This is a genomic window from Myroides indicus (assembly GCF_004364575.1).
GTDB classification, from domain to species: domain Bacteria; phylum Bacteroidota; class Bacteroidia; order Flavobacteriales; family Flavobacteriaceae; genus Flavobacterium; species Flavobacterium indicum_A.
On the sequence record NZ_SOAG01000022.1, the window covers coordinates 1 to 55,690 of the forward strand.

Here is a 55,690-nt window from a genome sequence, read left to right on the forward strand (position 1 = left end):
TTAGGAAATTATTTAGTCATATGTTTTTGAACATAATAAATATAAAAATGCTTAAAACAACGAAAACCACTTAAATGAAATAGAAGATAAATGGTAATTACTTCAGATTTAGACATTCTAGGTGGGCGTTTTGAAGAGCTCCCTAAAAGAAATGATTTAGTAGAATTTTCAAAATCTTTGCAGAACTCATCTACAATACAAAAAATATCAGTAATTTTATCGAAACAAATCATAGGTAAAAATCTTTTATAGATTTAAATTTCAGTTACTTAAATATACGGATTTTTACCTTTTTTATGCATTAATATTAATCGAACTCAGGTTTATATAAAACGTTATAACCTCATCAATGCACTTATAACTAAATTTTATTTTTATTATTTTAGAATTAAACACAATCATTTCATTTGTAAATGACAAGTGTAGCTATTGTATAAACGTTTGTAATCATATCTTACACCCCAAAACCCCACAATTAAACAGAAAACCACTAACGCGAAAAGGTAAACTGGTTCTTTTAAATTCAAATTTTCCCAATAAAAATAAACAAATATTAAAAAAATGCCCATAAGCAGATAAGCGATTCCCAAAGAGCCGATGAGCCCTTTAGGGCACTTTTTGAAAAAGTCTTTTTTGTTACTACCTCCACCAATATCGGCAGCCGCCATCATTAGTATTGTAATTAAAACCACCGAAAATGCTGTTATGATGAAAACAGGAATTAACCAAATCAGAAAATTCAGAAGCATTTTACGAATGATTTGTATATTTCTTTTCACATTCTATAATTTTATTCCAAGTTCTTTTCCCAACGTATATTACCCGTTTCTATGTCTATTGCCACAGCACAGGTTTTTTTCTGTTGATTATAGCCCAGTATAATCAATTGTTTTCCTCCTAAAAAGTAGCGGTACACTTGTGTAATTGTTGTTTTACCGTTTCCCAATTGCCTCTGCCAACGTTTGCCTTCGGCAGTATAACGTCCCAAATAGCGTGGAGATGCCGGTGTTAAACTTGTTTGAAATTCAACAAAAGGTTCTTCTTCTATAAATATATTCCGACGATTTCCCTGACGGGTAATGATTTCTGCAAATCTGGCATCAAGCAATCGCTCTGAAACTGTGTCTTTACCGAATAGAAGATAGTTTATCTTGTTTTTCTCTACAAGTTCTACAGGAGTTGAACCATAGGTAAAAGATTCCTCTTTGGCAAACGGAGAAATTCTTTTGCCATATTTAGGATTGCATGGTATTACTTCGCCGTTTTCTGTGGTTACCCTTAAATATCCCAAAGTATCTATTTCAATTTTTATAGGTATCACGCCACATTGAGCAACTGCGTCTTCTATTTTCAGTCCTTTTTTAAAGTCGGGAAGTACAAACGATAATCCGCCGGAAGCGGAAGTCCAAACCAGATTTCCTGAAATGCCTTTGATAGAAATTGATTGATTAAAATAACGGCTGTACAAAGTTCCATCGTCAAGCAAATATATCATTCTGCCGGATGAAAATCTTGTTTTATCAATTCTTTCAGAAATTAGGATACCGTTTTTTAATGATTCGGCATAATTTATTGTGATGTTTGCCCGTTTGGCTGTATATTTCAAAAACCACTGAGACGGAAAAAACATAGCCCAAATCATAAATCCGGCAAATAGGCTCCAAATGATAATTCCAATGATTATCATTCTCTTTTTTTTATTTTCTTTCCTCAAATATCTATTTTATGACTGTTTTATATTCAAATCGATATTCTTCACTTCCTGTAGTATACTGCGCACCATATGCGGCCAAATACCCTTTTTCATTATAAGTATTGAGAAACTTCACCTCGGCAACAAACTCACCACTCGGCTTAAATACTTTTCGGTTAAGCAGCTGGTTCTTAGCTACCGGAATTTGCGAATATCCCGGAATATTAGATTCAATCATAAATTCATAAGAAATACCTTCATCGTATTGGTATTGTTCATAAGTATTCTGGTCTGGATGTGTAAACACCTCACGTTCCTTCTTTTCTAAATTTCCAGATTCCAGAAAAGTAAATGTACTAGCATAACTTACGGTTATTAGGTCATCGGCATACAAAAGGTCTTTGATAACATTCGCTTTGGGATATTCCCAAGCCCGCTTACCATAGGTTGTCGGACTGCCGTTGACAAATTCATACGAAGTCTCATCAAGTACTTTCCTTTCACCCTTATAGGTCAGTGTGCGTGTGGCTACGTAATTACTAAAATCACTTATGACTTTCTTGACACGCCCCTGTTCATCCAATTGGATCTGTCGCTGGGATTTGATTTCGCCGTTATCTTTATAATAATTCATCCGATTGATTTTATGGTTTTCGTCATAAAAAACATCGAGATACAACTTACCATCTATATACACTTTTTCCAGCAACTCAAGCTCTACTGCAGGCTTATCGTAATCGTTTTTGTCGCATGACATTGCAAAGACCACTAAGCAAAAGGCGAGTACGATTTCTTGGATATTCATCTTGAATTTGTTCATATCATTTGCTTTTACTTTATCTACATATCTCTTTTCAAATACATAGTATCTTGAATTTTCAACACCAATGTGGACTTATTCAACATTAAGATATCCATTGTGGAAGTGACTCCGTCTAACGCGGTAACAACCACTTTCTTTCCGCCATCCACCACGTAGTAATCTCCTCCACCGGTCGAGCTTTTACAATCTCCGCCTACTAGGTAAAAAAATATAGAGTATATCTTGTTATCGGTGTCGAATTTTAAATACGAACCTTTCTCACAATCGTTAGCATGCTCGTGTACACTACCATCAGATTTCGTTATTTTCTCTACATACCATTTGCCGATAATCAGCTCTTCCGGCGTCGGTTCCGGCACAGGTGTATTATTATCACTGCTGCAGGCTACTGCCAAACACAGTAGCAAAAAAATAAATCCTGTTTTTAACGCAGATAAAATTGACTTTTTCATAGCTTATATTATTATATTTCCAATACTTAGATGGTTAGTTATCTTTCAACGACAAATACAGCTTTAGCATTGCCATAATTTGTTCCATCTGTTAGTATTTGCGGTGTGCCATTTTTCCATAGTTTGGCAATAGATTCAGTACCGTTGTGTTCACGTCCTGCTATATATACATCTCCATTTGACATGTATATTGAGTTTGGAACGCTATGAGCAATTCCATCGGCAAGGTTTTCCATTTTTCCATTTTTCCAAACTTTCGCAATATAATTGGAACCGCTGTTTTCATATCCGGTTACATAAACATCATCATCATTTACAAATACGGCGTACGCGCGGGCATCCTTTGAACCATCTGAAAGATTCTGAGGTGCACCATTTTTCCAGAGCTTAGCAATATAATTGGTTCCATTATTCTCAAAACCTGCTACATATACATCATTCCCTTTAACAAATACAGCATTTGGAGTGGCATTATTGAGCCCGTCCGTAAGGTTTTTAGCTACGCCATTTTTCCATAATTTAGCAACATAACTTGTTCCGTTATGTTCTCGTCCTGTTACATAAACATTTCCGTCACTTACAAATACAGAATAAGCAAAAGCATCGCTTGAGCCATTAGTCAGATTTTGCGGTACGCCGTTTTTCCAGAGTTTTGCAACAGAAAACATATCACTATTGATTTCTCGCCCTGCCACATACACATCACCGTCATTCACAAATACTGAAAGAGCGTTGGCTTCGTTTGTTCCATCTGAAAGGTTTTGTGATATACCGTTTTTCCATAATTTAGCAACCAGATAAGTACCGTTGCTCTCTACTCCTACTACATAAACATCATTGTTATGTACAAATACAGAATTAGCAACAGCATCCTCTGAGCCATCGGTTAAATTTTGAGGTACTCCGTTTTTCCAGATTTTGGCTGTGTTGCCATCAACTCCGGCTACATACACCTCCTGAACAGCCGGCATCGGAGTTGGTTCGGGATTGGGGGTTGGTTCCGGTTCCGGTACAAGCGTGTTATTATCACTTCCGCATGCTGCCGCCAAACACAGAAACAAAAAGATAAATCCTGCTTTTAACACGGGGTAAATTAGTTTTTTCATAACTGGATGTTTTTAAAATAACTTGTTGATTTCCGTTCCTTTTTTTTCTAAAAAGTCGTTTTTGGGATTTGCATCATCATTATTCGGGTTGCCGTCTATATAAATATCCGGTTCATAATAAATACCCAACTGAAAACCGGGCGGAAATTCTTCGGATGAACGCCAGCCTTGTACAACATATTCCAAAACAATGGTTTCACCGGCTGCAAGGTTCACAAACTTCTGTTCTACCAAAGTGGTTACCTGTCCTGTTGCCGACCGCTCTACGAGCCGGACAGTTTGCTTGCCTTCCGAAGATTGATAGTCCTCCCCAATATTTTTTATCGTACCGGTTATAGTAACATTTCCAAAAAAATCTTCAATTTTTTCAACGGAAAACTCTAATGATTCTGCCGTTAGGTCAATATAAGGTTTAGCATCTGCTTTGTTATCATCACTGCTGCAAGCTGCTGCTAAGCAAAATAACAAAAAAGCAAACCCCGTTGTTAGTATAGATAAAATTGACTTTTTCATAGCTTATATTTTTAAAGTTATTAATTCTCTATTATTTATTCGATGAGTTTTCTTTGTTCATACATAATTTTCCAAACCTCTGTTTCAACTCCCGTTGCTTTATCAATTAACCCTACGGCTGTTATATTTCCCTTTTCATCTGTTTTATTATTCACATCATAAAATATTCCGTTGAGTTCTATTGTTGCAATAGCCTGTTGTGATACCGTCATACTATAAAAATCCAAAGCCACCAGTTCCGATGTAAACCGGGCAGGCTGAGGGCGCAGGTACCGATGTATTCCGGGAGCATCGGCATACGTTAATCTTACACCAAGATTTTCGTGACCAAGCAATTGTTGGCGGGCATCTACAATAAACTGAAAACCGCCGTCAACGGTATAAATTCCGTCAGAATAGATTACCGGAAACTCACTTCCGTCCGAAAGAATAATCTTATTCAATATGCCCTTGTTATACTCAAAAGCTGCCCATAGCTCGCCGTCTTCCCATATCTCCGATATTTCTCCGGTACTATTATACCGATAGCCCAGCACCAGTCCAAGCTCATCATCGGAACTTTCGTCCTCTTCATTAAAATATTCTTCTGTGACGCGTTCTTCACTGATGCGATTTTGATTGTCATACTTAAATTCAAACTCCATTTTACCTTCTCCAAACGAAACTTGCAGTGTTTTTACAAAATACTCCATAGCCGGTTCGGGGTTTGGATTGGGGTTTGGCTCCGGCACAGGTGTGTTATCATCACTGCTGCATGCTGCCAGCAAACACAGCAACAACAAAACAAATCCTGTTTTTAGCATAGGGTAAATTGACTTTTTCATAATAATCTGATTTTATAAATCTGTATAATCTGCTACGTAAAGCGTAAGAAGCACGGCATCAGCCACCTGATCACTTGGATAGCCTAAATCTATTGTATAACCTTTTTCCAGATTGAGATAGATGAACGACACGACTTCTCCTTGTCCTGCTTCGGTGCGTTTCCAGCCACTTCCGGAAGCGTAATCATTGTAAAAACTGATGAGCTCTTGGTGTTTTTCGTCGGGATATTTTACGGTTCTATGTCCGGAAATGCCATCCCACGTATCGGTAATTACTTCGCCCCCATCGGGATAAGGAATTGGAAAACCGCCGTTGGTTTGTTCTTGATTTCCATTATCCGAATTGCCTGAACAACCCGATAACGCTATGCCTGCTGAAATCACCAACAGCAACAAAAGCGGAAAATAATGTTTTAACTTTTTCATAATAATTCGATTTTTAATTGGGTTTGATGTGTTTGCAACATCAACTATCAAGCTTATAATTTGTTTTATATATTGATAAAGGCGATGTATTTACGCTGTATTTTTAAAAAAATAGCATAATAACAAGTAAATAATCAATACAAATGTAGATTGGATAATAAAACCAATATTGTAAAAATTCGAAAAAAAGTGGAATTACAAGATAATTTTCTTGGCAAGATGGCTGTTTGCCAAATGAATTTTAGAGGGAGAATATCCAAAAAAGGTTTTGAAATCGCGGATAAAATGGGCTTGGTCAAAATAGCGGTAACGGTAAATCAGTTCACTCCACTCTATGTGGCTGTTTTGAAGTATAAACTGATATACGGCAATAAAACGAGAAATACGGCAGTATAGTTTGGGCGAAACGCCAATCATTTCCTTAAAATGGCTTTCTAAATACCGTTGTGACATGCCCACTTCCTGACAAAGTTTGTCAATGCGGATGTGTCCTTCGCAGGCTTGAATCATCTTGCACGCTTCGTCAATATTGGGAGCGTAATTAAACGGGGCTTTATCGGGTATTTGCTGTAATAACCATTGTTCTATATGGCGTAAAGCTTGTTTTTGGCAGGAATCTGCATCTTCCAATTGAGTGTTGAGTATTTTTGAATCGGGAAAAACATCTGTAAAAGATACAATCTGATTCAGCAATTCGTTCTGTGGAATACGAAACAGCTGCGCCGTCCCTGTAGGCGTAAAAGAAACAACCACCATTTTGATATGATGGACCAATGGCAATAGCGAAATATGCCTGCATATATAACCATGATAGCTCAAACTAAAATCATAATCGTTGCCTTCTGAACGAAATACTTTTGGTTTTAATGTAAAAGCAATAGTACTGTAACCCACAGGATGTATATCTAATGGCGGAGCATTGGGTTTTGCGTCTAATTCTATACAAAAATATCCCCTAACATAGGGTTGCAATGCCGGATGCGGATATGTGAAAGAAACCTGCATTGAGATTATTTTTCATAATTAATATATATAAATTTTAAATTATCTAAACAAATCTAATTAATATAGAATTTTAAAACAAAAATATCCAAAATGAATCCGGCTACAACATCTGCCCCGTTTGTTGCTACTTTAGTAGATGTATCCGGATTGATTATTTATTTTTCAATTGCCGCCATGTTTTTAACCGGAAAGTTATTGTAAGCAAAGGAGTGAATAACTTAAACAGAAATGAGGTTTTTTAGAACCTCATTTGTAATATAATATCTTTAGATCTCGCGTTTAAAAGTATAGTAAAAATATTCGGTGCTTCCATCCCTTATACCATTTTTATCTTCTGTGGTTATTAATTCCCATTCTTCTTTTCCAAATTCATTCAGAATTTGGTCAATTTCAGTTGCATCAAATCTGGATTTCCAAGTTCCTTTTGGCTTTATTTCTACAGTTTTATACTCAAATCTTTTTATTTCTATTAAGCTTAATTGTTTATTTTTTCTACTTGTTTTACAATATAAAATGTGTCAGTATCTTTCGTCCAAATAAAATCTTTTCCTGAACTATTATAAATATCTGGCTTTGCTTCCTTGATATAGTTTTCAATATTTTCAGCATACTCTTTTTTATACGAATCATTAACAGCTATCGCATTTTTTGAAGTACTACAACTTACAAAGAACGACAATCCCAATACTATTCCACAAACTGTTTTCATATTCTACTGTTTTATCTGAAAAGATACATACTATTCTTCTTTAAAATGAACTTTTTTCATATTGGGCAAAAATATCGCTATAATTCCTAACAAAGGCAAATAAGCGCAAACGCTGTAAATATATTCAATTGAAGTATGGTCTGCCCACCAACCTAAAACAGCAGAACCCAATCCTCCCATTCCAAAAGCAAACCCGTAAAATAAACCGGATACCATCCCTATCTTTTTGGGCAGCAATTCCTGTGCATATACCAAAATAGACGGAAACGCCGAGGATAAAATAAACCCGATTAAAACGATCAAAACTCCTGTCCAAAACAAATTGACATACGGCAACAATAACGTAAAAGGAGCTGCTCCTAATACGGAAAACCAAATGATATATTTCCTGCCTACCTTATCACCTAAAAAACCGCCTATCAAAGTACCAAGCGCCACAGCAATGAGGAAGTAAAACAAATACACCTGAGCCTGAATTTCACTGATTCCGAATTTTTCCATTGTATAAAACTGAAAATAACTCGATATACTGGCTACATAAAAGTATTTTGAAAAAATAAGCAACAATAATACAACAATGGCACTGTTTACTCTAAAACAAGACAATTGAGGTATTAATATTTTCTTTTTTTTCTTATTGGCAATCGTATAATTCAACATTCTTTTATACCAATTCCCTATAAAGTAAAATATAAATTGCGCAAGCATAGCAATCGCAACAAACCAAAGCAAGTATTGTTGTCCTTTAGGTAATACAATCCACGCAATTAGCAAAGGAGCCAAAGCCGTACCTGTATTTCCTCCTATTTGAAAAATAGACTGAGCTAAGCTTCTTTTTCCTCCCGATGCCACATAAGAAACTCTTGAAGATTCCGGATGAAAAATAGAAGAACCTATGCCAATTAAGATAACAGCAGTCAAAATCCAACCATAACTTGGAGCAAATGCCAGTAAAATAACGCCCAGTAATGTCGATATCATCCCATAAATCTGAGAATACGGTTGTGGATTTTTATCGGTATAAGCTCCTACCAAGGGCTGTAGCAAAGAAGATGAAATCTGAAAACAAAATGTAATCATTCCTATTTGTGCAAAATTCAGATTGTAATTATCTTTTAATAAAGGGTAAATAGCCGGAACAACTGCCTGTAATAAATCGTTGCACAAATGTCCAAAACTGATAGCTAATAAAATGGGGTAGACGGTGTGTTGAGAAAGAGATTGTCTGTTTATTTTATATCCTAAACTTCTGCGAAGTTTTAATAATTCATTCATGATATACATCTTAGAGTTACAAAGATAAATATTAATCGCTGTTCACTATTTTTTTCAAGTTTTTAATTGAATTATTTTTTATTACTTTTACTTTTAACAAACAAAACAAACTGTGCTGTGGACCATCCGGAAAAATCAAAATACAAATCTGCTTTAAAAGAAAATGAAGGTATTGAAACTCCAAATACAACGAATCCATCTGCCATAGTCCGATACCAACAAAGAAGAAAACAAAAGCTTTCCGCGCAGAATATTGTAAGCCGAATTATTTCTGGAGATAAAGTTGCTTTGAGTCAAGGAATTACCTTAATTGAAAGTTTAAACCCACAGCATCAGATTGAGTCCAATGCCATTATACAAGGATGTCTACCCTATGCCAATAAATCTGTTCGGATAGGAATCACCGGCGTTCCTGGTGTAGGAAAAAGTACATTTATTGAAGCTTTTGGCAAATTATTAACTTCAACAGGAAAAAAAGTTGCTGTGTTAGCTATTGATCCCAGCAGCAGTATTACCCGAGGAAGTATTTTAGGAGATAAAACAAGAATGGAGGAATTGGTAAAAGACGAAAATGCATATATCAGACCTTCAGCTTCAGGGGATAGTTTAGGAGGTGTTGCCCGCAAGACAAGAGAAAGCATAATTTTATGTGAAGCATGCGGTTTTGATACAATTCTTGTAGAAACAGTTGGTGTAGGACAAAGTGAAACAGCTGTACAAAGCATGGTAGATTTTTTTCTGCTTTTAAATCTGGCAGGCGCCGGAGACGAATTACAGGGTATTAAGAGAGGAATTATGGAAATGGCTGATCTCGTGGTTATCAACAAAGCCGATGGCGAAAATATAAAAAGAGCCCATCAGGCAAAACTGGATTTTAACAGGGCTTTACATCTGTTTCCCGCAAAACCTTCGGGGTGGACACCTAAAGTCCGCACATGCAGCGCCATTGAACAAACCGGAATAAGTGAAGTTTGGAACATTATAGAAGAGTACACACAACTGACTCAAGAGAGCAAATATTTTGAAATGCATCGAAGAGAGCAAAATCAATACTGGATGCTGGAAACAATCAACGAAAATATTTTGTCTCACTTTTACAATACACCAAGTATAAAATCACAAATCGAAGACAGTAAAAAAGCCGTACAAAAAAATGAAATATCTCCTTTTGCAGCGGCTCAAAAAATCTTAAAAATGTATTTCAATCAAAAAAGTTAGTCTTCTTCACTCAACTCTTCATCTTCTACATAACGCTCCATTTCTCTTTCGTAAAATTTTCCTGCTTTCACGATTAGTTCTTCCATTTCTGCTTCAATTTCATCTTCATCCGATTCTTCTATTGTTTCTAAAAACTCCACTTCATCCGTATTCAGATTAACGATAAAACGCGGAAATTCTAAGTGAATGATAAAAATATCATCGGGATATTCAGTATTGTCTGCTAATACAAATTTAGGTAACTGCATAGTTGTATCAATTATTTTTGATTAAACGATTAGATAAAATGTGGAAACGAAGATATAAAAAAATTGCTGCAGTTGTTAATCCCGCTAATAAACCTATCCAAATTCCTTTTGCTCCGGCATCAGTATACAATCCCAAATAAATAGATATGGGAAAACCGATTACCCAATACGACACGAAGGTTATAATCATGGGCACATTAACATCCTGTATTCCTCTCAAAGCGCCTAAAGTGACCACTTGTATACAGTCCGAAATCTGAAAAATAGCCGCTACTAACAGCAATTGTCCCGCAATTTTTATTACTTCTTCATTCATCACGGCATTAAGTTGATCCGCATTGTTTAAAAACAGCATAGGGATGTAATTGTGGAACAATATAAAACCAAGAGCAAATACTGTATAAATTAAAACTGCCATTAATAAAATAGAGCGAGCCACTATTTTAAGTTTTTGATAATCTTTTAATCCACGCTGATTTCCTACCCTGATCATAGCTGCAACGCTTAATCCGCTTGCGAACATAAATGTCATAGACGACATACTCAATGCAATCTGATTAGCAGCTTGTGCTACCGTGCCAATCATGCCGGAAAGCCAAACTGCACCTACAAACAGCGCAACTTCAAAAAAGCTCATCAATCCCGACGGAATTCCCAATTTGACTATTTTATTAAGCATTTCCTTTTTTAATTCAGCCCAGCTTATATTAGATAAAAAAGGCTTGAATAAATCCTGACCGGATAAAGCAAAATGCATATAAATAATCATTACCACACGCGAGATAAGTGTACCATAGGCTGCCCCTAACATTCCCATTTCGGGGAAAATCCACACACCATAAATCAATAGATAATTAAAAACAACGTTGGTTATATTAGTAATTATTGTCGCATACATAGAGTTCTTAGTCCGGGACTTTCCATCGGCAAACTGCTTATATGCTTGATAAATAATTGCCGGAATTAAAGACACAGCTACAATATCCAAAAACGGTCTTGCTAATACAATCACTTCTTCGGGCTGTCCCATGTGATTTAATAAAGGTTTGGAAAAGTAAATAATAGCAAACAAAGAAATTCCCACTATTGTACACAAAAACAATCCATTAATAAAAATAGTTCGTCCCGTTTTGGTGTCATTTTCTGCATCGCTATGAGCTACTAAAGGAGTTAATGCCGTAGAAAATCCTACACCTAATGAAATAGCAATAAACACAAAACTATTTGCTAATGAAGCCGCAGCAAGCTCTGTTGCTCCAATTTTTCCAACCATAATATTGTCTATCACTCCTACAATAGTATGCCCTAACATTGCCAGGATAATAGGATAGGCTAAACGAATATTATAATTAAACTCTTTGAAATACACTGCTAAATTCATCTCCGAAAATTTGTGCAAATATAAGAAGTTGTCACTCAAAGCAGAGCGCAAAATTGTGTTAAGTAAAAAACAATATTTCTTGAAATGGCAGGTTTTTTGTTTTACTATACTTTGCGATTAACTTGTAAAACATAAAAATATATGATAAAGCTTAATAAAAAATTCGTTTTTACTTTGCTAGCAGGTTCTTTAGTTTTTGCAGCTCCGCTTCAGGCTCAAAACAAAGAAAAACCCTACTATCCCAAAGGCTTCAGAATAGGTTTTGGACTTAATGGGGGACTTTCTACTAACTCGGATTATGATGGTTCCGTAGGCGTAGATGCTCGGTTGCAATATGATGTAAGTCAAAAAACTTCGTTTACGCTAACTTCGGGATATGCTCATTTATTTAATAATGAGGAGGGTGATTTAGGATTGATCCCCGTAAAAGCAGGTTTCAAGCATTTTATGAATAAAAATATCTATGCCATGGGAGAACTAGGTGCTGGCTTTGGCACACATAAGGGAATGGGGAATACTTTTATCTGGGCACCCTCTATTGGTTTTGCCAATAGCTATATCGATATTAGCTTGCGTTATGAACGTTATAATGATTACAATACAGACCAGCTGGGGGTTCGAATAGCCTATGGCTTTAGTCTGAAAAACTATAACAAAAATAAAAAATAAACAAAAATAAAAAATAAACAAAAATAAAGCCTCTTAAAAAGTAAATTTAAGAGGCTTTAAATATAATTACAAAAGTTATTTTTTTACGAAAACAACCCAATACCAATCGTATGGGTTTCCATCTCCTACACTGGGTGTGTATAAAAATAATTTGACTTCTGCATTTGAATTATCTACCAAATATTCTCTCACTTTTTTCACGTTTTGAATGGCTCCCCAAACTACATCATAATCAAATGCTTCACCTCCGGGGTTAAATACATTATGTATTCCATTTGGAGGATACACATAATCTTCAGTTTCTGTTATCAAAAAAGAGTCTGCTGTTTGCAGTTCTTCCGGAAAGGTTCTTTTTCCCAATCCCATCCAGTGGATAGTTCCGTCAAATAAAACCTCATCAATATCGCTATAGATCATTTTTATACTACCAAAATCCCCGGGAGATACATATTCCGGTACTAAATTAAAGTCAGTTGATAATTTTGTAAAGCTTAATTCTGTTCCTCCTTCAAAATTATTGGACATATACCCTACCTTTAACAGTAAAACTTCATTTACTTGACCTTTTACTTCTTCTTTTCCATTGTCGCTCTCACATGCTGTGATTGCCAATAAAAAGCACATCAACACTAAAAATTTCTTCATACTAATAGAACTTTAACCACAATATATCTATATTTATTTCAATAAACCTATCAAATATACAATAAAAAACTCATTTAGTTTAAAGTTTCACACTTCCACATTATAAAAACAAATAATTATTCCTCTAATAAGCGCTTTTTATACAACTCTAAATCTTCTTTTATTTCATCCCGCAACTCAGGCAACCGAATATCGGTATATTTTTTAAAAACTTCTCTTAGTATTTTAGCAAATATATATCTGCAAATAGCTTTATCATCAGCCGGAATAACATACCAAGGTGCATTGGATTTTGAAGTTTGATTGACAGCTTCTTCATAATACTTTTGATATTCTTCCCAATATTCTCGCTCTTTTACATCTTCTGGTGCAAATTTCCAATTGTGTTTTTCTTTATTTAACCGACGTAGTATTCTTCGTTTTTGCTCTCCTTTACTTAAATGCAGAAAAAATTTGATAACAATAACCCCATTATTAGCCAAATGTTGTTCAAAATTATTTATTTCGTCATAGCGTTTTTGCCAAAATTCATCCGTAATTTCATCTTCATTTAAAACATGTGGAAGCCTTTCATTCATTACAATCTTCGGGTGTACGCGAGAAACCAGAACATTTTCGTAGTGCGTTCGGTTAAAAACAGTAAACTTTCCTTTTTCGGGCAAGTTTATATAATGCCTCCACAAATAGTCGTGCTCAAGCTCGTTAGAAGTAGGCTTTTTAAAACTCTGCACTACTACTCCTCTGGCATTAAATAACTTAAAAACTTCTCTTATCAGACTATCTTTGCCTGCGGTGTCCATTCCCTGAAGACATATTAGAACTGAATAGCGATTATGTGCATACATCACATCCTGAAATTTGCCTAATTTTCTGCTTAAACTATCCAGTTTTCGAGCTGCTTTTTCTCCTGAGATCGCTAAATCTGAAACCGTGGGTAAATCTTTTAACTCAATCTTTGAAGTTATTTTATATTTTTCTTCTATTTTCATAATTGCAAACTATGTGTAAAATTTAATCATTTTCACTCTTATTAAAAAAGATTTGCCTATTTTTAATTTACATTCAATATTTATGAAACAAATTACCTTAGAGCTTTTATTTCATCTGTTTGGCATAAGCGCCGCATCTGGATTGGTTTATGATAACACACAAATTCATTTAATTTCTGACGACTCAAGTTATCTCTACCACTACAATATGCATACCGAAAAAATAAGCAAAACTCCGCTTGCGGAAGACGGTATAGGATTGGAAAAAATAACAAAAAGTGATAAACCCGATTTTGAATCTATTACGACAGATGGTGTTAACTACTTTGTATTTGGTTCCGGATCAACCGAAAAAAGAATTGACTTGATAGAAGTAAGCAAGATCACGAACGAAGTTATCTCTGTTCACAAACTGGATATTTTATATGAATCTATGAAATCATTTGCTAACCTGAATGATGCTGATTTTAATATCGAAGGAGTAATCTTTGACAACGATACGTGGTATTTTTTTAACCGAGGAAATGGTCCTAAAAAACAAAATGGAATTTTTGTAGTAACCGGCGATAATATTTTGAATGATTTTAGAATTACTTATACGCCAATTTCTCTTCCAAAAATTGACAAAGTGCAGACCAGTTTTACAGATGCAGTTAAAGTGGACGATAAAATTTACTTTCTTGCTGCAGCAGAAAACACGGATTCTGCCTTTGATGACGGAGAAGTTAACGGTACATTAGTCGGCAGAATCAACCCCAAAAAGATGAAAGTTGAAAAAACAAAAATTATCAGCAAAGACAAGAAATTTGAAGGGATTACACTCTTTAAAAAAGATCAAGCTTTTCTTGAATTCTTGATTTGTGACGATGCCGATAATCCTTCAGAAAATTCAGCAGTTTATAAACTTCGATTTAAGGACTAATTTTACTATATATTACACGCTAAAAAAGGCTGTTTTTATAACCATAAACAGCCTCTTTTTGGTAAAAAATTTAAACTAATAATATTAATCTACTTCCACAAACACAACGGGTTTGTTTATTTTTGGAATTTTAACAATGTGAATAAGCTTTTATCTTCATTACATTATCTCTTCAGAAAAATAACCCAATACCAATCATACGGATTTCCAACTCCTACGCTTGGAGTGTATAAAAATAATTTTACTTGTGCTTCCGGATTATGTTCTACATATTCTCTTACTTTAATCAAATACTGAATCACTCCCCAAACTCGTTCATAATCAAATGTTTCTTCCATGGGATTAAATATATCTTCTATACCGTTTTGAGGATACACATAATTCAGAACAAGTGTTCCTTGAAAAGAATCTGCAGGTTGCAGTGTTTCCGGAAAAGTTCTTTCTCCCAACCCCATCCAGTGAATAGTCCCATCAAACAAAACTTCATCAATATTATCATAAATCAACTTTATACTTCCAAAATCTCCAGGTAACACATATTCCAAAATCAAGTCAAAATCACCCGATGCTTCTGTAAAGTTAAATTCTACACCTCCTTCAAAAGCATTAGACATATAGTCTACCGTTAATAACAAAACATTATTGGTTTCATTATCCGCTATCTTTTCATTTATTCCGCTATTGATTATTTCTTCATTGTCGTTATTACACGCCATCACTACAAATGGCAAACACAATAATATTAAAAACTTTTTCACATTGTATTTGATTTAAAAATGAAACACTTAGTACTATTATCAAAAAATAAATACAGATTTTCTCCTTGCAATTGGTAAATTAAATCTCCCTCTATCTGTTTTAAAAAGTATTCGCCATCCCCATTCACTGGTTCTAAAACCTCAGAAACAATGTCTATTTTTGTGTGAATTAATTTAACTTTAGAATTATCTTCTATACTATAATTCCCATAAAACTCATTAGCTAATGTCTTTCCTTTTAAAATACTATCAGATTGCAATGTCAAAAAATATAAATTTTCATTAGTTTCTATCCCATTTCCGTCTTTTGGTGAGCGAACTTTTTCTGTTTCTAAATTTTTTATTTGAAACAATATCCATTCTCCATAAATAGATTGCTCATTAAAATTATTATCAGTTGTGCTATTTTCATTACTGCATGCTGTCATACCTAATGACAGAAATGCTACTATTAAAAACTTTTTCATAATTACTGAATAATACTAATCCACTTCCACGAATACAACAGATTTGTTTATTTTTGGAATTTTAACAATGTGGAATGGTTGAGTTATTACAGTATCATCCCCTCCCTTTTTCAGTCTTTCAATAGTTACAACTACTTCTTTTTCGCGTTCTTCCACATTAGTAATATCTATACTATATCCTCCGGTTGTTTTTACTTCCTCAAAAACAGCTAAAACTTCTTCCTGTTGAAAATCAATTGATACATTTTCTAAAATACGAATAATAGATTCATTTCCTCCTTCTATATAGTCTATTTGATCAATTAATTCCTGCCAGTCAACAACTGTGACAATTACTCTGTTTTCTTGTCCTATGCCTACTCTATCGCCTCCTGACAAATTACCGTTTAGAATCTCTTCTACCGCCACAGGCTCAAAATCACTACTTTGCTTGTTATCGTCGCTGCTGCATGCTGTCATACCAAACACACTATTATTAAATACTTTTTCATAATCACTGAATAATATTAATCCACTTCCACAAATACAACAGGTTTGTTTATTTTTGGAATTTTAACAATATGGAATGGTTTAGTAGCAATTTGTGTATCATTTCCTTTATGTAATCTATCTACTTCAACTTCAATTTCTTTTTCAAATTCTGTAATATTTATAATGTCAATACTATAGCCTCCGGTAGTTTTTCCTTCGTCAAAAACTGCAATCACTTCATAATTATTAAAATCAACATCAGTTTCAGGTGCGGTAGGATCTACAGAATTCATCTGGTCAATTAAATTTTGCCAGTCCGTTTGATTAGTAATTACTGTAAATAACTCATCTGCAAAATATGGACCTCCCATTTCTCCTTTCGCTATTAAACTTCCTTGCATTACATTATCCATCGTTATAATCACAGACTCAAAGCCTTTATCTTGCTTGTTATCGTCATTACTGCATGCTGTCATACCTAATGCCAAACATGCTACTATTAAAAACTTTTTCATTTTATACATATTTCTTATAATTTACCTACTTTCAGTTTTTAAGTCGCTGTTTCGGTATTTCCGACTCAGTTTCTGTTTATTGAACAGCAAACTGTAAAGAAGTTTGTTATCATACGCCGTTAGTTTTTAAGGTGATTAGTAATTTACACAAAAGCAGTGAGAGCCGTAGCATCTGCTTTATTTATCCAAAACCATTGATAAGGTTTTTGTTTGATGTGAAGATTTATAAATCCACACATGGTATAACAAGTAAATCAAATAATATTTTTAACCACATTTCTGTGATTCTAAAGTATAATTTTGTTTTTTCTAAAAAACATCCAAGATATTTATTTTCATAGGCAAATATTTTAAATGTTAATATTTACATATATTTTATTTACAAAACACCATTTATACCCAAATCTATTAAAGTAAGTCTTAATAAGCAAACAAATACCTAAAACACAACTTTTACAAACATGTTTTTTTAATATAAGAAACACCCCATTTATTCAAAATTTACAATATTAACACATCAATCATCAGCATTTAACCTACATTTGATACAATTTACAACCAAAAGAGAACAAAAACTTAATTTTGTTAAATTTTTATTTTTTACTTCACCCTAAGTTATTCTGTAACAATACAAAACAAAAATATTTTCATTTTATATCTGCCTATACGTAAAAACACGTAGTCTATAGTTAGGAAACAAAAAAGACAGAATTTAAAAATTAAAACTCTGTCTTTTGGCATTAAAACCAAGTTGAATTAGTTGTTTTCTTTTCGCAAATATTTTCTGTTTGTTAAAACGGCAAAAACAAAATAAAAAACACACAGCCCCCACATTTGGATATACACATCTCGTATTTCTGACAGTGAAGCGCCAAACTGACTTAACGAAATAAACCCTTTTACTCCTAATGTACTCGGAATAAATGCCGATACTATTTTTGCCCAAACCGGAAAAGCGGTAGTAGGCCAGGATAACCCGCACAAAACTAATGTTGGAATAGAAAAAATAGTAACGGTCATAATAGCATCTTCCCTTCTTCTAAAAAGTGATGTCATTATCATGCCTAAAAAAGTGATAGACAAAATTACCGGAATAAGAAATACAATTATTTCCCACAGATTTCCTCTTTGCGGGAAAGTATAAACATGCATAACAATTACAATTTGAATCAATAGCAAAACCATAGATATAATCAGATAAGCCATCGCCCTCCCTAATGTTAAAAAAACACTTGAAAACTTCTGTCTCGCATAGGAAAAAGTTTCTGCAAAAATTCTTTTTTCACGTAAAGTTCCGTTTAAAATTCCCATTGCAGTTAACTGCAATGTCTGAACTGCAATAATAAAAACAATTGGAATTAAGAATGTTGCATAACCTACGTTAATATTAAACAACGGGATTCCCACTATACCAAAAGGTCGGCGAGTATGCATTGCTTGTTGCATAGGAATTCCATTTGAAATCATTTTTTTTATTTCAACCTGTCCGTTGAGCGTTCCTACCGATTGCATCACAGCTGTAAGTGTTTGTTTGTAATACAGCATATAAGACGCATCACCATAAACAGATATAGCGGGAACATCTCCTTTTTGTAATTCTCTGGAAAAACCTTTGGGAATTGCTACTATTCCTTTTACTATACCTTCCTGATACAACGTTTTCGCTTTTTCTAAACTTGCAGTTGTATATGCAGCATGAAGTTCTGGTGTTGCGTCTATCATTCTGGAAATTTGATGACTCATCGAAGTTTGATCACTGTCTACTACCGCAACAGGCAAATCTGTAAAAACTTCGTTAGAATATACATACGAATAAAAAAAGGCAACTGCCAATGTGGATAAGATATAGGACATCACAACAGCCGAGTCCGAAAAAATCATTTTAAACTCTCTTTTACAAGCTTCAAAAATTAAAGCAAAATTTTCTATTGTATTTTTAAATATCATAACCACCTTTCTGCAACTTTTTGTTATAAAGCAATATTCCGATTACTCCAATACAGGCAAAAACAGTCAAAGCAATCATATAATGCAACTGTTCACTGTTAAAAGTAATTCCTCTGATAGCGTAATTTACTGTAAATCGCATATAAGAGGTAAAGGGAAATATATAAGAAAAATACTGTGTAAACGTACTTAATCCTTCAGGCGGAAAAGTATAACCCGCAAAAGAAAATGCTAAGGCAGCGTATGATCCACCTATCGTCAATGCTGTTCTTAGACTTGACATAACAGAAGCCAAAAATAAAGCCATACTTTGACAAATCAGGATAAATGAGAGGAAAAACAAATTCAACCCAAAGAAATTCCCTTTAAAAGGAATATTAATCCTATAAAATAACAAGGTATTCATAAATATTCCTACAATCAGAAATAGTAGTGTATAAGGCAAAATTTTAGCAAAAATAGCAGTAATTATACTTCCATTAGCCTGATTGAAAAGCTCTCTGCCTTGCCTGTATTTTAAAACAGAACCAAAAGCATAAATAGAAACAACCATAATTACAATTTGAAATGTCATCGGCATAAAAGACAGATTCAGATAATAAGAATAGCTCGTATAAGGATTAAACAGTACGTGAACATCTGTTTTAACAGGACTTATTGTAGCCATGGCTTCAGGTGTTGTCAATCCACCTTGCTGCAATGTTTTTAATCTTGCACCTGCTGCAAATGTACCTGCTGCTGTTTGAAAGTCTTTATATATCAATCCGGCAGGTAATAAATAATCTCCGTTATAATAACAAGTTACATTGGAATAAATTCCCTTCTGTATGTTTTTTTGAAAGTCCTTCGGGATGATAATCATTGCAAACACATCTCCTCTTCTCACACTTTTTTGTCCTTCTAATTCACCTGCTGCTTCAAAAGCTATTTTCATGGAAGGCGTGGCATCTAACATCAATCCCAACTGTCTGGACAATTTTGTTTTATCCTGATCCAACAATACTACCGGCAAATCTCGAGGTACCCCTTCATCCATCAATGAGGCATAATAAAACGACATCAATACAGGAACTCCCAATATCAAAAGCAACAATCGCGGAGTAGTAAAAATAGTAATTACTTCTTTTTTAAATATTGAAAAGAATCCCTTTTTCACGTTCTTATTTATTTTACTTCTTCAACACCTTATTTCAAAGCTCTTTCCGATACCAAAACACTCATACCCGGTCTTAATCCCTCAATTTGTTGAGTTGGATAGGCTTTAATTAAAAATGTTTTCATATCAAAATCACCTTTTGTTTTAGTAGCACTCCATGTTGCATAATCTCCTTGAGCAGCAATGTATTTTACCTGAAGTTCTATGGTTTGATTTCCTAATGCAGGAACCACGGCATTAAATTTAGTATCTTTTTTAAATTTTGACATTAAGTCTTCTCTTATATTAAAAAACACCCAAACATCATCCAAATCCACTAAATTTACAACAGGATACCCTGCATTTACAATTTCTCCCTTATTAGGCATAATTGTCAGCACTTCTCCATTTTGAGGTGCTTTTACTTCGGCTTCACTTTTATATGCCAGCACCTCGTTTACAGCTCCCTGTGCTTGATTTACCTGTGCTAATGCTGCAGCTTTATCTTCTGTTCGGGCTCCGCTAAGTACCATCTTATATTTAGAATAAGCTGCTTGTTCCACTTCTTTAGCTGCTCTGTATTGTGTATGGGCTTCATCTCTTTTTTGAGCAGGAATAACTTTTTCGTTGTATAAGTTTTCAATTCTTTGGTTTGTTTTTTCGGCAAGTTCTAACGCCGCTTTTGCTTGCTGCCACATACTGTATGTAGCTTGTATTTCCTCTGTTCGCGCACCTTTGCTTGCTTTATCATCTAATGCTTGCGCTGCTTTTTTAACTGATTCTGCCTGAAGCAATTTTGCATCTATTTCCGGTGTTCCTATAACAACGAGCACTTGTCCTTGTGTGACCTTATCTCCTTCTTTGACCAAAATATCCTGTACTCTTCCCGGAATTTTAGGAGCTACATTTATTTGAGTAGCATCTGCCTGTCCCTGAAGATAAGATTCGGAGGGGGCGCTCATATACCAAACAGCAATTCCTAATATTACCAAAATTGCGACTATTCCCCCGATAGCACTTCCTACTTTATTTTTCATCTCTAAAAAAACTAAATATTATTTTGTATACTGTAAAAACTCATTGCTCAAACCGGCATATTCTAACAAAGATGCCAGTCCTGTAGCATAATCATAGTGTGCTTTTAGCTTTAATAATTTGACCCCTGACAAATTCATTTCAGCATCTACTACATCTGTAGATGCTGCTAATCCTTCCAAAAAAGCCTTATTTCTTACTCTGACCAATTCTGTTGCTAGCTGCTCCTGCAGTTCTAAACTAGTAATTTGTTCCTGGTGTTTTTGAATCTCCTGATACAGCTTTTCTATCAGTGTAACAATATCTTTTTGAGCTTTCGCTTTCAATAATTCTACACTTTCTTTGGTCGCTTTAGCTGCTTTAATTTCATTTTTATTTTTAAGTCCCTCAAATAACGTATAAGTTATCCCCACACCAACTACCCAAGGTTTATCATTGTGATCAACCCATCCAAAACCAACGGGACTATTATCAACCAAAATAGTTTGTCCAAATGCCAAAACAGTAGGGTAATACGCCGACTTTTTAGCTCTTATCCCTTGTTCTGCCAATTGGTTCTGGAGCTCTACTTTTTGTAGTAGAGGATTATTATTGATTGCTGCCTCCTGATAATATTCCAGCGATTCCAATTGGGGAGTAATAAAAAAGTCTGTGGTTAATTTGTCGTATACAGCATCAACCTCTATCGTATTTGCCAATGCCACTCTCGCCAGTTTAGCATCTTTTTCAGCTGCTAACAATTCCCGGTTTGCATCGGCTACAGCAACATCTGCCTGTAATTTTTCAACGGGGGCAATAATACCATTCTCTTCCAATTTAACAGCATTGTGATGATGGTGTTCCACTCCTAGCAAAACTTGTTTTCTGACTTCCACAGCTTCTTCTGCCAACTTTACCTGAAAATAACGTTCTGCCAATTCCGAGATCAATTTGTTTGCTGTATTCTCAAACTCTTTTTCACCGATTTGTTTACGTATCTCTCCAGCTTTAATGGCTGCATTAATTTTTCCACCCGTAAAAAGAGGCCAAGTTGCCATAAAACCTCCAAAAGCCATTTCCCTTTTTACAAATGTCAAATCCCAGTTACCCAAAACTTCAGGATTTGGAATTTGAAGAAAACTCCCCACTCCATTTCTAAAATCATTTAAGTCGGCTCCTATTTTTCGATTAAAATAAAGTCCTAATCCAAAAGCTTTAACAGTAGGATAACGCAAGCCTTTTTCAGCTTTCCAGGTGTATTGATGTGCCTCTTTCTGCTTTTCTATCCCTTTTAATAAGCTGTTTTCTTTATGCATAACGCTATAAGCTTCTGAAAAAGAAAGTGTCTGAGCTTCTACATTTCTTACAAAAAGAAAAGAAAACGTCCCTAAAAACACTATAACGCTTGTTCTATTTTTTTTCAGCATTATTCAATAGTAAGTTTTTATTTATAAAATAATTATAAAACAGCTGTAAATTACGGTTTTTTATCATTGAAAACAAAAAAATTATCATTAACACCAAAATATTTATATTTAGATCAATCAAATTCTGTCAATACCATTTCATCCTATTTCACAAAATTCGCGCCATTTTTTTCATTCTTCTAAATATCTTAACTATCTAAAAAACAAAAGGAAAATATGTTCCATATTTTCCTTTTTACATATATAATATTAATTATTTTTTTCTATTTCCCTTAAGTTTTCCATTTTTTTAAACTCTAAGAAACCTTTTATATCTTCAAAATGTTCTTTTACCCGCTTATTTCCAAATTCAAAAACTTTCTCTGCCAATCCATCTAAAAAGTCGCGATCGTGAGATACTAAAACAACCGTTCCTTCAAAATCTTTAAGTGCCTCTTTTATAATATCTTTGGTTTTCATATCCAAATGATTGGTAGGTTCATCCAGAATAAGCAAATTTACAGGTTCTAATAACAGCTTAATCATTGCTAATCTGGTCTTTTCTCCACCTGATAATACTTTTACCTTTTTGTCAATATCATCTCCCGAAAACATAAATGCTCCTAAAATATTTTTGATTTGTGTTCGGATATCTCCTTCTGCAATACGGTCGATAGTTTCAAATATCGTTAAATTTTCATCCAATAAGGAAGCTTGATTCTGTGCAAAATATCCTATACGGGCATTGTGTCCAATTTCCAGACTTCCCTCATAATCAATTTCTCCCATTATAGCTCTTACCATCGTTGATTTCCCTTCTCCATTTTTCCCGACAAAAGCTACTTTTTGCCCTCTTTCAACCACCATTGAAGCATTCTTAAACACCACATGATTGTCGTAAGCTTTCGAAAGCTCGTTAACTACAATCGGATATTGTCCGGAACGGGGTGCCGGTGGAAATTTTAACCTCAACGCAGAGTTATCGACCTCATCTACCTGAATAATCTCCAATTTTTCGAGCATTTTAACCCTTGATTGTACTTGCAGCGTTTTAGAATACGTTCCTTTAAAACGCTCAATAAATTCTGTAGTTTCCGCAATCATTTTTTGCTGTTCTTCGTAGGCTTTTAGTTGATGTAACCTTCTTTCCTGCCGAAGAATCAAATAATCGGAATACTTAGCTTTATAGTCATAAATTTTTCCCATTGTAACTTCAATCGTCCGATTCGTAATATTATCAACGAAAGTACGATCGTGAGAAATAACCATCACCGCCTTTGCCGAATTAATCAAAAAATCTTCTAACCACTGAATGCTTTCAATATCCATGTGATTAGTTGGTTCATCCAATAAGATAAGATCCGGTTTCTGAAGCAAAATTTTAGCTAATTCAATTCGCATTCTCCATCCTCCGCTAAACTCCGAAGTTTGTCGAGTAAAATCTTCTCTCAAAAAACCCAATCCTTTTAAAACCTTTTCTACTTCTGCTTCGTAGTTTACTTCTTCAATAGAATAGTATTTTTCACTCAGCTCTGACACTCGTTCAATCAGTTTCATATAACTATCGCTTTCATAATCTGTGCGAACCGTCAACTCTTCGTTAATTGTGTCTATTTCGCTTTTCATTTCAAAAATCTGAGCAAATGCTTTGGAAGCTTCTTCCATAACTGTACAGTTATCTTGTGTAAGTAAATGTTGAGGAAGATAAGCAATAACAGCCTCTTTTGGAGCAGATACTGAACCAGAGGTCGGTTTATTTTGTCCGGCAACAATTTTTAATAAAGTAGATTTTCCTGCACCGTTTTTTCCCATTAGTGCAATTTTATCATTTTCACTAATCGAAAAATTAACTCCGCTAAAAAGAGTAGTCCCTCCAAATTGCACCGAAATGTCGTTAACTGTAATCATTTACTTTTGATTTTTATAAAGATGCAAATATAGTAATTGTAGTGATGCTGTTTAGCCGTGTTTTTGAAAAACAAAAAAAGATTCAAAAACTGAACCTTTTTTGTTTTTTTACATTAAAATTATTTTTTTCTACCTGCTAAAGCCAAAAAAACATAACCTATGATTCCGCCCAGTCCTGAAGCTATAAGGATTCCCAATTTAGCCTGATCCGGAAAATCGGGATGAAGATTTACATCAAATGCCAATTCTGTTACAAAAAGAGACATGGTAAAACCTATCGCCGCCAAAAAACCAATCCCTAATAGATTTTTATAGTTCATCCCTTCTGGCATTGGCACTACTTTTAACCTAATGAGTAATGCAGTTAAGCCTGACACGCCCAAAACTTTCCCAATCAATAGCCCTAAAGCCACACCAACAGTAACATAACTTATAGTTTCTCCTTCACCTAAAGAAATAGGAATAGCCGCATTTGCCAAAGCAAAAACGGGCATCACAACAAAACTCACAAAACTATGCATACTGTGCTCTAATCGAATGGAAGCAGGAAGTGCATCTTTTGTAAGAGAACGCATATCTTCTACACAATCCATTTGCTCCCCAGTTAAAGCAGGGATTTTATCATTGGGATCTATTTTTAAAAATCTTTCTTTTAATTTTATCATCTTATCGACAAAATAACTTTCATTAACTCTAGAAGTTGAAGGAATTGCAAAAGCAGCTAAAACAGCGGCAATAGTTGCATGAACTCCAGAAAGCAAAAAGGCTAACCAAATCCCTCCTATTCCTATAATTGCATAGTAAATTGTGCTTTTAATACCGATAAGGTTGCTAATAATCAATAATCCAAAAAAGCCTAAACCTATTCCTAAATTAACTAATGATAAATCCGAAGTATAAAAAATAGCTATTACCAATACAGCACCTAAATCGTCTGCGATAGCCAACGCTGTCAAAAACACTTTTAATGAAGTAGGAACTTTATCTCCCAACAAATACAATACGCCTAAAGCAAAAGCAATATCTGTTGCCATTGGAATTCCCCAACCGTGAGCAGCATCTGTTCCCGCATTAAATACAGCATAAACAAGAGCAGGAACTACCATTCCTCCTATTGCTGCTATAATAGGAAGCATTGCCTTTTTTGGTGATGATAATTCACCCGTTGTCAGTTCTCTCTTTAGCTCCAACCCCACTACAAAAAAGAAAATTGCCATTAAACCATCATTAACCCATTCTTTAAAAGAGTGGCTTAGCACCATATTATTTAAGGAGAAACCGATATGATTATTTTCCCAAAAAGCGGCATATTGTTCTGCCCATTGTGAATTTGCCATAAAAATGGCAATTAATGCAGCTATAAAAAGTACAACACCACCTGAAGTGGATTTTTTCATAAATCGATTTATCGGCTCTGCAACCCATTTGTCAACAGGGGTAGTTTTTATTTTGTGTGTCATTTTACAAAATTTGTTAGCGAATATAATTTTTCCTTTTATTTTAGACAAGTCCCAATCTGATTTTATAACAACATTATATGTTATTAAAACTTTATTCAAACTAAATACACCTTAAATTACTGTTTTAAGTGATAGAATTAAGTATATTTGTAGTTTGAAAGATAAAAATATGGAAACTGTTTTAGACTCAAATATACAAACCAAAAAACCCAAATGGTTAAGAGTAAAACTCCCTACTGGAAAAAAATATACTGAATTACGAGGACTTGTTGACAAATATAAATTACATACAATTTGTACTTCTGGCAGTTGTCCTAATATGGGAGAATGTTGGGGAGAAGGAACAGCAACCTTTATGATTTTAGGAAATATATGTACGCGTTCCTGTGGATTCTGCGGCGTAAAAACGGGCAGACCTGAAACTGTAGATTGGGATGAACCTGAAAAAGTAGCACGCTCAATCAAATTAATGAAAATTAAGCATGCCGTTATTACCAGTGTGGACAGGGATGATTTAAAAGACGGCGGGTCAATTATTTGGGCTGAAACTGTTAAAGCTGTGAGAAGAATCAGTACAGGAACAACCATGGAAACTTTAATACCAGACTTTCAAGGTATTGAACGCAATATAGACCGCATTATAGAAGTAGCTCCCGAAGTAGTTTCTCACAATATGGAAACAGTTCGCCGACTGACAAGAGAGGTTCGTATCCAAGCTAAATATGATCGCAGCTTAGAAGTCCTGCGTTATTTAAAAGCGCAAGGAATTAACCGTACCAAATCAGGAATTATGCTGGGATTAGGTGAAACTGAAGAAGAAGTTATTCAAACAATGTACGATTTAAAAGCTGCGGATGTTGATGTTATAACTATCGGACAATATTTACAGCCAAGCAAAAAGCATCTACCTGTTAAAGAGTTCATTACTCCGGAGCAGTTTAAAAAATATGAAGAAACAGGTTTGAATTTAGGCTTTCGACATGTAGAAAGCGGAGCTTTGGTGCGTTCGTCTTATAAAGCTCAAAAACATATTTTGTAATAATAAATTTAGTCGCTTATTTCCAGCGACTTTCTTTTATGTAATATGAAAAAAAATCGCATTGCCATAAACGGGTTTGGTCGTATAGGACGAAATCTCTTTCGATTACTAATAAACCACCCCAAAATAGAAGTGGTTGCGGTAAACGATTTAGCCGATGTAAAAACAATGGCACACTTATTAAAGTATGACAGCGTTCACGGAATCTTAAATCACAATGTCGGATTTGAAGATAACTATCTGACTATAGACAACAGGAAAATTCATTTTTTCAGCGAAAAGGAAATTTCAAATCTTCCTTGGAAGGATTTAGATATTGACTATGTTATTGAATCAACGGGAAAAAGAAAAACCTACACTCTTTTAGAAGAACACCTGAAGCAGGGTGCTAAGAGAGTTATCCTTTCCGTGCCTCCTGAGGATAATGCAATCAAAACGGTCGTTTTGGGAGTTAATGATTCTATTTTAACCGGAAATGAATTAATTATATCTAATGCAAGCTGCACCACCAATAATGCCGCACCGATGATTAAGGTTATCAAAGAATTATGTGGAATTGAACAAGCTTACATTACTACTGTCCACTCCTATACTACTGATCAGAGTCTGCATGATCAACCTCATAAAGATTTACGAAGAGCCAGAGGAGCTGCACAGTCCATAGTACCAACGACTACCGGAGCCGCAAAAGCTTTAACTAAAATATTTCCTGAATATATAGGAAAAATCGGCGGTAGCGGAATCAGAGTTCCTGTTCCAGACGGCTCGTTAACTGACATTACCTGTTATGTATCAAAAAAAGTAACTATAGAAGAAATTAATGCTGCTTTTAAAAAAGCCTCTGAAACAAGTCTCAAGGGAATATTAGCCTACACGGAAGATCCTATTGTTTCAGTAGATATTTTAGGCAATCCGAACTCTTGCTTATTTGATGCACAGCTAACCTCTGTCTTAGATCAGATGGTAAAGGTAGTAGGCTGGTATGACAACGAAATCGGTTATTCATCTCGCTTGATTGACTTGATAGTATTTTTTGAAAAAATTGAAAATAACTAAAAATAAAAAGGCTTTTGAAAATTTCAAAAGCCTTTTTAATTATTTATATATAACAAAATCTATTTACTTTCATTTTGCTTTTGGCTCATTTCCATAGAAATCGACGATCGTTCCATTTTTAACTTTCCTGCCATCGTTTCTAATACAATAGTGGTATCGTACAATTCAGCAATTTTTCCATGAATTCCTGATTTTGTGATTACGCGATCACCTACTTTTAATCCTGCTTCGTATTCTTTTTCCCTTTTCATCCTTTTTTGTTGTGGACGTATCATCAAAAAATAAATAACCACAAACATTAAAATAAATGGTAAAAACTGTTGTAAACCTTCCATAGTATTTTTTAATTATTATTCGTTACGCGGAGCTACATTTGCTTTGATTGTCAATAACTCTTCTCCTTTTTCTGTATTCGTAGTTAAAGTAACCGTTTTTTGCTGTTGTCCTTGGGCACCTGTTTGAAACCTCACTTTCAATTTAGAAGTTTCTCCAGGTTTAATAGGAGTTTTTTGATATTCAGGGACTGTACATCCACATGAAGCCTGAGCATTAATAATCAGTAAATCTGCATCTCCTATGTTTTTTACCTCAAATTCCGTTTCTACAGCTTCATTATTTTCTATACTTCCAAAATCATGAGTTGTTTTATCAAATTCCGCCTTAGGAGTTCCTGTTTTGCTTTCTGCAACGTTTTCCTCTGTTGCATTTTCTGAGTTAATTCTGCTTGAAGCATCATTATTTTTACAAGAAACAATTGCAAAAGCAACTGTGATAGTCATTAAAGCTATTTTTTTCATATTTCTAATATTGGTTTATAATAATCCTTTTCCTATTTTATTTAGTTTTCCTTCTTTTTCGTAGTTCTTTGAAATATTATCTAATATTCCGTTGATAAATATACTACTTTTTGGTGTTGAATATTCTTTTGCTATCTCTAAATATTCATTAATCGTTACTTTTACGGGGATAGAGCTAAATTTCAATATTTCGCAAATTGCCATCCTCAATATTATTGTATCTATTTCGGCTATCCGCTCAGGATCCCAATTTGGTGTTTTATTTTGAAACTCGTTGGTAAGTTCTTTGTAATTTAAAATTGTTTTTCGATACAGATTTATTGCAAAATCTTTATCTTCAACGTCCTTATATAATTTGGGAACCAAAAGCTGATCATCAGTATCTCTTAATTGACGAAGTTGCTTTTGAATCATCGTATTTACCAACGGTAAATCATCTAACCAAGTCAATCTACTATCTTCTAAAAAAGAATATATTTTCTCATCAGGCGCAATAATCGTTGTAAAAACATCAATCACAAATTGCTTATCTTCACTAAAAGAAGAATCTTTTTGATTCATATATTTTTTATACAAATCGCTTGCCTTAATTTTATTAAGAAGCATTACGATATAATTATCATGAATCTGCCACTGTTTCATTCCCATTTCTTCGGTCTTCGTTGAGATTGAAACAGAGTTTTGCAATAAATTTAAAATACGGTTACTTATAAATTTAGTATTTGGATTTCTTTCTTCAATAGTAGCTAAATGTTTTTTTTGAGAAATAGAAATATATTCTTCTTCTTTTCTTTTTATTTCTATCAATGCCGTAAGCATTAACAAATACAATTCTCGAATATTTTCGACACTGTGAATTAAAAATTTTTCTCCCGATTGTATTTGATCAGAATTGTTTTGCTGCATCGCATAAAGCGTCTGCATAACCTTAATACGAATGTGTCTTCGGTTTAACATGCTACTCTTAAGAACTTATTTAATTACTTATGGTTTATTGAGAGCACAAATTTAAAAAATATTATTCGCTTTCAAATTTTATTTATATCTGAAATCGTATTTTAACGCTGATTTTAATAAATTATTTTAATCTTCCCAATTCCATATCATGAATATTCAAACTATATTTGCGAGAGTTGTTTCTCAACACATAACCAGCTTTGTCCTTTTAATTGTTTTTTAATCTTCAAAGCTGTATCAAATAATTTATGAGCGCATTAAAACATTTAAATAAGTATTTTTACAAATATAAGCTTCATTTTTTAACCGGAGTTATCATTACTGTCATCGCACAGATTTTTACGCTGTTTACTCCCAAATTAGTTGGAGATTCTATTCGTATCCTCGAACGACTAGACCACATTGAAAAAGAAACTGTCATAAAACTTTTATTAGAAAATATTACGTGGATTTTAATCACAACTTTAATTGCAGGTTTTCTAACTTTTTTAATGAGACAAACCTTAATTGTCATGTCACGCCACGTTGAATTTGATTTAAAAAATGAGATTTTTCAAAAATATGAAGTGTTAACCCAAAGTTTTTATAAGCAAAACCGGACTGGTGATCTCATGAATCGAATTAGTGAAGATGTCAGTATGGTTAGACAATATGTAGGACCTGCTGTTATGTATTCCATCAATACACTTATCCGCTTTACGGTTGTTGTTGTGCAGATGTATATTATCTCTCCACAACTTACACTTTATTCTCTCATTCCACTCCCACTTTTAGGGTATTTTGTTTTTAAACTGAGCAAACAAATTAATCAACGAAGTACTGTTTTTCAACAAAATTTATCCATTTTATCAACTTTTACGCAAGAAATCTTTTCAGGAATCAGAGTTTTAAAAGCATACTCTATTGAAGAAAAAAAAAGAGAGGACTTTGAAATACTAACCGAAAACAGCAAACAAAAATCACTTGCCTTAGCAAAATCAAATTCACTTATTGGTCCTTTGATGATTTTTTTAATCGGGCTGAGTAATCTTGTCGTTATTTTGGTTGGTTCTCTTTTGTACTTTAACGGTAAAATTCCAGACATCGGAATCATAGCTCAATTTATTCTTTACATCAATATGCTAACTTGGCCTGTTGCTTTACTAGGATGGGTTTCAACGATGATTCAACAAGCTGAGGCATCGCAAAAGCGAATCAATGAATTCTTAAAAGTAGAACCTGAAATCTATAACCTTATTCCTCATTCAACTCCCATTAATGGAAAAATAACCTTCAAAAACGTTTCTTTGATTTATCCTGATACCGGAATTCAGGCTTTATCCGATGTTTCGTTTACTCTTGACAAAGGAAAAACACTTGCCATATTAGGAAAAACTGGTTCGGGAAAGTCAAGCATTCTGTCCTTGATATCAAGATTTTATGATGTAAATCAGGGTGAAATATTAATTGATTCCACTCCTATTAAAGATTGTAATCTATACGATTTGCGTCGAAGTGTTGCCGTTGTTCCTCAAGATGCTTTTTTGTTTTCAGATTCAATCACTAACAATATTAGATTCGGAAAAGAGAATGCAACGCAAGAGGAAGTTATCGAAGTGGCTAAAAAAGCAGTCGTACATGACAATATTATTCAATTTGATAAAGGATATGATACTATTTTAGGAGAACGAGGACTTACCCTTTCGGGAGGTCAAAAACAAAGAGTTTCGATTGCCAGAGCACTAATCAAAGATGCTCCTATACTTATTCTTGACGATGCTTTATCTGCTGTTGATACCGAAACTGAGGAGAAAATATTATATAATTTAGAAGAGCACAGCAAACACATTACTACCATAATCGTCACACACAGAATATCCTCTGCTAAAAATGCAGATCAAATTATCGTACTAGATCAAGGAAAAATTATCCAACAAGGAACTCATGAAGAACTACTCACTGCCATAGGGTACTACAGTGAACTATATCAAAAACAGCTTAACGAAAAAGAAATCGTATAAAAAGTTGGTTTATTAGGATTTTTTTTAGAATTTTGAAAGCTATATGAATAAATCAATTAATTGATAGAAGGATTATGAGAGATAACGAAATGTTAGAAAAAGAAGAGATTTTCTCAAAAGTGTTAAGAGCAGGAAGAAGAACCTATTTCTTTGATGTAAGAGCTACGAAAGCTGACGATTATTACATAACTGTTACAGAAAGTAAAAAATTTACTGAAGATGACGGATCATTCCACTTCAAAAAACACAAAATTTATCTATACAAAGAAGATTTTGGAGCGTTCCGAGAGATTTTAGATGAAATGACTCAGTTTGTGGTTGATCACAAAGGAGAAGAGGTTATTTCTGAAAGACACCAGAGAGATTTCAAAAAAGAATTTCAAAAATCAGAAGCTGTAAATAACTTTACAGATGTTGATTTTGACGATATATAATCGTTTTTAAATAAGATTGTTTTGTAAAATTTCCCTAATCCTGATTTAATTAATCAGGATTTTTTTTAAGTATAATAAAAACGACTGAATTATAAAATGTTTTAATTCAACACTTTCACTCCTTTTAAAAAAATCCAACGCACACATATTTTATCCCCTTTATCTGTTTTAAAAACTTTAAACTGTGGGGCTAAAATCGTAGCGATGATTGCTGCTACTAACGGAAGCCATATTCCTGATAAATCAGTAAAATAAATCAACCCTATGCGAGCCAAAAGAAAAAGGATTGCAAAACTTGCAAATTGTAATAATAGTGTTTTCGTGCCTACTCCCATATAATATTAATTTTGATTTATATATTTTCCTTTTTTACTTCCTTCATATAATTCATACTTTACAAACCTAGTTTCCAATTTACCATTGTACAACTGTATTTTTCTTGAAGGGCGTAAACCTACAAACTTTAACGCTTCAATATTAGCAGTAATAAACCACGCTTCTGTTCCAGGATAACCTTGTTTTAAAGTATCTCCTATTTCTCTATAAAAGCGTTCTACTCCAACATCCAATCTTTCTCCGTATGGTGGATTAAAAACCATATGTAACGGTCCTTCCGTCTCTTTACTGGAATCAAAAAAATTGAATTGCTTAACAGTTATATATTCTTCCAAATTAGCATTTTTCACATTATCCTTGGCTTTTATAACTGCGGAAGGAGCTTTGTCGTATCCTTTAATAGTATAGTGAAATTCTCTCACTTTTTTGAGTAAAGATTCTTCAATCTTATCAAATAAATCTGCATCCCAGTCTTTCCACCGTTCGAAACCAAATTCTTTTCTATTTATATTAGAAGGTATATTGCAGGCAATCATAGCTGCTTCTATCAATAAAGTACCTGAACCACACATTGGATCCATAAAGTGTGTTCGTCCATCCCAACCGGACATCAATAACATGCCTGCTGCCAAAACTTCATTAATAGGTGCCATGTTAGTAGCTGTTTTATATCCTCGATGATGGAGAGATTCTCCTGATGAGTCCAATGATATGGTACAAAAATCCCTTTGAATGTGAACGTTTATTTTTAAATCCGGAAAATCCTTATCAATATTAGGTCTTTTACCGTGTTTATTTCTAAACTGATCCACAATGGCATCTTTTGTTTTTAGGGCAACAAACTGAGAATTATTAAAATGATCTGAAAAAACCGTGGCATTGACTACAAAAGATTGGTGAACATCTAAATATTCGTCCCAATTGATACTCTGAACACCTTTGTATAAATTAGCCTCATTATAAACAGCAAATTGCGTGATTGGTTTTAAAATTTTCAAAGCTGTACGCAACGCCATATTAGCTTTATACATAAATCCTTTATCGCCTCTAAAACTAACCATCCGCGTACCTTGCTGCACATCCATTGCGCCAAGCAATTGCAATTCTTTTGCTAAAACTTCTTCAAAACCAAAAAAGGTTTTGGCAATCATCTTAAAATTTTCCATTTAGTTGTATAAGGAATAATTAAACCCTTTATTTAATCCACAAAAATACAGTAAATTTGTAGCTTGGTAAAAGTTTTAAACAAAAAGTATGGCAAAACAACTTCCATTTGAAATTGAACAATCAATAAAAAACCTTGACTTTTCAAATACCACCCCACTTGACGAAGCTCATATTCTTTTATTGTACAATAATCTAACTGAATATTTAAATCTCTCCGATGAAAGTAAAATACTCAACCTTGTCAGTGAACATCAAGACTGCCATACTTTTCTAAATCAATTGGAAGCATCAGTAGCAACTTTAACTGATTCGGAAGTCTCTACTACAAAATACGACGCTGTCTTTAGTTTATTTTCTGATTTTTACCAACACCCTGCTGAGCCAAATAAATTATTGCACCAACTCAGCAATAGTTTAAATGAGTATGGTCTTGGAGTAATTGATGTTTTTAATGCAGAAAAAGTATTAGCAGAATTGAAAACCGAAGAAACTAAAATCATCAACGGCATTGAACTACAGATCAAAAATAAATATGTAAATGAGTGTATTGTTAGAGAAATACAATTTGAACAAGATGGAAGCATTTATAATTTCTCCAGTAAATCCTTAGCGTTAACGCTTGAAAATTTTGAAAATATAATGAGTTCTAGTGATCTTTTTCTTTTAGATGTTTTCGGCGATTACAGACTCAAAAAGTTTTACAAAAACGAATCTGAACGATTAATTATGATTTTTAAATAAAACTCATGATCCATTATATTATTCCTTTTCTAGCTGTTATTCTGGGATATTTAGCTGCTTTATTTATACAGCCTAAAAATCAGAAAAACATAAAATTACTAATGGCATTTAGTGGTTCATTCTTACTTGCACTTACAGTTACTCATCTTTTGCCCGATGTATATCAGTATAACCTAAAGGAGATCGCACATAGCCATTTAGCAAGTGAGCACAACCACTCCGGTGGAATGATTGGTTTTTTTATTATGCTCGGAATTGTTTTACAGATTGTACTGGAATATTTTTCTAAAGGTGCCGAACACGGCCATGTACATCTGCACGACAAATTAAACCATATTCCCTGGCTGCTTTTTATTAGTCTATGTTTGCATGCATTATTGGAGGGGTTGCCTATAAGCAGACATCAGGAACTTTCTTTTGGCATTGCTATCCATCACTTGCCGATTGCTGTTATTCTGTCTACTTTTTTTATCAGAAGCGGAATGCCCCAGAAAACGGTTTTCTTTTTTATGTCTTTATTTGCAATCATGACTCCGGCAGGAACTATACTATCAGAAAATTTCTCTTTCTTACAAAATTATTATGCAGAGATATCTGCAGTAGTAGTAGGTATTTTATTCCATATTTCTTCTACTATTATATTTGAAAGCAATGAAGATCACAAATTTAACTTCAATAAACTTCTGGCAATTATGGCAGGAGTTTTATGTGCTTATTTTATTTAATAAGCTTCTAATTATCAAAATAAATTTAATCCCAGTATTTGAGATAAATCGGAAATCATTTTATATCCCACAACAGAGTTTCCGTGTTCATCCAGTGCCGGACTAAAGACCCCTACTCCCATTTTTCCGGGAACGCTTACAGCAATTCCTCCTCCTACGCCGGACTTACTTGGCAGACCAACAATTCTGGCATATTCTCCACTAAAGTCATACATACCAGCAATCAGCATTTGTGATTGTATAAGACGAGCCATATCTGTATTTTGATAACGGATATCTCCGTCAAATCTCTGACATTGATGTGCAAAGTAAAAACCTATCTTCGCCAAGTCTTCTGCAGTTACTTCAATGGAACACTGTTTAAAATAATTGTTTAAACTTTCTTCTGACTCTTCAATCAATCCTTTATTTTTGAGTAAGTAAAAAATTCCTTTATTTCTGTCTCCCGTTTCTCTTTCTGAATTATACACCGCTTTATTGTAATTAATTGTATTATTTTTAGTGATGTATTTTATTCTTTCCAGTATTTTTTGAAATGGTTCTTCGCCTGTTCCTTCAATCATGGAAGTAATCAGTATAGCTCCTGCGTTCATCATCGGATTAAGAGGAATTTTGTCTGTTTCTAAATTTGAATAGTGATTAAAAGGTTTGTCTGTTCCGTAATATCCTACTTTAGAAAAAACCTTTTGTTCTCCTTGCTCTTCTACAGCAATCATTAACGCTATGATTTTTGATATACTCTGAATGGTAAACTTCTGATTTACATCTCCTGCATTAATTATTTTTCCTTCATCTGTAACAACGGATAAAGCAACATATTCCGGATTTACTTTACTCAGTTCCGGAATATAATTTGCTACCTCCCCTTCATTTCTATATTTTTTGTTGTTTTCAATAATTTGATTCAGCATTTCTGCTGTAACACTATTATTTCCATCTTCTTTAATTGGATTGGTCTGAGCATAACTTATTATTCCCCAAAAGCCAACATAAGTTATAAATAATTTAATAAAAAAACGACTGAAATAATTATTCATTTTCTATACTTTAAACGATATTTTTCCTTCTAATTATTTTTCCGGTTACTGTTTCTGCAAACTTTTCTACGAATTGAATTTCTTTTGGCTTTTCATATTTTGAAAGCGACTCATAAACATCCTCAGGTAAATCATAGGGTAGGCTCTCGATAACTAAAATAAGCTTATTTCCTAAATATTCATCTTCTTTGGCAGTTACAAAAAAACGATAAGGTATTTTTTGCGTTAACTTTTCTTCTATTTGCTCCGGAAATAGTTTTACTCCTCCACTGTTAATTACATTATCAATTCTGCCTAACCAAATAAAATGCTTACTATCTCTTAACTCCACTAAATCATTCGTCACTATCTGTTCCTGATTTACACTTGGTGCTACTATAACTAAACAACCTCTTTGGTCAATCCTTACTTTCGCATGTGGCAACACGGTAAATTCAGTTTCTCCAAGCTCTTTAGCAGCAATATGAGTAATTGTTTCGGTCATGCCATATGTCTCATAAATTTTAGTTTTATGCCCTGCATACTTCAATTTTTTAGCCAACGCATTGCTTACTTTAGCCCCTCCCACAATTAGCTTTTTAATTCGATAAAGTTCTTCTATCGATTTTTCTACCTGCATGGGTACCATAGCTACAAAATCATATTCTTTCTCATTGTTTTTTAATGGTATTGAGCTGGCTTCTGCAACATCTAATTTCCATCCCAGCACTAAAGCTCTTACCAGCATTAGTTTACCCGCTACATAGCGAACCGACATGCATAAAAGCGCAATAGTTCCTTCTTTCACATCAAAAAACTCTCCTGTTGCTTTAGCCGAGTTTACCATCGCCTTCTTTTGAAGTCTTATTTGTTTTGGAGTACCTGTTGTACCGGAAGTGGTTAATAAAACATAATCCTTATCATCAAACCATTCTAAAATAAATTGTCCCAGATCCTTCCAAAACTCTACTTGTGACAACTGTTGTTCTCTTGCCCAGTCACACAATTCGTTTATTGTATAAGCCTTTGCTTCTAATCTAAATTCAGGATGAATATAATGTGTTATCATTATTAATTAATTATTTTTTTTTATTGATCCAAACAAATGTTGACTCCAATTCTTCCAGCCGTAAACCCGCGCAAAAATAAAAGTTAACAGAGGCAAGAAAATCAGTATTTGTACCAGTAAAGAACTTATCAAAATATTTTCGACAGGAGTGATATCTATGAACAGTGAATTGGTTTGAAAGGCAGTCCAATTTGAAGTAACTAATAGAGCTCCAACTAAATTATTAGCAGCATGAAAGCCCAATGCCAATTCTATTCCTTCATCCATTAATGTAATTACTCCCAAAAAAAATCCGGTTCCTATGTAATAAATCATAATGCTCCATCCCATTTGCTCTACTTCCGGATTAGCCGAATGCATAAGTCCAAAAATAATAGACGTAGTAAACAGGGAAACAGCTCTGCTACGGGTAGCTAATCCAATTCCCTGCATTAAGTATGCCCGCATAAAATATTCTTCAAAACTGGTTTGAATAGGCACAAAAATAACAGCTATCAATAAAAAGACAAAAAAGGATTGAGCATCAAAAGTAAAAATATAATTTTCCGGTTCTGTCCAGTACGAATATATAAATCCCAAAATAATAACTGCAGTCCATAAACCAAATGAAAAAACAAATCGCTTAATGTCTACTTTATTCCGAGAAGTTGTTAAGCTTAATAAAGATTGCTTATGAACAAATAAAACCCAAATAATCAAAAACAACAAGAGAAACGAAAAAGGCACTATCATTTCTAAAAAATTCATATTTTTACCTACTTCGGCGATTCTTTTACTGATAAGATCGTTAGTAGAAACTTTAAAAAGTTTTACAATCAGCCAATTTCCCAACATAATTCCCAAGAAAAACACCGTAAACGGAATATACTGCCACAACTTGGGCTTTTTATCATTCTTCAATAATTGCTCGATATATCCCATATTTAAAATTTGAATTATCTTTGGTATAAATTTATTGTTTATGATTACTATTTATCACAATCCTCGATGCAGTAAATCCCGTGAAGGTCTTTGTTTTTTAGAACAACATGGTATTGAACACAAAATTATAAAATATTTGGACGACAATATTAGTGAAATAGAACTTAAATCTATTTTAAAAAAACTAAATTACCAACCTATCCAATTAGTTAGAACTAAAGAAGCTTTGTGGAAAGATAATTTCGCAGATAAAGACCTAAATTATGATGAAATTATAAAAATTATGACAGAAAACCCAAGACTTATAGAGCGTCCTATAATTATTAACGGAGATAAAGCGATAGTTGCACGACCTATTGAAAAAATTAAGGAAATAATCACTTTTTAATTTAACTTTTAATTAACTTTATATTTTTAAACCCGACAGGTCAATTATAGTCTAACAGCCACAGATATAAACCTAACGACTATAATGGAAAAACAAAAAGAGATAATCCCGTTATTGACATTCTTATTTTTATTTTTAGGAAGCTCAATATTCGCGCAGGCACCCCAACAAAGTATAATTAGCGGAACCGTTTTAGAAGCATCTACAGGCATACCCTTAGAATACGCTAGTATCTATGCAGAAAACGAAAAAAACCCAAACATAATTTCCGGCGGTATGACCGATGCAAAAGGGCATTTTTCTTTTGAAGTTCTTTCGGGCTCTTATTTCATAAAAATTGACTTTTTAGGCTATAAGACACTTGAACTAAAAAATGTTGTTGTAAACGGCAATACTAATATCGGAACGCAAAAAGTAACAGATGACAGTCAAATGTTAGAAGAAGTTACTGTCATTGCTGAAAGATCAACCGTTGAAGTAAAATTAGACAAAAAGATTTACAATGTTGGAGAAGACATGATTGTGAAAGGAGGAACTGCCGGAGATGTTCTTGACAATGTTCCGTCTGTAACGGTTGATAGTGAAGGAGCTGTAAGTTTACGAGGAAATGAGAACGTAAAAGTGCTAATTGACGGAAAACCTACCGGACTGGCAAATAACATCCAGGAAGCCATGAAAATTCTTGCCGCCGAATCTATCGATAAAGTTGAAGTAATCACCAATCCATCTGCCCGATACGAAGCTGAAGGCGGAGCCGGAATCATCAATATCATTCTCAAAAAAGGAAAAGGACAAGGATTAAATGGCAGTATTACCGGAACTATTGGAAATCCCAGAAATTATGAATTTAACGCTAACGTTAATTACAGAAGTGACAATTTCAACTTCTTTACTACTTTAGGTTATCAAGATAGCAAGTCTAAGGGGTACGGTGTTAATGAAAATGAATATTTTGATAAAAACGGAAATACCACACAATATATCAATGAATATAAAAACAATAACCGCGAAAGAGAGGGTTACAACGGTACCTTTGGATTAGAGTGGTATTTAACACCTTCTGTTACGTGGACCAACACCTTAACCGCCAGAAGAAACAACATTCAAATGCCTAATACAGTAAGCTATGAATATCTTAATGATAATAACAGCTTCTTGTATAATCGATATCGTTACGAAAACAAAAAAGCAAATCGCAATGATATAGAATATACTACAACAATAGAAAAACAATTTGCAAAAGAAGATCATAAGCTTATTGTTGAAGCTTCAATATCGCAAGACAAAGACAAAGAAAATTCCGCTATCGAAGATATTGCGCAGGCATTAAACAAAAATTCTTTTGAAAAAAGCACTAATAATGAAAAGGAAAGAGCTGGACTTGTAAAAGTGGATTACGTTTTACCAATTGGACAGTCAGGACAATTAGAAGCTGGATATTTAGGTACTTTTAAATCAAAAACTACCGATTTTCAGCTTTTTAATCAGATAGACAATGTTTGGGAAAACAATACTAAACTTTCCAATACTTTAGAGTACAAAGAAAAAATAAATGCTCTATACCTTCAATACGGTAACAAAATTACAAGAAATCTGAGCTTTTTAGCAGGAGTACGTTGGGAAGACAGTAATATAGATGTCAATCAATTAATCAATCAGGATTTCAATAATAAAAAATATAACGATTTCTTTCCGAGTGTTTTCTTAAACTATGAATTTGATGATGCCAGTAATGTTACTGCAAGTTATAGCCGTAGAATTAACCGTCCGAGAGGTTTCTTTTTAAATCCTTTTTCAAACTATACCAGCGACATCAATTTTTTTCAAGGTAACCCAGATTTAGATCCTTCTAAAACACATGCTTTTGACTTAGGATATTTAAAAAAATGGACTGGTATTACGGCAAATGCTTCTGTTTATTATAACAAAACAGATGATTCGTTTCAATTTGTAAGACGAATTGGCGGAACTTCATCTAACGGTACTCCGATTATCGTGAGTTCACCGATAAACCTTGCTACCGAATACAGATATGGAGTTGACATTACATTAAATTACACTCCCTTTAAATGGTGGAGATTAAATGGTAATTTTAACTTTTTCAGAAGCGAAACCCGAGGCGATTATACATTTGTTGACTTTGACGGGAATAAAGAAACACAGAATTTTGATAATAATGCTTATGCCTGGTTCAGCCGTTTGAGCTCAAAAATTACATTGCCTTACAAAATTGATTGGCAAATGAACGGAATGTATCGAGCTCCCCAAACTACAGCTCAAGGAGAAATAAAAGGAAATTTATCTGCTAATCTTTCTCTAAGCAAAGACATTCTAAAAGATAAAGCAACAATTACTTTTAACATAAATGATTTATTCGATTCCAGAAAAAGAGAATCTGATACCTATTTACCACAATCTTATTCACACAGCGAGATGCAGTGGAGAGGCAGACAAGTTAATTTATCTTTTACCTACAGATTTAATCAGCCTAAAAACGTCAAACTGCAGCGCGGAATGAATAGCGGAGACAGCGGAATGGACAATGCAGAAATAATGTAAAAATGTTCTCTATTTATAAAAATAAGCGAAACAAAAACAAAAAAATCTAAAAAGAGAACATCTATAACCTCAAAAAATAAAATATTTTTGAGGTTATTTTTTCTAATTACTGTATCTCCCAGAAAATAACAATAACTATCATTTATTCAAAGTTTATAAGTGCAAGCTTTGAACATATAAACTATAAATGAAATCCATTTAAGAACCTTTCTATAAGATGTATACTGACGGTTTAAAGGATAATACAATATTGGTTTAACGAACTATGGCTCATAAGAGATCAGTAAATGGAATCCCACGTGACATCTTCCAATATGTTCTCTGCGTTATTTTCTGTAATTTTCAGAGGATAATTCTACTTGTTTCAGGTGATGTAAAGGATGATATGACATCAAATAAAACATTTCTCGAATAGTCAGTTTTCCGAGTAATGGATGAGGTATTGATAGAGAATCCAATTCTTCTTCTGAATAATTATTTAAAAGAATTAATATTATTTCAACATGGTGTTGAATATTAGAAATTATTTCCTGTTTTTGGTCAAATAGAATTACAGTATCAGGTACAAATTGTTCAGGAGATTTTCTATCGGTTTTTAAATAGTTATCAAAAACCTTTTGATAATCCCAAGTTGGTCTGTCTATTGTTCCAAATTTTTCTGCCATATAAGCTTTCGAAGATAAAATTTTAGGAAACGGCATTAATGTCAGTAAAATGTGTTTTAATTGTTGCGCAGCAGACCATTTATTATTGTAAATGTAGATAAACTCTTCGCTATCTAAATTATCAACATACTGGATTAATTTTTGATGATTTTCCTTAAAAATCTTTATAAGCTCTCTCTTTTCCATAACAAATTTTTTATTTTTACAAAATAAGAAAGTTTAGAGAAGGCATACAATGAACTTTGGTTAATAAATTTGCTTCCGTATTCTGCTTAATGCCTGTGGCGTAATTCCAATATATGAGGCTAAAAATTTAAGAGGTACCTTTTCGATAAAATGCGGCTTATTTTTTAAAAGATATAAATATATTTCTTTTGGAGATGACTTTAAAAGTTGTATTTCTCTGATGGTTTTGTTGCGAAGCTGTTCTTCTAAATATACCTTTTGTGTTGTGGCACAAAGTTTAGATTCTAAAAAAAGCTTCTTCACTTCATCCATACCAACATACCATAAAAATCCATTGTTTATTGGCTCATAGAAAAATTGATCTTCAATTTCTTTGACTGATTTCACAGTAAAAATATCTCCTTCAAAATAAAAATCTACAGAAATATCTCCACTTAGTTCCTTTTCAGAGTCTATCATATATTTCCGGATAGTTCCTTTTTGAAGGAAACAAAGAATATCGTTTGGAAGAATTGTCTTCTTAGCGAATTTTAATAAGGAAAGTTTACTCCAAATTTCTGCATAGTCATTTATAGGGTATTTTTTTGAAAATATATTTTTATCTATTTCTGTTATCACTTGATTTATTTTAGATTTTTAAATCATGCTTACATACTACTCTCAAATATACAAATGTTTTTTCCAATCTAAAACAATCCTAAGCAAACGCACAAAATAATCAATATGAAATACTTATAAACAACTTCAGATTACACCAGCAATACAAAATGCTTTTTAAGATAAAAAAACCCAAACTTTTACTTGCTTGGGATTTTTATTCAGATTAGGATCTGTTTTATTTTACAGCTTCTTCTGCTTGTTGCTGTACCGGAAGATCTGCTCTGGTTAAGAAAGTTATTACCTCTGCATCTATTTCTCCAATCGTTTTCTTAAACAATTCAAATGCTTCAAATTTATAAATCAACAAGGGATCTTTTTGTTCATGAACGGCTAACTGAACAGATTGTTTTAACTCATCCATTTTACGAAGGTGTTTTTTCCACGCTTCATCCAAAATTCCTAAAGTCACATTTTTCTCAAAATCATCAATCAAAGAAGCTCCCTCTGTTTGATAAGACTTTTCTAAATTTGTAACAACATTGATTGTTTTAACTCCGTCAGTAAATGGTACCACAATGCGTTCAAATTGCCCTGAATTGTTTTCGTAAACATTTTTAATCACTTTAAATGCCTCCGCAGCACTTCTCGTGCACTTTTCTTGATAAGCAGTAAATGCTTTTTCGTATAATTTATTAGCAAGCGATACAATGTCCCCTCTGTTAAAGTCATCTTCTGAAACAATATCATTCGTTCCAAAATTACGAATCATATCAAACTCCAGATTTTTATAGTCATTTGCCAATTTATTGTTTTCGATGATTCGCTCACACAAATCATACATCATATTTGCTAAATCAACTTTTAAACGATCTCCAAACAAAGCGTGCTTTCTTCGTTTATAGATTACTTCTCTTTGAGCATTCATAACGTCATCATACTCCAGCAAACGCTTACGAATACCAAAGTTGTTTTCCTCTACTTTTTTCTGTGCCCTTTCAATTGATTTTGTCATCATTGAATGCTGAATCACCTCTCCTTCTTTTAATCCCATTCTGTCCATGACTTTTGCCACGCGCTCAGAACCGAATAAGCGCATTAGGTTATCCTCTAATGACACATAGAATTGAGAGCTTCCCGGATCTCCCTGACGACCTGCACGACCTCTTAACTGACGGTCAACCCGACGAGAATCATGACGTTCTGTACCAATAATAGCCAATCCGCCTAAATCTTTTACTTCTTGCGACAGTTTAATATCCGTACCACGACCTGCCATATTCGTTGCAATAGTTACGATTCCTGATTTCCCAGCTTCTTCTACAATTTCAGCTTCTTTTTTATGTAATTTGGCATTCAACACATTGTGTTTAATCCCTCTCATTTTTAAAGAACGGCTTAATAGTTCAGAAATTTCCACAGAGGTAGTACCAATTAAAACCGGTCTTCCTTCTTCTGATAATTTAACTACATCTTCAATAACCGCTTTGTATTTTTCGCGAACAGAACGATAAATTTTATCTTCTAAGTCCTTACGCGCGATAGGTCTGTTAGTTGGAATTTCAACAACATCTAATTTATAAATTTCCCAAAATTCTCCTGCTTCGGTAACAGCCGTACCTGTCATCCCCGCAAGTTTTTTATACATACGAAAATAATTTTGAAGCGTAACAGTAGCGAAAGTTTGGGTAGCAGCTTCAATTTTTACGTTTTCTTTTGCTTCTATGGCTTGATGCAATCCATCTGAATAACGGCGACCATCCATAATACGTCCCGTTTGCTCATCAACAATAAGTATTTTATTGTCAATCACTACATATTCTGTATCTTTTTCAAATAGTGCATAGGCTTTTAGCAATTGATTTAAAGTGTGTATTCTTTCACTTTTAACTCCAAAATCCTGAAACAAATGTTCTTTTTCTTCTGCTTCTTGCTCTTTGGATAATTTTTTAGATTCTATACGAGATATTTCTGTTCCGATATCCGGCAATACAAAAAAGTTTTCATCTGTATCCTGAGACAAATACTTAATTCCGTTATCTGTTAATTGAACTTGATTATTTTTTTCTTCAATCACAAAATATAATGCTTCATCCACTTTATGCATTTCTCTATTATTATCCTGCATATAATGGTTTTCTGTTTTTTGAAGCAATTGCTTTATTCCTTCTTCACTTAAAAACTTAATTAAAGCCTTATTTTTAGGCAAACTTCTATAAGCTCTTAGTAATAAAAAACCGCCTTCTTTTGTATTTCCTTCTTTGATTAGTTTTTTTGCTTCTGCTAAAAATCCATTTGCCAGTTTTCTTTGCAACTCTACCAGATTAGTAACTTTAGGCTTGAGCTCATTAAATTCGTGACGATCTCCTTGGGGAACCGGACCTGAAATAATAAGCGGTGTTCTCGCATCATCAATCAAAACGGAGTCTACCTCATCCACAATCGCAAAATTGTGTACTCTCTGCACCAGTTCTTCCGGTGTATGAGCCATATTGTCTCTCAGGTAATCAAAACCAAATTCATTGTTAGTTCCATAAGTAATATCCGCAGCATAAGCCGCACGTCTTCCCGGAGAGTTTGGTTGATGATTATCAATACAGTCTACAGATAATCCGTGAAACTCAAACAAAGGAGCTTTCCACTGACTATCCCTTCTTGCTAAATAATCGTTTACCGTTACAAGGTGAACTCCGTTTCCTGTTAATGCATTAAGATATAAGGGAGCGGTTGCAACTAAAGTTTTTCCTTCTCCTGTCTGCATTTCTGCAATTTTTCCTTGATGAAGTACAATTCCACCTATTAACTGTACATCGTAATGAATCATATCCCAAGTTACCTCTTTACCTGCTGCTGACCATTTGTTTGCCCAAATAGCTTTATCTCCTTCTATAGTGATATAAGGTTTATTTTGCGCGAAATCAACATCTTTTTCAGTAGCCGTCACTTCAACATAATCACTTTCTTTAAAACGACGAGCTGTTTCTTTCACTACAGCAAAAGCCTCTGGCAAAATATCCATCAGCATCTTTTCTGTATTGTCGTAAGCTAATTTTTCTAAATTATCAATATCGGCATAAATAGCTTCTTTTTTATCAATATCCTGAGTTTTTTCAATTTCCTCTCTGTAGGATGCTATTTTAGCATCTTGATCCGCTCTTGACTGTTTAATTTTATCTTTAAAATAAATTGTCTTTGCTCTTAATTCGTCATTCGACAAACCAGTCAAAGTGCTTTCGTAAGTTTTTATTTTTTCTATTATCGGCTTTATGATTTTGATATCTCTTTCTGATTTATCTCCTACAAAAGCTTTTAATATGGTGTTTATGAAGCTCATAAATTTAGGTTTTTACTTTTAATTTGCGTTTATAATTCTAATGCCAAACAAAAAAAAGCCTTGTTTCGGAGGCTTTTTTTCATCTATCGTTAATATTCATCCTCATTCCAAAGATAATCTTCGTCTGTAGGATAATCTGGCCATATTTCTTCCATTGACTCGTAGATTTCTCCTTCATCTTCGATGGATTGAAGGTTTTCTACTACTTCAAGTGGAGCTCCTGTTCTGATTGCATAGTCAATAAGCTCATCTTTTGTTGCAGGCCAAGGAGCATCGCTTAAATATGATGCCAATTCTAATGTCCAATACATCTTTATTCAGTTTTAATTTTTATGCAAAAATAATTTTATTTATGAAATTACCAAGCTTTTTTGTTTTTATTTCAATAGAATTCAAGAACGTTATTGCCTGATAAAAAATGAAGCTGCAATTTTGTCCTTTTACTCTTCTTTTTTAGGAATCCACTTTACTTCTTCAGCATTCAAATCAAAAGTCAACTTTCGTGCCAATACAAATAAATAGTCAGACAGTCTGTTTAAATATTTTAAAACTCCTTCATTCACAGGCTCAGTTTCATTTAATTGTACTGACAACCGTTCTGCTCTTCGGCACACACACCTGGCAACATGACAAAAAGACACTGTTGTATGTCCGCCTGGCAGTACAAAATGAGTCATTGGTGGCAGTTTACTTTCCATCGTATCTATTTCATTTTCTAAAAACTCAATATCCGATTCAGAAATTTTTGGAATATTTAAACGCTCTTTTCCGTTTTTTAAAATTGCTTTTTCAGGATCAGTCGCCAAAATAGCTCCAACAGTAAAGAGTCTGTCTTGAATTTCAATCAAAGTCTTTTTATACAGCGGGTTGATATCTTGATCTCGGATGAGTCCAATGTAAGAATTTAATTCGTCTACAGTTCCATAACTCTCAATCCTTATATGATGTTTTGGCACTCGAGTGCCACCAAAAAGTGCTGTGGTTCCCTTGTCTCCTGTTTTAGTATAAACTTTCATTTTGTTACTTTTAGAGGGTTTTTTCAAAATTTTTAAAGTAAATTTTGATTCGTATTTATTTTCTCTAGCAAAATACAATAAAAACCGAAATGTAAAAAACTTAAATACAAAACTATTTAATGCGTTCATCACTTTCAATTATACCGTCTCTTAGACGTATAATCCTATGTGCATGAGCAGCAATATCTTCTTCGTGCGTAACAAGAATAACAGTATTACCCTCTGCGTGTATATGGTTAAAGAGAGCCATGATCTCGACAGAGGTTTTAGTGTCTAGATTTCCTGTTGGTTCATCTGCCAGTATAATAGAAGGTTGATTGACTAATGCACGGGCAATTGCTACCCTTTGTCTTTGTCCTCCGGAAAGCTGATTAGGGTGGTGATCTTTTCGATCGGCTAATCCAACTTGGTCTAATACTTCAGAAGCTCGGTTTTGGCGCTCTATTTTAGACTTTCCTGCGTAAATCATAGGAAGTGCAACGTTATCCAAAGCTGTAGTACGCGGCAAAAGGTTAAATGTCTGAAAAACAAAACCAATATCTCTATTGCGGATTTCTGCCAATTGATCATCATTTAGCCGGCTGACATCATTTTTATTTAAAATATAAGACCCCGAAGTTGGAGTATCCAAACATCCTAAAATATTCATTAAAGTAGATTTTCCGGAACCTGACGGTCCCATTAAAGCGACATAATCTCCTTTTTTGATTTGCAGATTGACTCCTTTTAAGACTTTGACTATTTCACTTCCAAGTTTAAAATCTCTCTTTATTTCTTTTATATTTATAATAATATCTGTCATACCACTGTAATTAAACTCCATCTATAAGTAATGAAAAGTAAGAATATGTTACGTTTTTCCTTCATTTTTTTTACATCCTCAGTATAAAATGCTGTTTCACCTGTTCCCGTCTAATAAAAGCTAAACCGTAATAATAAAAATCAATGGTTACTACAAAACCGTCATCTTTCACTATATTCTGCCATATTTTTTTTAATTCCTTAGTTTGTTCACTTTTATCCACAAGCAGTATACTATCGTTATGCATAGCATCAATTAAATTATGAAGTTGATACATCCGGTTATCACAAGGGGTGCCAATCCATATTAAATCAACTTTGCTCAGAACTTCTGAATCATTTTTTTCTACTTTTATAAATGGAGGCAACTTTTGTTCTGTTTCTCTACATAACCATACGCTTTGAGGTTTAAAATAATCTATTATACGTGGAATAAAACTTTCCTTTTTACTGCATTGTTTCCACTTTTTATCTTTACTATATATCCCCTTAGTTAGCAAAGAAAAAACAAAAGGAGAATGAACACCGTGTTGATTAGTTGACTGATAGAGAAACTTTAAATATGTTAAACACATTGATTTTATTTTGGCTATTGCATCACAAAGGTAGTTCGTTTAAAAATAGTTGCAAAAAACAATTTTTATTTACCTTTTTTAAGGTACTAATAGTTAAGTAAATAAATTCAATATAATGATAATACAATTAAAAAATGCTAGTTTAGGTTTGTAATTACGGATTATCATCTTATATTTGCACTCGCAAACAAATAGGCCACGTGGCGCAACTGAATAGCGCATCTGATTACGGCTCAGAAGGTTGCAGGTTTGAATCCTGCCGTGGTCACAAAATACTTTTTGGCGATGTGGCGCAACTGAATAGCGCATCTGATTACGGCTCAGAAGGTTACAGGTTTGAATCCTGTCATCGTCACTATAAAAAACTCATCTTAAATAGATGAGTTTTTTATTATATTAATGTAAATTTTGCGACACGTACTACTAAAACAAAAATTCAAGCTCTACTCACTTTACTCTTATTTATCCTTAAATTCTTTTTACAATTAATCTCCAAAACATCTAAAATCTACATTTTTCACTTTAAAATTTATCTTTTGGTGGGAAACAAAAAACAAATAATACCGCTGTAATTAAAAAGAGTAAAATATACAAATACAAGATATTATCTGTAAATAAACCAAAAACTAAGAAAAGTATAGTAGCAATTAGACCTGCTACTATAAATTTATAACTATTTTTATCAATAAACTTCTCTAATCCTTCCTCTAAATCTTTTTCCAAAAGCTCTTGTTCTTCTTTATATTTTAGATATTCATCTTTATTTTTAAAATTTTTTACTTCTATAAATTTTCGAACTATAAAAAAAGCTATCAGTGCTATAAAAACAAATAAAACATAATTATTCATTATCCAATCTCCCTAACTATTTTTCGCTAAAAGTAATACTATTTAAATAATTTGTGCAAAATTTATTGCAGGCTTCCCTTTCTTGTAAACTTCTCTTTTTTAGAACACCTCTAAATTCAACAAATAATTCTTATTATGTTCAGGTTTGATGAAGAACTTAAATTCTTCAAGGTTTTGAAATTACTTTCTCATAAATAACCCCATTAAAAACACCTATTCCTAATGATTCTATTTCACCATTAGCATTACCAAAATAAACCTCTTTATCAATATTATCATAACGTCCTTTTTCAACATACCCAAACAATTTATATTTCACTACCTTATTCACAGTTTCTGCATTACTTATTTGATCTATTGCTTTACCTGTTATTGATACTCCCAAAAAATCATCTCCTGCCAAGCTCGTTTTACTTTCATAATTTGTTATTTTTCTTGATCCTTGATCTAATTCTACTAACGTATTATCTTCCTTTACTTTAGTTAAGGTGACCCCAATATAACCAACAACTATAAGATTATTTTCTTTATTATTATATATATAAATAGGCACGTCATACTCCAAAAAAAGGATATTATCTGTATTGGGAGATAAAATAACTTCTAAATCCATTTCTAAAGTAATTTGCTCTTTAGAAGGATCCATTACATTAGCACTTTTATCTGTATGAACTGTTCTTTTACTCTTAACATATTTAATAGTTTTCAAATTAAAACTATCCGAACTATAATCCATTGTAGCGATATCCCCATCTTGATTCAATACTATTTTACGCAAATACTCAGGTGTTCGCTCTAATCCTTCTAAACGAATATAACTATTTTCAGGATTTGCAACTTGAATTTCCTTAGGGTTTATATCTAAATTTGTTACTGGGTCTTCGACCCCAATCCCAACCTGTCCAATCATTTTTATGCTGAACAAAATAAAAAACAACATATTAACTCTTTTCATCACTTTTATTCTATTAATTCATTAATTGTAATAAAAAAAACTCCTCTTCCCCAGTTATAATTCTGATGGTCAACCCTATCATCATATGAACCAAATGTAATAGTATAATTACGTAGATTGATATGATCTGTAAAACCATATACATCATATACTATCTCTAACGGAACATTTGTATCATTTTTTACAGTATCTACATAGGTGCAAGAAATTGCTCTGCCTATGGCAGTTACAGCATTAGCATTGGATAGACTTGGAGAAAAAACACGAACAGAAGTATTTATTTTCTCAAATATTCCATCTCCTTGTTTCTTTTTCAAAAAAACACCAAAATCTCCTTTTGGATTTCCCGTTGCTCCATACAGTGCAGGGATACTATAAGCTATTTCTAATACATAAGTTTCATTGGGAGGTACTACAATTTTGCTATTCAAGTTTAGTGATTCCTCTTCGTAAATAACATTTCTATCTGGTGTATTGTCATTTGGAATATAAACGTTTTTATTCATCTTAGCTGTCAAAACATTTTTAAACATTAAATTAGTTGGTAATCCTGTAAAAACAGCTAAATTTCCTTTTGCATCTGAAATTAAATGTTTTGGATAATCAATCATAGATTCCTCCACATGAATTACGTCTTTTAATTTTACATTTTTACCAATATGTACTGCTGCCTCAGGATTCTCTATACCAATTCCTACCTGAGCCATACAAATGATGCTTTGAAATAGTAGAATTGCACTTATAATTTGTTTCATTTTCTTACTCGTTAATTGTTTCTCCATAATAAGGTTTGTGATAAACTTTAATTAGTAGCATACCTGCTTCTCCTCTGCCATCAGACATTTGTGAACCATATTGAACTATTCCATCATTATCCTTAGTATAGCTCATTAATTTATAAGTTATTTTTTTTGAATGAACATCGCTATTAAGTACTTCTTGAATATTCATTCCTTCAATAAACGAACGCCTAAACTCTAAATTGGGGTAGGTTTTCTCATATTCACTCGGTATAGATAATGACCTATTCCCTTCTGCTACATTACTATAATTGCCTTCTTGCTCCTCTTTTTTCATTAATCTAACGCCTATTTCACTAACTAAAGGTGTATCGCTAAACGCTGAATAGCCCTCTGTTTCGAAAGAAACTGGTACATTATAGTGAATTTCAAAAATTGAAATTGTACGTGGTAGTAGTTCTAGTTCTATCTCTAAAAACAAATCCTTACTCTTATCTGTTTGATTTAAAACTACTTTATCCTCCATTTCATCAGAAATCATCTTAACAAAATAAGATCGCTCACTTTCAATCTCTAAATATCCTAACCTCCCTTGATTATCCATCAAAACCTCTCTGTTAAACTGTTGTAAATCCCCCTCTTGTAAATTGCGGAATCGTACACTACCTTCTATTTCAATACCACTTGATGGGTTTTCTGTACCTATTCCAATCTGTGCCATCATTATACAAGAGCAGAGTAATCCTATTATTGTAAAAACTAGTTGTTTCATTATGTTCTCATGTTAATTATTTGATACTACTAAGTAATATACTACCTAAAACTTATTTCTTTACATACTCTAAAATAAGGTAATACTTCCCTTTAGGATGTTTTACAGTTACTGTACCTGGTGTTCCAAGTGTTAAAACAGTTTTTCCATTAACAACCTCTTTTTTAATTAAATCACGAGTGGAAGAATTGGTCGTTTGATTGATCAATCTAGCATCTAGTATAATTGAAGCAAAATCACCATCTAGTGTTATTTTATTTTCGGGTTGAGTTAATTCTATTTCAAAAACTCTTTGAGCTACCTTTTTATCTGTATCTAACCATTTTATATCTTTAATTTGCTCTTCCTTACTGTAGTCAACTCCATCAAAAGCAACCTGTCTGAAAGTAGCTCCTCCATCACCATCTGCTACCAATAACTCTCCGTCAATTGCTTGCTGAGACGATATTTTTGCAGCTGTTACTCCTTTATCTTTTACTACTGTCCCATATACTGAAGCAGCTCTTAACTTCGCATAGGTTACTGCATCATTAGCAATCTTTTCTGTGATTATTGCATTATTTTTTAAATGCTTGGTATCAATTGATAAGTTATTTACTTCTAATACAACTTCTTTTAAAACTGATCCTATTGCGCCTGAAGTAGCTGAAATTGTTTCTCCCTGGACTATATTAGCCTTAGATATTACCTGATCAGCTTTTCCGTAATTATATCCTCCTTGTCCATCTGTTAACAAAATTTGATTAGCCACAACACTTTCTCCATCTTCTTTTATAGAAGAAAGTTTATTTATTGTCACTGTTTTTTCTCCCAAATGTTCTGTTGTAATACCTGCATTACTAACTTTAATTGATGCTGGAGCTAGTAAGACCCCTTCCCTAGTAGAAACTGTAATAGAACTATCACTATCTAATTGTTTGCCATAACTATTCAAAGATAGAAACTTCGCTTCTCCATCACCTAAAGAGGTTAAAACAGTTCCTTGATCCGCTTGATCTGCATCTATTTTTATTGCTTGAATTGTTTTGTCTGCTATCTTTCCATTTGTAATACCTTTATCCTTTACACTAATACTCACATCCTTTAAAAGTGCTTGATTTCCCCCTATAACCTCGATACCATCACCAGCATACAAAGTTTTACCCGCATCAGCTATAGCTGCTGTAACTGTTTCAAAACTTGCTCCCCCCTCACCATCTGTAAGTAGCACTAATCCTTTAGTTTCACCATCTGCATTAATTTTCTGAGGAGTGACAGATTTATCACTTAAATGTTGTTCTTGAATTCCTGATGGAGCTATTTGAATAGTTGCCTGTTTTAAAAGTGCATGATCTCCTCCAACAACAGAGATTGAAGTATCTGCTTTTAATTCCTTTCCACTTTTTAAGGCAATTTCATCCATAAAAGAAAAGGTTGTACTTCCTTGACCATTCGTTACTAAAAATGCTCCCTCACCTATTAACTCATCTCCTATTTTGGAACTAATTTTAGTTGTTGTAACAGCAGTGTCTTTTAAGTGTTTTGTATCCACTCCTTGTTCAGCAACTGCTATACTTGTTTGTTGTAAAAGCGCCTTATTTTCAGGAGTTACTTTAATTGAAGTATCAGACAATAGGTTCTCTCCCTTACCGGAGAAAATATTTTCATTTATTTCTTGATAATTTACAGCCCCATAACCATCTGCAGTTAGTACTGCATTCATTGCAGCTCTTTCAGAAGATATTTTATCTACTGTTACAGCCCTATCTTGTAATTTAGCTGTTGTAATTCCTTGATCCTGTATTCCTACTGTTGTATTAGCTAGAACAGCAGATATTCCATTACCACTAACAAAGCGCAGACCATCCTCTAGCTGTAAATCTTTCGCTTCTTGTACTATACTCGCTCTATCCACATAAGTAAACCCACCCTCACTGTTTGTTACCATTACCATTCCTTCATCCGAACCTATACTACTTAATTTGTTAATCTGAATTGTTTGTTCAGCTATTTGTTGGTTAGTAATACTTTGCTCCTTAATTCCTAATCTAATGTCTTTTAACAAAGCCTTATCTCCTGTGACAGTAACCCCTTGTTGGTCAGGCATGATGGTAATAATATCATCTGTTAATAAATTACCAGCTACAGAGTCATAAATTTTATCCATTTCTCCCCAAACTGTTCTTCCTTGATCATCACTTAGCAATACCCTACCTTTCCCTACATTACCAGAAGTAATCTTGTTATTTGTTACAGCTAATTCGGCTATTTGAGCTGTTTTAACCGCATTATCAGCCAATTGCTCAGTATTAATACTCTTTTCTTTAATACTTAAATTCACGTCCTCTAACACTTTGTTTATTCCATTATCAGATACTACAATAATATCATCAGTAGTTATTGTACCTTTATTCTGTAGAAGCTCAGCAGTTAAAGGTTGATAATTAACTCTTCCCTGTTCTCCAACTATAGCTACGTATCCTTGTTCCTCTTCTTTAGCAATAAGCTTGGAGGCAGTAATAGATTGATCATTCACCTCTAAGATTACGTTTTGAAGTACTGCCCCATCTGCGCCTTGTATTGCGGAGATTGTTTCTCCTGGTATGATAGTTCCTTTTTCTGTCAGCATATCAGTTGTTAAAGGTTGATAACTTACAGTTCCTCCCGTACCAACTATAGCTACCGATCCTTCACTAGCATTTTCTGCATTAAGTTTAGAAGCTGTTACAGCTCCATCAGCAATGTGTCTTTCTTTAACTCCCGAAATATTAAGCTCTATACCAACTTCTTTACCTTGTTCTCCAATTAATACATTCTCTCCTCCTTTAACCAAAATAGTCTGTTCTGTATCTCCTACAATATCTCCATTGACAGCATGTATTAAAGCTTCTGTCAACGGTGTAAATACAGCGCCACCAATTCCATTAGCTGTCAACACAGCGCCATTCCCCATATTTTCAGAACCTATTTTCTCTGCCGTTACGCCTTTATTTTCAATATGTTTTGTTACAATTCCGTTGGTAGAAACCTGGATTTTAACCCCCTTAAGAAGAGAAGCGGAAGCATCACCTTCTAACTTTAAAGAATTATCTACAGATAAGGCCTCTCCTTGTAATATAGTACCTAATTCCTGGTACTTTACGGTACCATCATTTTGAACTATAGCAACAAAATTGTTCTTTCCTTGCCCTGCCCACAATTTAGTCTCACTTACAGCACCATCCTTTATTTTAGAGGTAAGTACAGCGTTGTCTTTTAAGTGCTCTGTATCGACTCCTTTTTTGGCTATTTCAATACTTACTTCATTTAGCAATGACTTTTCCCCATTAGTTACTTTAATAGATTCATCTGATAACAGCGCTTTCCCTTTTGTTTCTATTATTTCATATATATTATTTTGAACATCTTCATTGGTGATAATTTCCTCAAAGTTATTGGTAACGTCACCCACAACATCAATGGTGACCTCATCAAGCGCTTCGTTTTTATATACATAGGTACCGGTGTTTACTCCGTTTACTTGTTCCGGTGTAATAGTGGTTACTGTCTCAAAAGATTTGACCAATGCTGAAATATCTATGAGCTGATTCTCTCCTGCCTCATCTAAATACTTAAAAACAAAACTGCCGTTTTCCTCTACATACGTTACGTTACCCAGCGGAAGAGCGTTATTGAAATACTGATTTAAAATCTCCTGAACATCTTCATTGGTGATAATTTTCTCAAAGTTATTGGTAACGTCACCCACAACATCAATGGTGACCTCATCAAGCGCTTCGTTTTTATATACATAGGTACCGGTGTTTACTCCGTTTACTTGTTCTGGTGTAATAGTGGTTACTGTCTCAAAAGATTTGACCAATGCTGAAATATCTATGAGCTGATTCTCTCCTGCCTCATCTAAATACTTAAAAACAAAACTGCCGTTTTCTTCTACATACGTTACGTTACCCAGCGGAAGAGCGTTATTGAAATACTGATTTAAAATCTCCTGAACATCTTCATTGGTGATAATTTCCTCAAAGTTATTGGTAACA

General features: G+C 33.7%; 56 protein-coding genes, 2 tRNA genes and 3 pseudogenes. 14 read left to right on the plus strand and 47 right to left on the minus strand.

Annotated features, from left to right (window positions below; all coding sequences use genetic code 11):
* Positions 1-17 precede the first annotated feature (17 nt).
* From C8P70_RS14325 to C8P70_RS09760, 10 genes and pseudogenes are all read right to left on the minus strand, one after another.
* Positions 18-233 (minus strand): annotated as a pseudogene (locus C8P70_RS14325) (IS982 family transposase); the annotation flags it as partial.
* A gap of 165 nt (positions 234-398) precedes the next feature.
* On the minus strand, positions 399-779 hold the full coding sequence (locus C8P70_RS09720; protein ID WP_133713135.1) for a hypothetical protein: 381 nt from the start codon (positions 777-779) through the stop codon (positions 399-401).
* Between the two features lie 11 nt (positions 780-790).
* Positions 791-1,687, minus strand: coding sequence for a hypothetical protein (locus tag C8P70_RS09725; protein WP_133713136.1), 897 nt, complete (start codon positions 1,685-1,687; stop codon positions 791-793).
* Positions 1,688-1,718: 31 nt separating this feature from the next.
* The gene (locus tag C8P70_RS09730) at positions 1,719-2,450 is read right to left on the minus strand and encodes a hypothetical protein (RefSeq protein WP_133713137.1); all 732 of its coding nucleotides are present in this window, start codon (positions 2,448-2,450) and stop codon (positions 1,719-1,721) included.
* Between the two features lie 83 nt (positions 2,451-2,533).
* Positions 2,534-2,968, minus strand: a complete 435-nt coding sequence (locus C8P70_RS09735; protein ID WP_133713138.1) for a lipocalin-like domain-containing protein — start codon at positions 2,966-2,968, stop codon at positions 2,534-2,536.
* 38 nt (positions 2,969-3,006) lie between these two features.
* Positions 3,007-4,074: a Kelch repeat-containing protein gene (locus tag C8P70_RS09740; protein ID WP_133713139.1), complete on the minus strand. Its 1,068-nt coding sequence runs from the start codon at positions 4,072-4,074 to the stop codon at positions 3,007-3,009.
* A gap of 12 nt (positions 4,075-4,086) precedes the next feature.
* Complete coding sequence (locus tag C8P70_RS09745; RefSeq protein ID WP_133713140.1) at positions 4,087-4,587, minus strand: hypothetical protein; 501 nt, start codon at positions 4,585-4,587, stop codon at positions 4,087-4,089.
* Positions 4,588-4,622: 35 nt separating this feature from the next.
* Positions 4,623-5,411 (minus strand): hypothetical protein, encoded by a 789-nt coding sequence (locus C8P70_RS09750; protein ID WP_133713141.1) that lies wholly within the window; start codon positions 5,409-5,411, stop codon positions 4,623-4,625.
* 12 nt (positions 5,412-5,423) lie between these two features.
* Entirely contained in the window at positions 5,424-5,837 is a 414-nt protein-coding gene (locus C8P70_RS09755; protein WP_133713142.1) for a hypothetical protein, read from the minus strand.
* A gap of 195 nt (positions 5,838-6,032) precedes the next feature.
* Entirely contained in the window at positions 6,033-6,842 is an 810-nt protein-coding gene (locus C8P70_RS09760; RefSeq protein ID WP_133713143.1) for an AraC family transcriptional regulator, read from the minus strand.
* Positions 6,843-6,932: 90 nt separating this feature from the next.
* Between C8P70_RS09760 and C8P70_RS14190 the strand changes: the two are divergent.
* Positions 6,933-7,043, plus strand: a pseudogene (locus C8P70_RS14190) (hypothetical protein); the annotation flags it as partial.
* A gap of 65 nt (positions 7,044-7,108) precedes the next feature.
* Here C8P70_RS14190 and C8P70_RS14260 read toward each other — a convergent pair.
* The 3 genes from C8P70_RS14260 to C8P70_RS09775 are packed head-to-tail and all read right to left on the minus strand — an operon-like array spanning position 7,109 to position 8,835.
* Entirely contained in the window at positions 7,109-7,357 is a 249-nt protein-coding gene (locus C8P70_RS14260) for a DUF4177 domain-containing protein (protein WP_133713191.1), read from the minus strand.
* Positions 7,318-7,551, minus strand: coding sequence for a hypothetical protein (locus tag C8P70_RS09770; protein WP_133713144.1), 234 nt, complete (start codon positions 7,549-7,551; stop codon positions 7,318-7,320). The genes C8P70_RS14260 and C8P70_RS09770 overlap by 40 nt, the downstream gene beginning before the upstream one ends.
* 30 nt (positions 7,552-7,581) lie before the next feature.
* Complete coding sequence (locus C8P70_RS09775) at positions 7,582-8,835, minus strand: MFS transporter (protein ID WP_394346295.1); 1,254 nt, start codon at positions 8,833-8,835, stop codon at positions 7,582-7,584.
* A gap of 108 nt (positions 8,836-8,943) precedes the next feature.
* On the opposite strand from C8P70_RS09775, the gene meaB reads away from it, so the two are divergent.
* Entirely contained in the window at positions 8,944-10,044 is a 1,101-nt protein-coding gene (gene meaB / locus C8P70_RS09780; RefSeq protein ID WP_133713146.1) for a methylmalonyl Co-A mutase-associated GTPase MeaB, read from the plus strand.
* On the opposite strand, the gene C8P70_RS09785 is transcribed toward meaB, so the two are convergent.
* Both C8P70_RS09785 and C8P70_RS09790 read right to left on the minus strand, forming a co-directional pair.
* A complete protein-coding gene (locus tag C8P70_RS09785; protein WP_133713147.1) occupies positions 10,041-10,292 on the minus strand; it encodes a hypothetical protein in 252 nt (83 codons plus the stop codon). The genes meaB and C8P70_RS09785 overlap by 4 nt on opposite strands.
* Before the next feature lie 7 nt (positions 10,293-10,299).
* Entirely contained in the window at positions 10,300-11,673 is a 1,374-nt protein-coding gene (locus C8P70_RS09790; protein WP_133713148.1) for an MATE family efflux transporter, read from the minus strand.
* Between the two features lie 141 nt (positions 11,674-11,814).
* Between C8P70_RS09790 and C8P70_RS09795 the strand changes: the two genes are divergently transcribed.
* The gene (locus C8P70_RS09795; RefSeq protein ID WP_133713149.1) at positions 11,815-12,342 is read left to right on the plus strand and encodes a hypothetical protein; all 528 of its coding nucleotides are present in this window, start codon (positions 11,815-11,817) and stop codon (positions 12,340-12,342) included.
* A gap of 75 nt (positions 12,343-12,417) precedes the next feature.
* Here C8P70_RS09795 and C8P70_RS09800 read toward each other — a convergent pair whose 3' ends face one another.
* Both C8P70_RS09800 and C8P70_RS09805 read right to left on the minus strand, forming a co-directional pair.
* Complete coding sequence (locus C8P70_RS09800; RefSeq protein WP_133713150.1) at positions 12,418-12,987, minus strand: hypothetical protein; 570 nt, start codon at positions 12,985-12,987, stop codon at positions 12,418-12,420.
* Positions 12,988-13,103: 116 nt separating this feature from the next.
* Positions 13,104-13,976, minus strand: coding sequence for a PPK2 family polyphosphate kinase (locus C8P70_RS09805; protein ID WP_133713151.1), 873 nt, complete (start codon positions 13,974-13,976; stop codon positions 13,104-13,106).
* 82 nt (positions 13,977-14,058) lie between these two features.
* Between C8P70_RS09805 and C8P70_RS09810 the strand changes: the two genes are divergently transcribed.
* Positions 14,059-14,898 (plus strand): DUF6929 family protein, encoded by an 840-nt coding sequence (locus tag C8P70_RS09810; protein WP_133713152.1) that lies wholly within the window; start codon positions 14,059-14,061, stop codon positions 14,896-14,898.
* A gap of 164 nt (positions 14,899-15,062) precedes the next feature.
* Here C8P70_RS09810 and C8P70_RS09815 read toward each other — a convergent pair whose 3' ends face one another.
* The 10 genes from C8P70_RS09815 to nhaA form a co-directional block, all read right to left on the minus strand.
* Positions 15,063-15,656, minus strand: a complete 594-nt coding sequence (locus C8P70_RS09815) for a hypothetical protein (RefSeq protein ID WP_133713153.1) — start codon at positions 15,654-15,656, stop codon at positions 15,063-15,065.
* The gene (locus C8P70_RS09820; RefSeq protein ID WP_133713154.1) at positions 15,653-16,123 is read right to left on the minus strand and encodes an META domain-containing protein; all 471 of its coding nucleotides are present in this window, start codon (positions 16,121-16,123) and stop codon (positions 15,653-15,655) included. Before C8P70_RS09820 ends, C8P70_RS09815 begins: the two co-directional genes overlap by 4 nt.
* 15 nt (positions 16,124-16,138) lie before the next feature.
* The gene (locus tag C8P70_RS09825) at positions 16,139-16,582 is read right to left on the minus strand and encodes a protease complex subunit PrcB family protein (protein ID WP_133713155.1); all 444 of its coding nucleotides are present in this window, start codon (positions 16,580-16,582) and stop codon (positions 16,139-16,141) included.
* 47 nt (positions 16,583-16,629) lie between these two features.
* On the minus strand, positions 16,630-17,109 hold the full coding sequence (locus C8P70_RS09830) for a protease complex subunit PrcB family protein (RefSeq protein ID WP_166666209.1): 480 nt from the start codon (positions 17,107-17,109) through the stop codon (positions 16,630-16,632).
* 756 nt (positions 17,110-17,865) lie between these two features.
* Complete coding sequence (locus C8P70_RS09835; RefSeq protein ID WP_243832695.1) at positions 17,866-18,990, minus strand: ABC transporter permease; 1,125 nt, start codon at positions 18,988-18,990, stop codon at positions 17,866-17,868.
* A 55-nt stretch (positions 18,991-19,045) separates the two neighbouring features.
* On the minus strand, positions 19,046-20,212 hold the full coding sequence (locus C8P70_RS09840) for an ABC transporter permease (RefSeq protein ID WP_133713157.1): 1,167 nt from the start codon (positions 20,210-20,212) through the stop codon (positions 19,046-19,048).
* A gap of 29 nt (positions 20,213-20,241) precedes the next feature.
* Positions 20,242-21,228 (minus strand): HlyD family secretion protein, encoded by a 987-nt coding sequence (locus C8P70_RS09845; protein WP_133713158.1) that lies wholly within the window; start codon positions 21,226-21,228, stop codon positions 20,242-20,244.
* Between the two features lie 18 nt (positions 21,229-21,246).
* The gene (locus tag C8P70_RS09850) at positions 21,247-22,632 is read right to left on the minus strand and encodes a TolC family protein (protein ID WP_133713159.1); all 1,386 of its coding nucleotides are present in this window, start codon (positions 22,630-22,632) and stop codon (positions 21,247-21,249) included.
* Between the two features lie 249 nt (positions 22,633-22,881).
* Positions 22,882-24,519, minus strand: a complete 1,638-nt coding sequence (locus C8P70_RS09855) for an ABC-F family ATP-binding cassette domain-containing protein (RefSeq protein WP_133713160.1) — start codon at positions 24,517-24,519, stop codon at positions 22,882-22,884.
* Positions 24,520-24,638: 119 nt separating this feature from the next.
* On the minus strand, positions 24,639-25,979 hold the full coding sequence (gene nhaA, locus C8P70_RS09860) for a Na+/H+ antiporter NhaA (protein WP_133713161.1): 1,341 nt from the start codon (positions 25,977-25,979) through the stop codon (positions 24,639-24,641).
* A 169-nt stretch (positions 25,980-26,148) separates the two neighbouring features.
* Here nhaA and lipA point away from each other — a divergent pair, with 169 nt between their 5' ends.
* A complete protein-coding gene (gene lipA, locus C8P70_RS09865; protein WP_133713162.1) occupies positions 26,149-27,018 on the plus strand; it encodes a lipoyl synthase in 870 nt (289 codons plus the stop codon).
* Positions 27,019-27,063: 45 nt separating this feature from the next.
* The gene (gene gap, locus C8P70_RS09870; RefSeq protein WP_133713163.1) at positions 27,064-28,074 is read left to right on the plus strand and encodes a type I glyceraldehyde-3-phosphate dehydrogenase; all 1,011 of its coding nucleotides are present in this window, start codon (positions 27,064-27,066) and stop codon (positions 28,072-28,074) included.
* Positions 28,075-28,133: 59 nt separating this feature from the next.
* Here gap and yajC read toward each other — a convergent pair whose 3' ends face one another.
* The 3 genes from yajC to nusB are packed head-to-tail and all read right to left on the minus strand — an operon-like array spanning position 28,134 to position 29,828.
* A complete protein-coding gene (yajC, locus tag C8P70_RS09875) occupies positions 28,134-28,409 on the minus strand; it encodes a preprotein translocase subunit YajC (protein ID WP_133713164.1) in 276 nt (91 codons plus the stop codon).
* Positions 28,410-28,424: 15 nt separating this feature from the next.
* On the minus strand, positions 28,425-28,871 hold the full coding sequence (locus C8P70_RS09880) for a DUF1573 domain-containing protein (protein ID WP_133713165.1): 447 nt from the start codon (positions 28,869-28,871) through the stop codon (positions 28,425-28,427).
* A 15-nt stretch (positions 28,872-28,886) separates the two neighbouring features.
* Complete coding sequence (nusB, locus tag C8P70_RS09885) at positions 28,887-29,828, minus strand: transcription antitermination factor NusB (protein ID WP_133713166.1); 942 nt, start codon at positions 29,826-29,828, stop codon at positions 28,887-28,889.
* Between the two features lie 248 nt (positions 29,829-30,076).
* On the opposite strand from nusB, the gene C8P70_RS09890 reads away from it, so the two are divergent.
* Both C8P70_RS09890 and C8P70_RS09895 read left to right on the plus strand, forming a co-directional pair.
* Positions 30,077-31,828, plus strand: coding sequence for an ABC transporter ATP-binding protein (locus tag C8P70_RS09890; protein WP_133713167.1), 1,752 nt, complete (start codon positions 30,077-30,079; stop codon positions 31,826-31,828).
* 74 nt (positions 31,829-31,902) lie between these two features.
* Entirely contained in the window at positions 31,903-32,262 is a 360-nt protein-coding gene (locus tag C8P70_RS09895) for a PUR family DNA/RNA-binding protein (protein WP_133713168.1), read from the plus strand.
* A 101-nt stretch (positions 32,263-32,363) separates the two neighbouring features.
* On the opposite strand, the gene C8P70_RS09900 is transcribed toward C8P70_RS09895, so the two are convergent.
* Together C8P70_RS09900 and C8P70_RS09905 are read right to left on the minus strand one after the other, a co-directional pair.
* Positions 32,364-32,597 (minus strand): hypothetical protein, encoded by a 234-nt coding sequence (locus tag C8P70_RS09900; RefSeq protein WP_133713169.1) that lies wholly within the window; start codon positions 32,595-32,597, stop codon positions 32,364-32,366.
* A gap of 6 nt (positions 32,598-32,603) precedes the next feature.
* Positions 32,604-33,749, minus strand: coding sequence for a THUMP domain-containing class I SAM-dependent RNA methyltransferase (locus C8P70_RS09905; protein WP_133713193.1), 1,146 nt, complete (start codon positions 33,747-33,749; stop codon positions 32,604-32,606).
* 103 nt (positions 33,750-33,852) lie between these two features.
* Here C8P70_RS09905 and C8P70_RS09910 point away from each other — a divergent pair, with 103 nt between their 5' ends.
* Entirely contained in the window at positions 33,853-34,506 is a 654-nt protein-coding gene (locus C8P70_RS09910; protein ID WP_133713170.1) for an SAM-dependent methyltransferase, read from the plus strand.
* Between the two features lie 8 nt (positions 34,507-34,514).
* Complete coding sequence (locus tag C8P70_RS09915; RefSeq protein ID WP_133713194.1) at positions 34,515-35,231, plus strand: ZIP family metal transporter; 717 nt, start codon at positions 34,515-34,517, stop codon at positions 35,229-35,231.
* 14 nt (positions 35,232-35,245) lie between these two features.
* Here the strand turns inward: C8P70_RS09915 and glsA are convergent, their stop codons facing one another.
* The 3 genes from glsA to C8P70_RS09930 are packed head-to-tail and all read right to left on the minus strand — an operon-like array spanning position 35,246 to position 38,237.
* Positions 35,246-36,268, minus strand: a complete 1,023-nt coding sequence (glsA, locus tag C8P70_RS09920; RefSeq protein ID WP_133713171.1) for a glutaminase A — start codon at positions 36,266-36,268, stop codon at positions 35,246-35,248.
* 10 nt (positions 36,269-36,278) lie between these two features.
* Positions 36,279-37,316 carry an AMP-binding protein gene (locus C8P70_RS09925; RefSeq protein WP_133713172.1) on the minus strand — a complete coding sequence of 346 codons (1,038 nt, stop codon included), beginning with the start codon at positions 37,314-37,316 and terminating at the stop codon, positions 36,279-36,281.
* A gap of 6 nt (positions 37,317-37,322) precedes the next feature.
* A complete protein-coding gene (locus tag C8P70_RS09930) occupies positions 37,323-38,237 on the minus strand; it encodes a CPBP family intramembrane glutamic endopeptidase (protein ID WP_133713173.1) in 915 nt (304 codons plus the stop codon).
* 40 nt (positions 38,238-38,277) lie between these two features.
* Between C8P70_RS09930 and arsC the strand changes: the two genes are divergently transcribed.
* Together arsC and C8P70_RS09940 are read left to right on the plus strand one after the other, a co-directional pair.
* Entirely contained in the window at positions 38,278-38,625 is a 348-nt protein-coding gene (arsC, locus tag C8P70_RS09935) for an arsenate reductase (glutaredoxin) (protein ID WP_133713174.1), read from the plus strand.
* Between the two features lie 84 nt (positions 38,626-38,709).
* Positions 38,710-41,184: an outer membrane beta-barrel family protein gene (locus C8P70_RS09940; RefSeq protein ID WP_133713175.1), complete on the plus strand. Its 2,475-nt coding sequence runs from the start codon at positions 38,710-38,712 to the stop codon at positions 41,182-41,184.
* 326 nt (positions 41,185-41,510) lie between these two features.
* Here C8P70_RS09940 and C8P70_RS09945 read toward each other — a convergent pair whose 3' ends face one another.
* From C8P70_RS09945 to C8P70_RS09975, 7 genes are all read right to left on the minus strand, one after another.
* Positions 41,511-42,035, minus strand: a complete 525-nt coding sequence (locus C8P70_RS09945) for a DinB family protein (RefSeq protein ID WP_133713176.1) — start codon at positions 42,033-42,035, stop codon at positions 41,511-41,513.
* Between the two features lie 60 nt (positions 42,036-42,095).
* Positions 42,096-42,653 (minus strand): Crp/Fnr family transcriptional regulator, encoded by a 558-nt coding sequence (locus C8P70_RS09950; protein WP_133713177.1) that lies wholly within the window; start codon positions 42,651-42,653, stop codon positions 42,096-42,098.
* Positions 42,654-42,870: 217 nt separating this feature from the next.
* Entirely contained in the window at positions 42,871-45,966 is a 3,096-nt protein-coding gene (gene secA, locus C8P70_RS09955) for a preprotein translocase subunit SecA (protein WP_133713178.1), read from the minus strand.
* Positions 45,967-46,055: 89 nt separating this feature from the next.
* Positions 46,056-46,277, minus strand: coding sequence for a DUF2795 domain-containing protein (locus tag C8P70_RS09960; RefSeq protein ID WP_002986941.1), 222 nt, complete (start codon positions 46,275-46,277; stop codon positions 46,056-46,058).
* Positions 46,278-46,406: 129 nt separating this feature from the next.
* Positions 46,407-46,982, minus strand: a complete 576-nt coding sequence (locus tag C8P70_RS09965; RefSeq protein ID WP_133713179.1) for a cob(I)yrinic acid a,c-diamide adenosyltransferase — start codon at positions 46,980-46,982, stop codon at positions 46,407-46,409.
* 112 nt (positions 46,983-47,094) lie between these two features.
* On the minus strand, positions 47,095-47,784 hold the full coding sequence (locus C8P70_RS09970) for an ABC transporter ATP-binding protein (RefSeq protein WP_133713180.1): 690 nt from the start codon (positions 47,782-47,784) through the stop codon (positions 47,095-47,097).
* A gap of 70 nt (positions 47,785-47,854) precedes the next feature.
* The gene (locus tag C8P70_RS09975; RefSeq protein WP_133713181.1) at positions 47,855-48,358 is read right to left on the minus strand and encodes a hypothetical protein; all 504 of its coding nucleotides are present in this window, start codon (positions 48,356-48,358) and stop codon (positions 47,855-47,857) included.
* 194 nt (positions 48,359-48,552) lie between these two features.
* On the opposite strand from C8P70_RS09975, the gene C8P70_RS09980 reads away from it, so the two are divergent.
* Positions 48,553-48,626: transfer RNA gene (locus C8P70_RS09980), tRNA-Arg, on the plus strand.
* A gap of 13 nt (positions 48,627-48,639) precedes the next feature.
* Positions 48,640-48,713 (plus strand) — tRNA-Arg (locus tag C8P70_RS09985).
* Between the two features lie 167 nt (positions 48,714-48,880).
* Here C8P70_RS09985 and C8P70_RS09990 read toward each other — a convergent pair.
* The 5 genes and pseudogenes from C8P70_RS09990 to C8P70_RS10010 all read right to left on the minus strand — a co-directional run.
* The gene (locus tag C8P70_RS09990; RefSeq protein ID WP_133713182.1) at positions 48,881-49,207 is read right to left on the minus strand and encodes a hypothetical protein; all 327 of its coding nucleotides are present in this window, start codon (positions 49,205-49,207) and stop codon (positions 48,881-48,883) included.
* A gap of 166 nt (positions 49,208-49,373) precedes the next feature.
* The gene (locus C8P70_RS09995; protein ID WP_166666212.1) at positions 49,374-50,162 is read right to left on the minus strand and encodes a hypothetical protein; all 789 of its coding nucleotides are present in this window, start codon (positions 50,160-50,162) and stop codon (positions 49,374-49,376) included.
* Between the two features lie 5 nt (positions 50,163-50,167).
* A complete protein-coding gene (locus C8P70_RS10000; protein WP_133713184.1) occupies positions 50,168-50,917 on the minus strand; it encodes a hypothetical protein in 750 nt (249 codons plus the stop codon).
* 4 nt (positions 50,918-50,921) lie between these two features.
* Positions 50,922-51,626 carry a hypothetical protein gene (locus C8P70_RS10005; protein WP_133713185.1) on the minus strand — a complete coding sequence of 235 codons (705 nt, stop codon included), beginning with the start codon at positions 51,624-51,626 and terminating at the stop codon, positions 50,922-50,924.
* Between the two features lie 100 nt (positions 51,627-51,726).
* Positions 51,727-55,690, minus strand: a pseudogene (locus tag C8P70_RS10010) (hypothetical protein); the annotation flags it as partial.

Bases quoted from the DNA above. Each gene is read 5' to 3' on its own strand.
- C8P70_RS09725 (WP_133713136.1), bottom strand. From the start codon at position 1,687: ATGATAATCATTGGAATTATCATTTGGAGCCTATTTGCCGGATTTATG.
- C8P70_RS09730 (WP_133713137.1), bottom strand. From the start codon at position 2,450: ATGTCATGCGACAAAAACGATTACGATAAGCCTGCAGTAGAGCTTGAG.
- C8P70_RS09735 (WP_133713138.1), bottom strand. From the start codon at position 2,968: ATGAAAAAGTCAATTTTATCTGCGTTAAAAACAGGATTTATTTTTTTG.
- C8P70_RS09740 (WP_133713139.1), bottom strand. From the start codon at position 4,074: ATGAAAAAACTAATTTACCCCGTGTTAAAAGCAGGATTTATCTTTTTG.
- C8P70_RS09745 (WP_133713140.1), bottom strand. From the start codon at position 4,587: ATGAAAAAGTCAATTTTATCTATACTAACAACGGGGTTTGCTTTTTTG.
- C8P70_RS09750 (WP_133713141.1), bottom strand. From the start codon at position 5,411: ATGAAAAAGTCAATTTACCCTATGCTAAAAACAGGATTTGTTTTGTTG.
- C8P70_RS09755 (WP_133713142.1), bottom strand. From the start codon at position 5,837: ATGAAAAAGTTAAAACATTATTTTCCGCTTTTGTTGCTGTTGGTGATT.
- C8P70_RS09760 (WP_133713143.1), bottom strand. From the start codon at position 6,842: ATGCAGGTTTCTTTCACATATCCGCATCCGGCATTGCAACCCTATGTT.
- C8P70_RS09770 (WP_133713144.1), bottom strand. From the start codon at position 7,551: ATGAAAACAGTTTGTGGAATAGTATTGGGATTGTCGTTCTTTGTAAGT.
- C8P70_RS09775 (WP_394346295.1), bottom strand. From the start codon at position 8,835: ATGTATATCATGAATGAATTATTAAAACTTCGCAGAAGTTTAGGATAT.
- C8P70_RS09785 (WP_133713147.1), bottom strand. From the start codon at position 10,292: ATGCAGTTACCTAAATTTGTATTAGCAGACAATACTGAATATCCCGAT.
- C8P70_RS09790 (WP_133713148.1), bottom strand. From the start codon at position 11,673: ATGAATTTAGCAGTGTATTTCAAAGAGTTTAATTATAATATTCGTTTA.
- C8P70_RS09795 (WP_133713149.1), top strand. From the start codon at position 11,815: ATGATAAAGCTTAATAAAAAATTCGTTTTTACTTTGCTAGCAGGTTCT.
- C8P70_RS09800 (WP_133713150.1), bottom strand. From the start codon at position 12,987: ATGAAGAAATTTTTAGTGTTGATGTGCTTTTTATTGGCAATCACAGCA.
- C8P70_RS09805 (WP_133713151.1), bottom strand. From the start codon at position 13,976: ATGAAAATAGAAGAAAAATATAAAATAACTTCAAAGATTGAGTTAAAA.
- C8P70_RS09810 (WP_133713152.1), top strand. From the start codon at position 14,059: ATGAAACAAATTACCTTAGAGCTTTTATTTCATCTGTTTGGCATAAGC.
- C8P70_RS09820 (WP_133713154.1), bottom strand. From the start codon at position 16,123: ATGAAAAAGTTTTTAATAGTAGCATTTCTGTCATTAGGTATGACAGCA.
- C8P70_RS09825 (WP_133713155.1), bottom strand. From the start codon at position 16,582: ATGACAGCATGCAGCAGCGACGATAACAAGCAAAGTAGTGATTTTGAG.
- C8P70_RS09830 (WP_166666209.1), bottom strand. From the start codon at position 17,109: ATGAAAAAGTTTTTAATAGTAGCATGTTTGGCATTAGGTATGACAGCA.
- C8P70_RS09835 (WP_243832695.1), bottom strand. From the start codon at position 18,990: ATGATTTTTTCGGACTCGGCTGTTGTGATGTCCTATATCTTATCCACA.
- C8P70_RS09845 (WP_133713158.1), bottom strand. From the start codon at position 21,228: ATGAAAAATAAAGTAGGAAGTGCTATCGGGGGAATAGTCGCAATTTTG.
- C8P70_RS09850 (WP_133713159.1), bottom strand. From the start codon at position 22,632: ATGCTGAAAAAAAATAGAACAAGCGTTATAGTGTTTTTAGGGACGTTT.
- C8P70_RS09855 (WP_133713160.1), bottom strand. From the start codon at position 24,519: ATGATTACAGTTAACGACATTTCGGTGCAATTTGGAGGGACTACTCTT.
- nhaA (WP_133713161.1), bottom strand. From the start codon at position 25,979: ATGACACACAAAATAAAAACTACCCCTGTTGACAAATGGGTTGCAGAG.
- lipA (WP_133713162.1), top strand. From the start codon at position 26,149: ATGGAAACTGTTTTAGACTCAAATATACAAACCAAAAAACCCAAATGG.
- gap (WP_133713163.1), top strand. From the start codon at position 27,064: ATGAAAAAAAATCGCATTGCCATAAACGGGTTTGGTCGTATAGGACGA.
- yajC (WP_133713164.1), bottom strand. From the start codon at position 28,409: ATGGAAGGTTTACAACAGTTTTTACCATTTATTTTAATGTTTGTGGTT.
- C8P70_RS09880 (WP_133713165.1), bottom strand. From the start codon at position 28,871: ATGAAAAAAATAGCTTTAATGACTATCACAGTTGCTTTTGCAATTGTT.
- nusB (WP_133713166.1), bottom strand. From the start codon at position 29,828: ATGTTAAACCGAAGACACATTCGTATTAAGGTTATGCAGACGCTTTAT.
- C8P70_RS09890 (WP_133713167.1), top strand. From the start codon at position 30,077: ATGAGCGCATTAAAACATTTAAATAAGTATTTTTACAAATATAAGCTT.
- C8P70_RS09895 (WP_133713168.1), top strand. From the start codon at position 31,903: ATGAGAGATAACGAAATGTTAGAAAAAGAAGAGATTTTCTCAAAAGTG.
- C8P70_RS09900 (WP_133713169.1), bottom strand. From the start codon at position 32,597: ATGGGAGTAGGCACGAAAACACTATTATTACAATTTGCAAGTTTTGCA.
- C8P70_RS09905 (WP_133713193.1), bottom strand. From the start codon at position 33,749: ATGATTGCCAAAACCTTTTTTGGTTTTGAAGAAGTTTTAGCAAAAGAA.
- C8P70_RS09910 (WP_133713170.1), top strand. From the start codon at position 33,853: ATGGCAAAACAACTTCCATTTGAAATTGAACAATCAATAAAAAACCTT.
- glsA (WP_133713171.1), bottom strand. From the start codon at position 36,268: ATGAATAATTATTTCAGTCGTTTTTTTATTAAATTATTTATAACTTAT.
- C8P70_RS09925 (WP_133713172.1), bottom strand. From the start codon at position 37,316: ATGATAACACATTATATTCATCCTGAATTTAGATTAGAAGCAAAGGCT.
- C8P70_RS09930 (WP_133713173.1), bottom strand. From the start codon at position 38,237: ATGGGATATATCGAGCAATTATTGAAGAATGATAAAAAGCCCAAGTTG.
- arsC (WP_133713174.1), top strand. From the start codon at position 38,278: ATGATTACTATTTATCACAATCCTCGATGCAGTAAATCCCGTGAAGGT.
- C8P70_RS09940 (WP_133713175.1), top strand. From the start codon at position 38,710: ATGGAAAAACAAAAAGAGATAATCCCGTTATTGACATTCTTATTTTTA.
- C8P70_RS09945 (WP_133713176.1), bottom strand. From the start codon at position 42,035: ATGGAAAAGAGAGAGCTTATAAAGATTTTTAAGGAAAATCATCAAAAA.
- secA (WP_133713178.1), bottom strand. From the start codon at position 45,966: ATGAGCTTCATAAACACCATATTAAAAGCTTTTGTAGGAGATAAATCA.
- C8P70_RS09960 (WP_002986941.1), bottom strand. From the start codon at position 46,277: ATGTATTGGACATTAGAATTGGCATCATATTTAAGCGATGCTCCTTGG.
- C8P70_RS09965 (WP_133713179.1), bottom strand. From the start codon at position 46,982: ATGAAAGTTTATACTAAAACAGGAGACAAGGGAACCACAGCACTTTTT.
- C8P70_RS09970 (WP_133713180.1), bottom strand. From the start codon at position 47,784: ATGACAGATATTATTATAAATATAAAAGAAATAAAGAGAGATTTTAAA.
- C8P70_RS09975 (WP_133713181.1), bottom strand. From the start codon at position 48,358: ATGTGTTTAACATATTTAAAGTTTCTCTATCAGTCAACTAATCAACAC.
- C8P70_RS09990 (WP_133713182.1), bottom strand. From the start codon at position 49,207: ATGAATAATTATGTTTTATTTGTTTTTATAGCACTGATAGCTTTTTTT.
- C8P70_RS09995 (WP_166666212.1), bottom strand. From the start codon at position 50,162: ATGAAAAGAGTTAATATGTTGTTTTTTATTTTGTTCAGCATAAAAATG.
- C8P70_RS10000 (WP_133713184.1), bottom strand. From the start codon at position 50,917: ATGAAACAAATTATAAGTGCAATTCTACTATTTCAAAGCATCATTTGT.
- C8P70_RS10005 (WP_133713185.1), bottom strand. From the start codon at position 51,626: ATGATGGCACAGATTGGAATAGGTACAGAAAACCCATCAAGTGGTATT.